Raw genomic sequence first — 57,075 nt, 5'->3', positions numbered from 1 at the left:
GCGACTCGGTGCCCCGGCCGGTCAGCCGGCGGACCAGCTCGTCCCAGCTCGGCGGAGCCAGGAAGACCAGCTGCGCCTCGGGCATCGACTCGCGCACCTGGCGGGCGCCCTGGAGATCGATCTCCAGCAGCACCGGCTCGCCACGCTCCAACTTCTCCAGCACGGCCGCGCGCGGGGTCCCGTAACGGTTCCCGGCGAACTCGGCCCACTCCAGCAACTCGCCGTTGGCGACCAGCTTGTCGAACTCGTCGTTGTCGACGAAGTGGTACTGGACCCCGTTCTTCTCGCCGGGCCTCGGGTGGCGGGTCGTCGCCGACACCGAGAGCCAGACCTCGGGGTACATCTTCCTCATATGAGCGACGACCGTGCTCTTGCCGACCCCCGAGGGGCCGGAGAGCACGGTCAGCCGCGGACGCTCACTCATGCACCGATTATCCCGGATCGCGGGGGATCCTGGGACCACGGGGGCACGGTCAGGCGGCGCCACCGCCGAACTCCCGCTCCAGGGAAGCGATCTGGTTCGTACCGAGGCCGCGGACGCGGCGGCTCTCACTGATGCCGAGGCGCTCCATGATCTGCTTGGCACGGACCTTGCCGACGCCCGGAAGGGACTCCAGCAGGGCCGAGACCTTCATCTTGCCGATGACGTCGTTGTCGGCCTTGCCGGCCTTGATGACCTCGTGCAGGGAGGCGCCGGAGTGCTTGAGCCGGTTCTTGACCTCGGCGCGCTCCCGGCGAGCCTCGGCGGCCTTGGCGAGCGCGGCGGTGCGCTGTTCAGGGGTAAGGGGCGGAAGGGCCACGCCGTTCACCTCAGGGTGTGGATGGATGGATTGAGCTAGGACTGGTTCGGTACCGAGGACACCGTCCGCAAGGGGAACCACAAGGCCCTGACCTGCGGGAGCCACGGAAATCGCGGCTCGCCGATGACCTATCGCCGGACACTACCCGGATTGCGGCGCCACGTCAGGAAAAGAACACGAAAAGTCCTGGTCAGCCAAGGCCGACCAGGACTTTCCAGGGCAAAATGACCGCGATTGCGAGGCTTTGGCGGTGCCGATGTGACGGCGCTCACGTCGACTCCGCGGCCACCGCGCGGTCCTGCGGACACTCCGCAGGGTCACCACGCGGCTACCTGAACGACGGGTTCCGCTACTTGACGGCCGACTTGACGGCCGACTTGGCGACCGAGTTGGCGGCCGAGTTGGCGGCCGACCCGACCGCCTACGCGGCGGCCCACTCGGCGCCCTACCTGACGGCGTCCGCGAACTCCCCGACGAAGCGCTCCGCCGCCTCCCGCAGCGCCGGCACCGAGGGCCCGTGCTTGAGCACGTCCCGGCTGACGCTCGGCACCACGTTGATCACCGAACCGCCGAACACCCGCGGCAGGTCCGCCATGGTCGCGCCCTGGGCGCCGATCCCGGGCGCCAGCAGCGGGCCGTTGATGGCCAGTTCCACGCCCGCGTCGGCCAGCGTCGCGCCGACCACCGCACCGAAGGAGCCGAGCGGCGCGGCGCCCTCGTTCTCGGCTGCCAGCTGGCGCAGCACCGAGGCCGCGACCGGCTCGCCGTCCGCGCCCACCGCGCGCTGGACCTCGGCGCCCTCCGGGTTGGAGGTGAGCGCCAGCGCGAACACGCCGCAGCCCTGCTCCCGGGCCAGGTCCAGGGCCGGGCGCAGCGAGCCGAAGCCCAGGTACGGGCTGACCGTCACCGCGTCCGAGAACAGCGGGCTGGCCGGCGACAGGAAGGCCTCGGCGTACGCGGCCATGGTGGAGCCGATGTCGCCGCGCTTGGCGTCCATCAGGACCAGCGCGCCGGCCGCCCTGGCCTCCTCGACGGTCTTCTCCAGCACCGCGACGCCCTTGCTGCCGAAGCGCTCGAAGAAGGCGGCCTGCGGCTTGAGCACGGCCACCCGGTCCGCCAGCGCCTCGACCACGGTGCGGCTGAAGGTCTCCAGCCCGGCGAGGTCGTCGCCGAGCCCCCACGCGGCGAGCAGGGAGGCGTGCGGGTCGATGCCGACGCAGAGCTGGCCGCGGGTGTCGAGGGCCTGGCGCAGCCGGGCGCCGAACGGGGCGAGGGTCATGTCGTCCTTTCCAGAACCGATGGGGGTGTTCACGCGCCGCGGACGGCGCTGCCGACGGCCTCGGCCAGGTTGCGGAAGCCGCCCGCGCGGACCTTGGCGGACAGGCCCTTGTGGATCTTCCGGCACCAGAACGGGCCCTCGTAGATGAAGGCGCTGTAGCCCTGGACCAGGTCGGCGCCGTGGACGATCCGCTGCCAGGCGTCCTCGGCGGTCTCGATGCCGCCGACCGAGACCAGGGTCAGCCGGCCCCCGGTGCGGGCGCGCAGCCGCTGGAGCACCTCCAGGGCACGGGCCTTGAGCGGGGCGCCGGACAGGCCGCCCATGCCGATCTCCTCGACCCGCCGGGCGTCGGTGCGCAGGCCCTCGCGGCCGATCGTGGTGTTGGTGGCGATGATGCCGTCCAGGCCCAGCTCCAGGGCGAGGTCGGCGACCGCGTCGACGTCCTCGTCGGCCAGGTCGGGGGCGATCTTGACCAGCAGCGGCACGTGGTGCGGGGTGGTGCGGTCGGCGGCCTCGCGGACGGCGGCGAGCAGCGGCCGCAGGTGGTCCACGGCCTGGAGGTTGCGCAGCCCGGGGGTGTTCGGCGAGCTGACGTTGACCACCAGGTAGTCGGCGTACTTGGCGAGCCGCTCGGTGGACTTCACGTAGTCGGCGACGGCGTCGGCCTCCTCGACCACCTTGGTCTTGCCGATGTTGACGCCGATCACCGGGGTGGAGCTGGTGTGCGGGCGGGCGGCCAGCCGGGCGGCGACCCGGGCCGAGCCCTGGTTGTTGAAGCCCATCCGGTTGATCAGCGCGCGGTCCTCGACCAGGCGGAACAGCCGGGGCGCCGGGTTGCCGGGCTGGGGCTCGCCGGTGATGGTGCCGATCTCGACGTAGTCGAAGCCGAGCATCGACAGGCCGTCGATGCCGACGCCGTTCTTGTCGAAGCCGGCCGCCAGGCCGAACGGGCCGGGCAGGTCCAGGCCGAGGGCGCGGGTGCGCAGGGCGCGGTCCCGCGGGGCGAGCACCAGCCGCACCAGGGTGCGCAGACCGGGCACCGAGGAGGCCAGGCGGATCCAGAAGAAGGCCAGGTGGTGGGCCTTCTCGGGGTCCATCTTCTTGAAGACCAGATCGAACAGAAGCTTGTACAAGGGTGGTTCAACTCCCGGACCAGAAGCCGTACTCGGGCATGGAAGTGGGGGGCACCCAAAGGCTCCGGTGCCCCCCACTGCGGTGGTGCTACTTGCGGCCGGCGTTGATCAGCTCGGCGTGCTCCTGGAGCGACATCACCCCGACCTCGTCGCGCAGCAGCCGGTCGATGCCCTGGACGGCCGCGCCCATCGCCTGGACGGTGGTCAGGCAGGGCACCGCACGGGCCACGGCCGCGGTGCGGATCTCGTAGCCGTCGAGGCGCCCGCCGGTGCCGTACGGCGTGTTGATGATGAGGTCGACCTCACCGGCGTGGATCAGCTGGACGATGGTCCGCTCGCCGTTCGGGCCCTCGCCCTCGCTGTGCTTGCGCACCACGGTGGCGGGGATGCCGCCGCGCTGGAGCACCTCGGCGGTGCCGGCGGTGGCGAGCAGCTCGAAGCCGAGGCCGACCAGCGCGCGGGCCGGGAAGACCAGGTTGCGCTTGTCCCGGTTGGCGACGGAGACGAAGACCTTGCCCTTGGTCGGCAGCGCGCCGTAGGCGCCGGTCTGCGACTTGGCGTAGGCCGTGCCGAAGACCTTGTCGATGCCCATGACCTCACCGGTCGAGCGCATCTCCGGGCCGAGCACGGTGTCCACGCCGCGGCCGTGGACGTCGCGGAAGCGGCTCCACGGCATCACGGCCTCCTTGACCGCGATCGGCGCGTCGGCGGGCAGGGTGCCGCCGTCGCCCTCGGCCGGGAGCAGGCCCTCGGCGCGCAGCTCGGCGATGGTGGCGCCGAGCGAGATTCGGGCGGCGGCCTTGGCCAGCGGTACGGCGGTCGCCTTGGAGGTGAACGGGACGGTCCGGGAGGCGCGCGGGTTGGCCTCCAGGACGTAGAGGATGTCCCCGGCCATGGCGAACTGGATGTTGATCAGGCCGCGGACGCCGACACCGCGGGCGATGGCCTCGGTGGAGGTGCGCAGGCGCTTGATGTCGAAGCCGCCGAGGGTGATCGGGGGCAGCGCGCAGGCGGAGTCGCCGGAGTGGATGCCGGCCTCCTCGATGTGCTCCATGACGCCGCCGAGGTAGAGCTCGGTGCCGTCGTAGAGCGCGTCGACGTCGATCTCCACCGCGTCGTCCAGGAAGCGGTCGATGAGCACCGGGTGCTCGGAGATCAGACCGGCGTGCCGCTCCAGGTACGAGGCCAGCGAGGCCTCGTCGTAGACGATCTCCATGCCGCGGCCGCCGAGCACGTAGGACGGGCGGGCGAGCACGGGGTAGCCGATCTCGTCGGCGATCGCCTTGGCCTCCTGGAAGGAGAAGGCGGTGCCGTGCTTGGGGGCCGGCAGGCCGGCGTCGCTCAGGACGCGGCCGAAGGCGCCGCGCTCCTCGGCGAGGTCGATCGCCTCGGGCTGGGTGCCGACGATCGGCACGCCGTTGTCCTTGAGCGCCTGGGCCAGGCCCAGCGGGGTCTGGCCGCCGAGCTGGACGATCACACCGGCGAGCGGGCCGGCCTGCTGCTCGGCGTGGACGATCTCCAGCACGTCCTCCAGGGTGAGCGGCTCGAAGTAGAGCCGGTCGGAGGTGTCGTAGTCGGTGGAGACGGTCTCCGGGTTGCAGTTCACCATGACGGTCTCGTACCCGGCGTCGGCGAGCGCGAAGGAGGCGTGCACGCAGGAGTAGTCGAACTCGATGCCCTGGCCGATGCGGTTCGGGCCGGAGCCCAGGATGATCACGGCGGGCTTGGTGCGCGGGGCGACCTCGTTCTCCTCGTCGTAGGACGAGTAGAAGTACGGGGTCCTGGCGGCGAACTCGGCGGCGCAGGTGTCGACGGTCTTGAACACCGGGCGGATGCCGAGGGCGTGGCGCACCTCGCGGACGACGTCCGGCTTCAGGCCGCGGATCTCGCCGATCTGCTGGTCGGAGAAGCCGTGCCGCTTGGCGTGGCGCAGCAGCTCGGGGGTGAGCTCGGCGGCCTCGGCCAGCTCGCCGGCGATCTCGTCGAGCAGGAAGAGCTGGTCGACGAACCACGGGTCGATCTTGGTGGCCTCGAACACCTCCTCCGGGGTGGCGCCGGCCCGGATGGCCTCCATGACGGTGTTGATCCGGCCGTCGGTCGGCACGACCGCCTTGGCCAGCAGCTCCGCCTTGTCGCCGAGGGGGCCGGTCCAGGAGAACTGGGAGCCCTTCTTCTCCAGCGAGCGCAGCGCCTTCTGGAGCGCCTCGGGGAAGTTGCGGCCGAGGGCCATGGCCTCGCCGACGGACTTCATGGTGGTGGTCAGCGTGGCGTCGGCGCTCGGGAACTTCTCGAACGCGAACCGCGGCACCTTGACGACGACGTAGTCGAGGCTCGGCTCGAAGGAGGCCGGGGTCTCCTCGGTGATGTCGTTCGGGATCTCGTCCAGGGTGTAGCCGACGGCCAGCTTGGCGGCGATCTTGGCGATCGGGAAGCCGGTGGCCTTGGAGGCGAGCGCCGAGGAGCGGGAGACGCGCGGGTTCATCTCGATGACGATGACCCGGCCGTCCTCGGGGTTGACCGCGAACTGGATGTTGCAGCCGCCGGTGTCGACGCCGACCTCGCGGATGACGGCGATGCCGATGTCGCGCAGGATCTGGTACTCGCGGTCGGTGAGCGTCATCGCCGGGGCGACGGTGATCGAGTCACCGGTGTGCACGCCCATCGGGTCGAAGTTCTCGATGGAGCAGACGACCACGACGTTGTCGTTCTTGTCGCGCATCAGCTCCAGCTCGTACTCCTTCCAGCCGAGGATGGACTCCTCCAGGAGCACCTCGGTGGTCGGCGAGAGGGTCAGGCCCTGGCCGGCGATGCGGCGCAGGTCCTCCTCGTTGTGGGCGAAGCCGGAGCCGGCGCCGCCCATGGTGAAGGAGGGCCGCACGACGACCGGGTAGCCGCCGAGCGTGTCGACGCCGGCCAGCACCTCGTCCATGGTGTGGCAGATGACCGAGCGGGCGGACTCGCCGTGGCCGATCTTGGCGTTGACGGCCTCGACGACGCCCTTGAAGAGGTCGCGGTCCTCGCCCTTGTTGATCGCCTCGACGTCGGCGCCGATCAGCTCGACGCCGTACTTCTCCAGCGTGCCGGCGCCGTGCAGCGAGATCGCGGTGTTGAGCGCGGTCTGGCCGCCCAGGGTCGGCAGCAGCGCGTCGGGGCGCTCCTTGGCAATGATCTTCTCGACGAACTCCGGGGTGATCGGCTCGACGTAGGTGGCGTCGGCGATCTCCGGGTCGGTCATGATCGTGGCCGGGTTGGAGTTGACCAGGATGACCCGCAGGCCCTCGGCCTTGAGGACCCGGCAGGCCTGCGTACCCGAGTAGTCGAACTCGGCGGCCTGGCCGATCACGATCGGGCCGGAGCCGATCACCAGGACGGACTTGATGTCGGTGCGCTTAGGCACGCTGGGCCTCCATGAGCTTCACGAAACGGTCGAAGAGGTAGGCCGCGTCGTGCGGGCCGGCAGCAGCTTCGGGGTGGTACTGCACGCTGAAGGCGGGGACGTCGAGCGCCTGGAGGCCCTCGACCACGTCGTCGTTGAGGCAGACGTGGGAGACCTCGACCCGCCCGTAGGGCGTGTCGCTCACCGTGTCCAGCGGGGCGTTCACGGCGAAGCCGTGGTTGTGGGCGGTCACCTCGACCTTGCCGGTGGTGCGGTCCTGCACCGGCTGGTTGATGCCGCGGTGGCCGTACTTGAGCTTGTAGGTGCCGAAGCCCAGGGCGCGGCCGAGGATCTGGTTGCCGAAGCAGATGCCGAAGAACGGCGTCCGGCGCTCCAGCACGCCCTGCGCGACGGCGACCTGGTGGTCGGCGGTGGCCGGGTCGCCCGGGCCGTTGGAGAAGAACACGCCGTCCGGCTGGACCGCGTAGAGGTCCTCCAGGGTGGAGTTGGCCGGCAGCACGTGCACCTCGATGCCGCGCTCGGCCATCCGGTGCGGGGTCATCCCCTTGATGCCGAGGTCCAGCGCGGCGACGGTGAAGCGCTTCTCGCCGATCGCGGGGACGACGTACGCCTCGGTGGTGGCCACCTCGGCGCACAGGTCGGCGCCCTTCATCTCGGGCGACTCCTGCACCCGGGTGAGCAGGGCGGCCGGGTCGGCCAGCGCCTCGCCGGAGAAGATGCCGCAGCGCATCGCGCCGCGCTCGCGCAGGTGGCGGGTCAGCGCGCGGGTGTCGATGCCGCTGATGCCGACGACGCCCTGGGCGACCAGTTCCTCGTCGAGCGAGCGGCGGGAGCGCCAGTTGGAGGCGACCCGGGCGGGGTCGCGCACGACGTAACCGGCGACCCAGATCTGCTTGGACTCGTCGTCCTCGTCGTTCCAGCCGGTGTTGCCGATCTGCGGGGCGGTCATCACGACCACCTGGCGGTGGTACGACGGGTCGGTGAGGGTCTCCTGGTAACCGGACATGCCGGTGTTGAAGACCGCCTCGCCGAAGGTCTCGCCGATGGCGCCGTAGGCCTGGCCGCGGAAGGTCCGGCCGTCCTCCAGGACGAGCACGGCAGGCACTCGTTCCCGCCGTTGGCGCTGCGTGGTGGGGGCAGGTGCGGTCATTGCGCGGCCTCTTCCGTCTTCGTCTTCGTACGTGTTGCGAGCTGAGCGATCGCCTCGACCCAGGCGGCGTGCTCATCGGGGTGGTCGGCCCGGAAGCCGGAGTCCAGCTCAATGGTGCCCATGGGGGTCCCCCCGGCCGAAGGCTGGGGGAGCGCCCAGGTGACGACGAGCAGCCCGGAGGGGACGACCTTGCCGGCGATGCCGGAGTCCGTGCGGGCACCGGTCAGGTGCTCGGCCGGGATCCAGAAGTCGACGTCACCGGGGCGCTGCACCAGCAGGCCGTCCTCGCCGAGGGTGAGGTCGGCGCGGCTGCGGGTGCCCAGGCCGTGGGCGACGACCCGGTCGAGCCAGTTCCCGGCGGTGGTCGTGCCGTGGTACCGGCCGCTGGTCTCCAGGATGGTGCGCCCGGCGCGGGCCGGCACGGCCGGCAGCGGAGGCATGCCGGACTGCAGGGTGCGCCGCCAGTTCCAGCCCTGGCGCATCAGCCAGTAGACGAGGCCGATCACGATCAGCAGCCCGACGGACCAGCCGATGTAGCCGGGCCAGTCGGTGACCTTCGCCTGCTCCTGGGCGAGCGCGGCGTGGTCCATCACCGGGTGCCGTCCTGCTCGGCGAGCTCCCCGGCCAGCACCGTGGCGCGGCCCCGCAGGAAGGTGGCGTGCACCCGTCCGGGCAGGTCAAGGCCCTTGTAGGGGGTGTTGCGGCTACGGGTGGCGAAGCTGTCCGGGTTCACGGCTCCACGGTACGCGGGATCGAACAGGACCAGGTTGGCAGGCTCACCCACCGAGACCGGCCGGCCCTGGCCGGTGAGACGGCCGATCCGGGCCGGGCGGTGCGACATCCGGTCCGCGACGCCCTCCCAGTTCAGCAGGCCGGTGTCGACCATGGTCTGCTGCACGACCGACAGCGCGGTCTCCAGGCCGACCATGCCCATCGCGGCCACGGCCCACTCGCAGTCCTTGTCCTCGTCCGGGTGCGGCGCGTGGTCGGTGGCGACGGCGTCGATGGTGCCGTCGGCCAGCGCCGCGCGCAGCGCCCGGACGTCCTCGGCGGTGCGCAGCGGCGGGTTCACCTTGTACACCGGGTCGTAGGTGCGGACCAGCTCGTCGGTGAGCAGCAGGTGGTGCGGGGTCACCTCGGCGGTGACGTCCCAGCCCTTGGACTTGGCCCAGCGGACGATCTCGACCGAGCCGGCCGTGGAGAGGTGGCAGACGTGCAGCCGGGAGCCGACGTGTGCGGCGAGCAGCACGTCGCGGGCGATGATCGACTCCTCGGCGACGGCCGGCCAGCCGCCGAGCCCGAGCTCGCCGGAGACCTGGCCCTCGTTCATCTGGGCGCCCTCGGTGAGCCGGGGCTCCTGGGCGTGCTGGGCGACGACGCCGTCGAAGGCCTTGACGTACTCCAGGGCGCGGCGCATCAGCACCGCGTCGTCCACGCACTTGCCGTCGTCGGAGAAGACCCGGACGTTGGCGGCGGACTCGTGCATCGCGCCGAGCTCGGCGAGCTTCTTGCCCTCCAGGCCGACGGTGACGGCGCCGACCGGCTGGACGTCGCAGTAGCCGGCCTCCTGGCCGAGCCGCCAGACCTGCTCGACCACGCCGGCGCTGTCGGCCACCGGGGTGGTGTTGGCCATCGCGTGGACGGCGGTGAAGCCGCCCATCGCGGCGGCCTGGGTGCCGGTGAGCACGGTCTCGGCGTCCTCGCGGCCGGGCTCGCGCAGGTGGGTGTGCAGGTCGACCAGGCCGGGCAGGGCGATCAGGCCGGTGGCGTCGATCTCGATGTCGGCCTCGACCGTCAGGCCGGTGCCGATCGCCTTGATCACGCCGTCGGCGAGGTGGAGGTCCTGCGGGTCGCCGCCCAGGATCTTGGCGTTGCGGATCAGGTAGCTCGTCACTGGGAGGTCTCCACGGAGTCGGTGCGGGAGGAGTCGGTGGGGGTGGGGGTGTCGGCGAAGACGGCGCCGCCGAGGAGCAGGTAGAGGACGGCCATCCGGACGGAGACGCCGTTGGCGACCTGCTCGATGGCGGTGCAGCGCGGCGAGTCGGCGACCTCGGCGGTGATCTCCATGCCGCGGACCATCGGGCCGGGGTGCATCACGATCGCCCGGTCCGGCAGCTGGGCCATCCGGCGGCCGTTCATGCCGTAGCGGCGGCTGTACTCGCGCTCGGTCGGGAAGAACGCGGCGTTCATCCGCTCGCGCTGCACCCGCAGCATCATCAGCGCGTCCGTCTTGGGCAGCACGGCGTCCAGGTCGTAGCTGATCTCGCAGGGCCAGTTCTCGACCCCGATCGGCAGCAGCGTCGGCGGGGCGACGAAGGTGACCTGCGCGCCCAGCGTGTTCAGCAGGTGGACGTTGGAGCGGGCGACCCGGCTGTGCAGGACGTCGCCGACGATGGTCACCCGGCGCCCCGCGAGGTCGTTTCCGCTGCCGGGGTTGAGGTGGCGGCGCATGGTGAAGGCGTCGAGCAGCGCCTGGGTGGGGTGCTCGTGGGTGCCGTCACCGGCGTTGATCACGCTGCCGTGCAGCCAGTCGGACTGGGCCAGGCGGGCCGGCGCGCCGGAGGCGTGGTGGCGGATGACCACCGCGTCGGCGCCCATCGCCTGGAGGGTCAGCGCGGTGTCCTTGAGGCTCTCGCCCTTGGAGACCGAGGAGCCCTTGGCGGAGAAGTTGATGACGTCGGCCGACAGGCGCTTCTCTGCGACCTCGAAGGAGGTCTTCGTCCGGGTGGAGTCCTCGAAGAAGAGGTTGACGACGGTGCGGCCACGCAGCGTGGGCAGCTTCTTGACGGCCCGGCCGGAGAGCTGGGCCAGCTCCTCGGCGGTGTCCAGGATCAGCAGCGCGTCGTCGCGGCTGAGATCGGCGGCGGAGACGAGGTGGCGCTTCACGCGGGTCACTCCGGGAGGTGCGGTTCGGAAGGCTGGGAGGCCAGGGCCTGCGAGGAGCGGACGGCGAAGTCGCGGTCGCCGACCAGGACGGCGTCCACGCCGTCGCTGTCGGACAGGCGCACCTGCACGGCCTCGCGCAGCGAGGTGGGGAGGTTCTTGCCCACGTAGTCGGCGCGGATCGGCAGCTCGCGGTGGCCCCGGTCGACCAGGACGGCGAGCTGGACGGCGCGCGGGCGGCCGATGTCGTTCAGCGCGTCGAGCGCGGCGCGGATGGTGCGGCCGGAGAAGAGCACGTCGTCGACGAGGATGACGAGCTTGCCGTCGATGCCGCCGGGCGGGATCTCGGTGTGCTCCAGGGCGCGGGCGGGCTTCAGCCGCAGGTCGTCCCGGTACATGGTGATGTCCAGGGTGCCCAGCGGGATGTCGCGCCCGGTGATCTGGGCCAGCCGGCCGTGCAGGCGGCGGGCGAGGTGGACGCCCCTGGTGTGGATGCCGAGCAGCACGACGTCCTCCGCGCCCTTGGCGCGCTCGACGATCTCGTGCGCTATCCGGGTGACGACCCGGGCGATGTCCGCGCCGTCCAGCACCTGGTGCGGCGGCCGGGACGTCGGTTCATTGTGTGTGGTCATGCCGAAGCGGACCTCCTTCCCCGCCTCACGGGACGGGTCTTAAAGGATGTCTGGGATGGCCCCCGCCGGCCGGGCGTGGGCTTCGGGTCATCCTACCAGCGCGCCGGATCGCAAACAGAAGTCCATCATTCCGCTTCCCGGGGTTAACACTCCGGACGCGCCGACGATGCGGGCCATTCGCACGACTGCCCCATTCGGCTTGACGCATCTACCTTACTCTACGTAACCTCACAGTGAGTTACGAGACGGACGTCGGACCCACCGGTAACGACGTCGGCAATCACCCGTGACCCACCACTGAACGCGAAGCAATCTCGTCCGGGGAGATCAATGTCCAGCGACTACGCGAAGCAACTCGGAGGCAAGCTCCGAGCGATCCGCACCCAGCAGGGGCTCTCCCTGCACGGTGTCGAGGAGAAGTCCCAGGGGCGATGGAAGGCAGTCGTCGTCGGCTCGTACGAGCGTGGTGACCGTGCGGTCACCGTGCAGCGACTGGCCGAGCTGGCGGAGTTCTACGGCGTCCCGGTGCAGGAGCTGCTGCCCGGCGGCACCCCCGGCGGCGCGGCCGAGCCGCCGCCGCGCCTGGTCCTGGACCTGGAGAGACTGACCCAGGTCCCCTCCGAGAAGGCCGGTCCGCTGCAGCGCTACGCGGCGACCATCCAGAGCCAGCGCGGCGACTACAACGGCAAGGTGCTGTCGATCCGCCAGGACGACCTGCGCACCCTGGCCGTCATCTACGACCAGTCCCCGTCGATCCTCACCGAGCAGCTGATCTCCTGGGGCGTGCTGAACCCCGACGCGCGCCGTGCGGTGCGCGAGGAGGACGCGAGCTGAGGCTCACCGCACCGGCTCCCGCCAGCGGATCCAGGGACAACCCAGCACTCGCTTCCGTAGTGCTGGCAAGCAGAAACGTCACGGCGCGGCTCCCCGGTTCGGGGGCCGCGCCGCGGTGTGGTCACACCGCGGCGGCGCGGCGCGGGCGTCAGCAGACCGTGCCCAGGCTGTAACCGGGCTGCGCGGCCACGCCGTCCAGCCGGACCGGCCGGTCGGCCGGCGCCCACTCCTGGCCGCCGCTCGACCAGGCCCAGGAGGCCGGCAGGTACTCCCCGCAGGTGGCCGCCGAGCCCTGTGAGCCGTGCAGCACCGCGACGCCCGGCAGCTCCAGGGCCAGCCCGGCGCAGAGCACCGCGCAGACCAGCTCCAGGTCCTCGTCGTTGATCCGGACCACGCCGTCCTCCCACTGGAGCACCCGCGCCGCGGCGGTCAGCGTCCCGCCGGGCGCGTCCACCCGCAGGCGCAGCTCGTACACGCCGGCGCCCGCGCCGACCAGCATCCGCCGGAACACCTCGCCCCCGCGCTGGTAGGCGGCGCGCACCCAGGCGGCGTGCTCCTCGTCGGGCGCGCCCGCGCCCCCGTACAGGCCCCCGTCGAGCAGCAGGTCGGCGTGGCAGAGCGTCAGCCCGTTCTCCCGGGCCCGCACCAGGCGCGGCACGAAGTCCCCGGCCAGCTCCTCGCCCTGGTAGGACAGCAGCTGGGTCTGCAGGGCCGGGTTGACCAGGTAGCGGTCACGGGCGGCGGGCTCGGCCGGGTCCAGCCCGTGCAGCACGCAGAACTCCTCGAAGTCCTGCGGGTGGAACATCCGGGCCCGGACGGTGTCGAACCGCTCCAGCGCCTCGGCCAGCAGGTCGGCGGTGTCGGCCAGGTAGCGCTCGTGGTCGGGGGCGTCCGAGATCCCCCAGGCGCGGGCCCGGGCGAAGTCCGCGGCGTTGGTGAGCACCCCGATGACGAACGCCTGCTCGGCTCCCTCGGCCGGCCGCGGCCGGTGCGGAGCCCGCACCACGGGCCGCGAGCCGCCGGAGGTGCAGTCGGAGTTACGGCGGGCGCGCCCCTTTTGGCTCATCGATGGCTCCTGGCTTCGGCGGTCGGGTGAAGTTGACGGTCGGCGACGAGCTCGCCGCTGACCGTCTTCCTCCCCATCCGCGCGCGCCGCACACGTACGGCGTGTCACAGGAATGTAACCACCGGTAATACGGACCCCTCCGGGGCCTCGGGTCAGGCCGGCCGGGGTGCCCGGGCCAGCTGGCGGGACTGGGCGACCAGCCGGCCGGACTCGTCCCAGACCTCCGCGTCCTCCTCGAAGTAGCCGCCGGCCAGGTTGCGGGTCGCGTGGGTGACCCGAAGCCAGCCGGGCACGGGCTTGGCGCGCAGGTGGACGGTCAGCTCGATGGTGGGGGCCCAGCCCGGCATGCCGAGGTCGAAGGTGACCGGCGGCAGCGCGTCGGCGACCAGCAGGAGCAGCAGCGGGTCGGGCTCGCGCCCGTCGGCGAGCCGGAACCAGCCCTGGATCCGCCCGTTGCCGGAGGGCTGCCCGAGCGCCCAGCCGACGGTGGCCGGGTCCAGCCGCAGGTCGAACCGCTCCAGCAGGGCGGCCTGGGCGATCAGCTCCTTGGGCGCGTGTTCGAGGCCGATGCACTGGTCCGGCGGCGGCAGCTGCGGCGGCTGCGCGCTGGTGCGCACCTCGCCGTCGGCGGCGGCGAGGTCGCCGTGGCTGGCCACCACGCGCAGCCGCTCGACGCCGTCCTGGCTGAGCGAGGCGGTGCCGGTGGACAGGCCGCGGCCGGTGCGCAGCACCTCGGTGCGGACGGTGGCCGGGCCGGGGGTGGAGGCGGACAGGTAGTAACCGCTGATCGACACCGGGTCCGGATGCGCCTCGTGCTCCAGCGACAGCGCGTGTCCGGCCACGGCGAGCAGCAGTCCGCCGTTCACCCCACCGCCGATCTGCCAGCCGGCGCCGAGCTCGGCGTCGTAGCGGCCGGCCTCCTCGGGGTGCCTGGTCAGGGCGATGCCCTGGTCGAACTCGCTGCGGGTCGCCGTGGTCATGTGGCGGGACCTGCCCTTCACGCGTGGTTCCGGACGTCAAGTTACTGACAAGTAGGTCCACAGCCTACGCCGACCGGGTGAAACGCGGAACGGCCGCCGGACACCTGTTCGGGTCCGGCGGCCGTTCACGGGACGCCTGTTACCGGCGGATGCCCGGCTTCAGCTCCAGGAAGCGGGCGAGCATGCCGTTGACGAAGGCCGGGGAGTCGTCCGTGGAGAACTCCTTGGCGATCTCGACGGACTCGTCCAGGACGACCGCGTCCGGGACGCCGTCCTCCCAGATCAGCTCGTACGCACCGAGCCGCAGGACGTTGCGGTCCACGATCGGCATCCGGTCGAGGGTCCAGCCCACGGCGTACTGCTCGATCAGGTCGTCGATACGGCGGGCGTGCTGGACGTACCCCTCGATGAGCTCCATGGTGTACTCACCCACCTGCGGGGTGCCCTCGTCGGGCCTGGGCTCGCGGGCGCGGGCCACCCAGTCGGCGAGGACCTGCTGCGGGTCGACCCCGCGGTGGTCGGCCTCGAAGAGGATCTGGAAGGCCCTGGTGCGGGCCTTGCTGCGTGCGGCCGACACGGACTTACTTCACCCGGCCGAGGTAGCTGCCGTCGCGGGTGTCGACCTTGATCTTCTCGCCGGTGGTGACGAAGAGCGGCACCTGGATCTGGGCACCGGTCTCCAGGGTGGCCGGCTTGGTGCCACCGGTGGAGCGGTCGCCCTGGACGCCCGGCTCGGTCTCGGCGATGGTCAGCTCGACGGCGGCCGGGAGCTCGATGTACAGGACCGAGCCCTCGTTCTGCGCGACGAGGGCCTCGAAGCCCTCCAGCAGGTACTTGGCGGCGTCGCCGACGACCGACGGCTCGATGGTCAGCTGGTCGTAGGTGTCCATGTCCATGAACACGAAGTTCTCGCCGTCCTTGTACGAGAACTGCATGCCGCGCTTGTCGACGTTGGCGGTCTCGACCTTGGTGCCCGCGTTGAAGGTCTTGTCGACGACCTTGCCCGTCAGGACCTCCTTGAGCTTGGTACGCACGAAGGCCGGGCCCTTGCCGGGCTTGACGTGCTGGAACTCGACGACGGACCAGAGCTTGCCGCCCTCCAGCTTGAGGACCATGCCGTTCTTGAGATCGTTCGTGGAAGCCACGGGCGCACTTACTCCTGGATATAGCTGTCAAGGAACCAAGGGGTGCGTCCTGCCGCCCACGGCCCGGGGGCCGCGGTCACAGGGCGAGGAGCTCCTTGGTGGTGATGGTGAGCAGCTCGGGCCCGCCCTCTTCGAGGGGGCGCACGACGAGCGTGTCCTCGATCCGGACCCCGCCCTTGCCCGGGAGGTGGACCCCTGGGCCGACGGTGACCGGTACGCGGCTGTCCAGTTTACCCATGTCCGCCGGACCGAGTCGCGGGGCCTCCCGGATCTCCAGCCCGATGCCGTGGCCCACCGGGTGCGGGGAGGCCTCGGTGTGGCCGGCCGCCTCCAGGACCTGCCGGGCCGCCCGGTCGGGTACGCACTGCTCCACCCCTGGTCCGAGCGCCTCCCGCCCGGCCCGCTGGGCCCGGAAGACCAGCCGGTGCAGCTCCACCTGCCAGGGCGCGGGAGCGGCGCCGATCACGAAGGTACGGGCGGTGGAGACGCCGTAGCCGCGGTACTGGGCGCCCATCACCACGGTCAGGAAGTCGCCCTCCTCCACCCGGCGGTCGGTCGGCTGGTGGGCGGCCTGGCCGGAGTGGCTGCCGGTGCCGACCGAGACCGGGAAGGCCGCCCGGTCGGCGCCGTGGTCGATCATCCGGCGCTCCAGCTCCATCGCCAGGTGCCGCTCGGTGCGGCCGACCAGGATCGACTCCAGCAGCTCGCCGAGCGCCTGGTCGGCGATCTCGGCGGCGATCCGCAGGTCGGCGATCTCGTGCTCGTCCTTGACCACCCGCAGCCGCTCCACGGTCTGGCCGAGGTCCACCAGCCGTGCCCCCTCGGTCAGGCCGCCGACCGCCCGGTGCCGGCTGACGGTCAGGTCGTGCTCCTCCACCGCCAGACCCGCCACCCCCGAGCGCATGGCGACCGACGCGGCGGCCAGCGCGGTGTCCGACCCGGCCGCCACCGGCAGCCGGGTGACGTCCGGGGCGATCAGGTGCTCGCCGGTGTCGTCCGGCGGCAGGTCGTCCGGCAGTGCGAGCAGGGCCCGCTCTCTGGTCAGCAGCAGACTCGCCCCGCAGGGCGCGCAGCCCGTCAGGTACCGCACGTTCGCCGCACGGGTGATCAGCGCCGCGTCGGCCCCGGCCGCACTGCAGTGCTCCCTCACCCGCTCCCGCCGCCCCGCGTACGCATCCGCCATGCGTCGAGCCTACGAACCCCCGGCCCGAACCGCCCGCCGAGCGCCCCCGACAGAACCCCCGGTGCCCCTTGCGCGCCCCCGCGCGACCGCGCCGCGCTCCCCGCTCCCCCACCCGCCGCGTCCTTCGGCGGCGACCCGGCGTCCGGGAATGGGCAGGGTGCGGCCCACGTTCCCATCCACTGGAAACGACTTCCATTTCGGCGCCCGGTCCCGGTCCGACACCCGGGGCCGGACCCCTCAGGCCCCAGGAGGACCCGATGGCCCGCAGCGAACTGCGCCCGGTGATCAAGCTCCGCTCCACCGCCGGCACCGGCTTCACGTACGTGACCCGCAAGAACCGCCGCAACGACCCGGACCGGATGGTCCTGCGCAAGTACGACCCGGCCGCCGGCCGGCACGTCGACTTCCGCGAGGAGCGCTGACCCCGCACACGCCGAACGGCGCCTCCCCGGGTTCGGGGTGGCGCCGTTCCACGTACTCGGAGGCCGGCGGCCGCCCGGTCACGGACTGTCGGGCGTCCAGCGCTTCTCGACCCGGGCGAGCTTCCAGTACCCGATCGCGATCGCCCAGACGACCACGAACAGCCCGGCGATGGCGTAGCCGACGTTGTCCAGTGAGATGTCCGCGATGAACCCGGTGACCGGGTCGGTCAGGTCGAGCTTCTCGTGCAGCACCCCGACCAGCTCGATGGTGCCGATGATGAAGGCCACCGCGATCGACAGACCGGTGATGGTCAGGTTGTAGTACACCTTCCGCACCGGGTTGGCGAAGGCCCACTGGTACGCGAAGTTCATGAACGTCCCGTCCAGGGTGTCGAACAGGCTCATCCCGGCCGCGAACAGCAGCGGCAGGCAGACGATCGCGTACCACGGCAGCCCGGAGGCCGCACCCGAGCCGGCCATCACCATCAGGGTGACCTCGGTCGCGGTGTCGAAGCCCAGGCCCAGCACCATGCCCACCGGGAACATCTGCCCCGGCCGGGTGATCGAACGGGTCGCCCGGTTCAGCACCCGGGCCATGAAGCCGCGCGAGTCGAGGTGCGCCTCCAGCTCCTTCTCGTCGAACTGCCCGGCCCGCATCGAGCGGAACACCTTGAGGATGCCGAGCAGCGCCGCCAGGTTGAGCGCGCCGATCAGGTAGAGGAAGGCGCCGGAGGCCGTCGTGCCGACCATGCCCAGCCACTTGTGGGTGGCCGACTCGTCGTCCATCAGCGTGTTCGCCAGCTGCGCGCCGCCCGCCACCAGGGCGGCCATCAGCACCACCATCGAGGAGTGCCCGAGGGCGAACCAGAAGCCCACCGAGACCGGCCGCTTGCCGTCCGCCATCAGCTTGCGGGTGGTGTTGTCGATCACCGCGATGTGGTCGGCGTCGAAGGCGTGCCGCATGCCGAGGGTGTACGCGGTGATACCCAGGCCCACCCCGAAGACCTGGGTGCCGACCGTGTACCGCTCGGGTGCGACCAGGAAGATCAGCGTGCCGAAGGCCACCACGTGCATGGCCACGATCACCGCCATCAGCGCGGCCGTACGGACGGTGTCCTCGCGCCGCCATCTGAAGGTGGGCAGCGCGGCGGGGCCGGGTTCGGTCCCGGCGGAAACGGTTTCGGGCAGGGTCATGCGGATCACGCTCCAGCACCTCGTGGAAAACCTCGTGAGATGCCGTGGCCGGTCTCCTGGCTGACGGGAACACCCGCACCCGCCTTCCCAGGCGCACGAGGCGCCCAGTGGCTTCATGGGTGCGGACGACGCTCCTCCGTGGACGGAGGAGCGGCCCGATCACAGTGGCGAGGGCCGCTCCGGGCTGGGACCCCTGAGGGTCCGTCACCGGTCTTCCCGAGCACCACGGCGGGGAACACCGTAGGGCCCCGCCCCGACCCGTGCAAGGCTGCGCACCTGCGCAGGTGTCCAGGATCACAGGCCCCCGCCTGCGAGAATGTCCGCATGCATCTCGTACCGGAGGACCGCGCGGGCCACCGCACCATCGACGGACACCGGGTCTGCGAGGCCATCGCCGCGATCGGCGAGCCCGCGCACGTCCGGTCCTGGGCCGAGCGGTTCTCCCTGCTCGCGGACCCCGGCCGGCTCGCCCTGCTGCTCGCCCTCCACCGGGCCGGCCCGCTCGCCGTCAGCGATCTCGCGGTCGCCACCGGCATGCGTGACCCGGCCGTCTCCCAGGCCCTGCGGCTGCTCCGCACGGCCGGCGTGGTCACCGGCGACCGGGACGGACGAGTGGTGCGCTACCGGCTCGTGGACGAGGCCATGCGCCCCCTGCTCAACGAGTGCGCCGCCGCCGAGCACCACGAGCCCAGCGCGGCCGCGGGCTGACCCGCCCTCGGAACCGCGCCGCGGCCCGACCGGATGAGTACGATCATGGTGTGCCGTCCCACCCCCACGCCTGGCCCGCCGACCGCTGGAACACCCGACCGGTCAGGGCCCGCGTGCTGGCGGTCGCCCGCACCCTCACCTCGGCCACCCGGGTCCTGGACGTCCTCACCCTGCTGAGCCCGGACGGCATCGAGCGCTACTTCACCGTCAACCCCGGCTCCGCCTTCGCCGACCGCGCCCTGGACGAGTACCTGCACGGCCTGTCCGGCTTCACCGTGCTGGACTGGGAGGACGCCGTCCGCCGCCGCTTCGACCTCGCCGTCGCGTGCGCCGTCCACTCCTCCATGCACCGCCTGGACGCCCGCCTCGTCGTCCTCCCGCACGGCGCCGGCTACAACCGCCTGGTCACCGAGTCCACCGGCGACACGGTCAGCGCCGCCGGCCTGTCCCGCAACGAACTCACCCACCACGGACGGGTGTTCGTCGACGTCCTGGGCCTCTCCCACCCCGAGCAGCTGGACCGGCTGCGGGACTCCTGCCCCGAGGCGCTGGACGTCGCCCAGGTCGTCGGCGACCCGTGCTTCGACCGGATGCTCGGCAGCCGGCGCTCCCGCGACGGCTACCGCGCCGCGCTCGGCGCCGTCGGCGGCCGACGGCTCGTCGTCGTCAGCTCCACCTGGAGCGAGCACTCGTTATTCGGCCGCCACCCCGACCTGCCCCAGCGGCTGGTCCGCCGACTGCCCGCCGACGAGTACACGGTGGCCGTCGTCCTGCACCCCAACGTGTGGAGCCGGCACGACCCCGAGGCGCTGCTCGCCGCCGCCTGCCGGATGGGCCTGCGCCTGATCCCGCCCCACCAGGGCTGGCAGGCCGCGCTCGTCGCCGCCGACTGCGTGATCGGCGACCACGGCTCGGTCACCGTCTACGGCGCCGCCCTGGACCACCGCACCCTGCTCGTCGCCACCGGCGCCGCCGAACTCGACCCGCGCTCCCCCAGCTACGCCTTCGGCCAGGCCGCGCCCGTCCTCGACCCCGACGGGGACCTCACCGCCCAGCTCGAACTGGCCCTGGCCCGGGACCCGGCCGACCTGAGCGACATCACCGACCGGTCGCTCGCCCACCGCGGCGAGTCCGCCCGCCTGCTGCGCCCGCTGCTCTACTCCTTCCTGAAGGAGCTGGACGAACCCCGGGACGAACCGGCCCTGCCGCCCTACCCCAAGCCCGTCCCGCACCCCGCCACCACCGAGGGGCCCACCGCGTACGACGTCGAGGGCCGGAGCGAGGGCACCGACGTCAGCCTCCGGCGCTACCCCTTCGATCCGGACGACCACACCCCGCGCGGCTTCCACGCCCTCACCGACGACCACCCCGGCGACGCCCTGCGCTACACCGCCGAGGTCCTCGCCCGCACCGAGGTGCACGCCGAACTCCCCGCCGCCCGCTGGCTCGCCGACACCGCCGCCGAACTCCCCGGCCTCGCCGTCGCGGTGGCCGCCCTCGGCCCGGCCCGCCACCTGCTCCGGCTGCGCACCGGCCTGCTGCTGGAGGCCCGCGCCGAACCGGACTGGAACCGCCCCGACCCGGCGATCGACCCGCTGCTGCTCGGCTCCGCCGTGGCCTGCTGGCTCGCCGAGGGCGGCGCCCCGGCCGCCCTCCCCGACCACGGGCTCACCGTCCGCACCGGCGAGCAGCACACCCGGGTGTCGTTCCGTACCGGTCCCTGAGGCGCGTCTAGCCCTGCAGCTCCCGCAGCCGCGCACGGCTGCGCTCGGCCAGTTCCTCGTCGCCCTGCTCCTCGGCGAGGGAGGCGAGCAGGGTGTGGGCCTGCGCCTCCTTCGCGTACTGGCTCCGGTGCCTGGCCCGCCGGGCGCAGTCCTGGGCCTGGGCGAGGGCGAGGTCCAGCTGCCCCAGCGCCCGGTGGGCCCGGGCCCGGACCAGCGGCAGCTTCATCAACATGTCGACGTCCTGCGTCCGCTCGGCCTGATCAGTGGCCCCGGCCAGCACGGTCAGCGCCTCCTCCGCGCGCCCGTCCGCGATCAGCGCCTGCGCCAGGTTGTAGCTCTGGACGATCTCGCCGTGCTCGTCGCCCCGGTTCTCCGCGAGGGCCAGGGTGAACCGCTCCACCGCGTCGCCGGGACGGCCGTCGGCCAGGCAGAGCAAACCGTCCGTCTCGTAGAGCACCCCCAGCACCTGCCGGTCGGCCACCAGCGGCACCTGCTCCGTGGCGAGCGCCAACTGCTCGGCGGCGAGCCGGAATTCCTTCCGCTCGTGGTGGGCCCGGGCCAGCTGGTTGCGCATCCGGACCACGGCGGCGGGCTGGTTGTCCCACTGCGCCGACTCGATGCCGATCCGGTGGGTGGCGATCCAGTCCTGGTAGAGCTTGCGGTCGTGGTACAGCAACCAGAGCGACTCGCAGAGCCGCCACACCTCGCCGTGCCACCCCTGCTCGGCCGCCGACTCCACCACCGCGCGGAAGTTGGCGCGCTCGGCGTACAGCCACTCCAACGCGGCGGTGTCGGAGGGGAAGCGGGGCAGCTCGTCACCGCTCGGGTCCTGGAGGCGGAGCCGTTTCGCGGCCATCGCACGGTCGGCGACCGATGCCCGGCCCCGGTAGTACGCCACGACAGCGGCGAGGAAGACCCCGCGGTCGGGCAGCTCCTGGGTCCGGCCGTAGGCGTGCAGCCGCACCACGTCGTGGGCCCGGTAGCGGTTCTCACCCTCGTCGTCGTCCACCACCTCGTCCAGCAGGTGGACGTCACGCAGTTCCGCGATCGCCCGCTCGGCCCGCTCGACGCCGACCGCGCGCGCCAGTTCGGCGGACACGAAGGGGCCGGGGTGTACGCCGATCAGGTGATAGAGCGCCCGGCCCCGCGCCGAAAGCCGCTCGTAGACCAGGTCGTAGGTCGCGCCGAGATCGCTCCCCTCGTCCTCCAGCATCGCCAGCCCGCCTTCCCGGTCCTGCAGTTCGGCCACCACCCGGCCGACCGGCAGGCTGTCCCGGTCCAGCAGTTGGCTCCCGACCGCGTTCAGCGCGAGCGGCAGCCCGCCGCACAGCTCGACCAGCTCCGCCAGTTCCCCGTCGGTGCCCCGCCCGGAGCCCACCCAGCCTCGCACCAGTTCGGCGCCCGCCGTCGCGCTCAGCGGCCCGAGCCGGCGCACCTCGGCACCGTCCGTCCGCAGCGCGGGCAACCGCCGCCGGCTCGCGACCACCACCAGTCCACTGGACGGGAGCAGCGCGCGGACCTCCGCGGCGTGCTCGACGTTGTCCAGGAAGAACAGGCACCGGCGCTCGGCGGTGGCGGTGCGGAACGCCGTGAACCGCTCGGCCTCCACGACCGGGGGCTCGGCACCGAGGGCGCGCAGGAAGCCGGCCAGCAACTCGGGCAGGTCCACCCCGCCATGGTGCCGGTAGGCCTTCAGGTCGGCGTAGAGGTCCCCGCCCGGGAAGTGCTCCCGGTGGTCCCTGGCAAACTTGGCGATCAGCTCGGTCTTGCCGACCCCGCCGAGGCCGGTGAACACCACGACCCCGAGCCCGTCCTCCTCGACCCGGCCCAAAGCCCGGGTCAGCGCGGCGAGTTCCGGCTCCCGGTTGACGAAGGGACCGCGCGGCGGGCGGATCTGACGTGGCCTCGGCAGCGGCTCCCGATCGTGGAAGTGCACCGATCCGATGGTCTCGGCCTGCACCACGTGGCCGCCCACCGTGGCATCCGACACGGTGTTGGACACCTCGCGCCGCTCCATCCGCCTGCTCCCTCCGACCGGCCGGGCCCCAGCCTACGGGCTGGGCACCCGACCGGAGGGAGCTTCAGGTCACCGGGGGGTGATCTCGCCCATCTCCGCCCAGCCGTCCATGCCGGGGATCTCGGTCGAGACGATCCGCGGCTTGGCGGCCACCGCGTACGACAGCTCCTCCATGGCCTTGGTGAAGTGCGCCGACTCCACGTGTGCCTTGCCCGCGTCGCCGTCGCGGAACGCCTCGACCAGGACGAACTCGTTGGGGTCGTCGACGCTGCGGGACCACTCGAAGAAGAGGTTGCCGGGCTCCTGGCGGGTGGCCTGGGTGAACTCGTCGACCAGGCTCAGCCAGTCGTCGGCGCGCTCCGGGCGGACCGGGAACTTGACCGTAATGAAGATCATGGAGCTTCCTTTCGTTCCACGTTCACACGTGGCCGTACGGACAGGGGCACGCGGCTCGGCGCGCGCGACACCCATCGTCGCAGGTCAGCGGGGCCGCCTACGACACGGGGCGGCACGCTTCACGAGGCAGCACGCGTCCCGGTGCGGCACGCGTCCCGGTGCGGCACGCGTCCCGGTGCGGCACGCGTCCCGGTGCGGCACGCGTCCCGGCCGGTTCCGCTCACGCCGCCTGGCAGGTCGGGCACCAGAACAGGTTGCGGGCGGCGTGCTCCTCCGTCCGCACGTCGGTGCCGCAGACCAGGCAGGGCATGGCGGCCCGCCGGTAGACGTACACCTCGCCACCGTGGTCGTCCACCCGGGGCGCGCGGCCCATCGCCTCGGGGGTGTGCTCGGGACGGACGGTGTCGATCCGCCCGGCGGTGGCGCCCTCCCGCATCAGGGCGACCAGGTCGGCCCAGACCGCGTCCCACTCCCGGCGGGTGAGCTCGCGCCCGGCCCGGTGCGGGGCGATGCCGTGACGGAACAGCACCTCGGCCCGGTAGACGTTGCCCACTCCGGCCAGCACCTTCTGGTCCATCAGCAGCGCGGCGACGGTCGTGCGGCTGCCCGATATCCGGCGCCAGGCGGCCTCCGGGTCGGCGTCGGCGCGCAGCGGGTCGGGGCCCAGCCGGGCGGCGACGGCGGCCTTCTGCTCCTCGGTGACGAGCGCGCAGGTGTTGGGACCGCGCAGGTCGGCGTAGCCGTCCTCGTTCTCCAGCCGCAGCCGGACCAGCCCGACGGGCTCGGGCGCCGGGCCGGCGCCGAAGGTGAAGCCGCCGTAGAGGCCGAGGTGGACGTGCACCCAGGCGCCCTCCTCGAAGCCGAGGAAGAGGTGCTTGCCGGTGGCCTCCGTCGCGGTGAGCAGCTGCCCGTCGATCACCTTGGCCTCGTCGGCGAACCGGCCCTGAGGGCTGGAGACCCGCACCGAGCGGCCGCCGAAGGCCTTCCGGTTCTCGGTGGCCAGGCGGTGGATGATGTGGCCTTCGGGCACGGGCGTCAGCTCCTCCGGGTGCTGCGACTGGACCCGTCCATCATCGCAGCCGGCTCCGACAGGCCCCGCCGCGCCGCAGGTCAGCGGACCGGGATGCCCATCAGCCGGGCCAGGATGACGCGGTCCAGCTCGGCGGCCGTCCCGGCGACGTCCAGGTAGGAGTTGTCGATGATCGGCAGCCCGGAGTTGTACCAGCCGGCCATCCGCCCGTGGATGCGGGCCACCTCCTCGTCCCCGAGCCGGCGGTTGCCGCTGCGCCGGGCGTTGCGGTGCAGCACCGAGTCCAGGCTGGGCAGCAGCACGACCGGGATCATGCCGGGGCCGATGTGCCGCTTCCAGCCGCCGAGGCCGATCGCCGGGCGGTCCGGGAAGACGGCGTCGTCGATGATGCAGGAGATGCCGTTGGCCAGGTAGTTGCGGCAGGCGAAGCCGCAGGTGCGGCGGGCCAGCCGGTACTGCGCCTCGGAGGCGTTGTTCCAGCCGGACTGCGGGTTGGCGAAGCCGGACTGCACCCACTCGCGGACGTCGTCCAGGCTGATGTGCGCGGTCGGTCCCGGCCGCCGCTCGGCCCAGTGGCGGGCGACGGTGGTCTTGCCGGCTCCGGCCGGTCCGATCAGCAGGACGGCGATCGGACCGGTGGGCGCGTGCTGCTGCGGCGGGTGGGCGGGCAGTTGGACGGGTGCGCCGGACGGCAGCACGAAGTGCCCGGTGCCGCCGGCGGGCACCGGCGCGGTCGGCGCCGGTGCGGCCACGGGGGCCGGAGCCGGGTGGGCGGCGGGCCCGGGAGCGGCGGGGGCCGTGGGCGCCGGGTGGACCGGCGGCGCGGACGGCGGGGAGAGCGGCGCCCCCGACGACGTCCCCCGTGCACCGCCCCCCGGCGGCACCGGCGGAGCGACGGGACGCGGCGGGACCTGCCCGCCTCCGGTGTACTGCGTCACGGCACCTCCCCACACCTCTCAGCGTGGACACTACACGGCGGCCCGGCGGCGGGCACAGTCCGCCGCCGGGCCACCGCCCTTGCCCTCAGCGGGTGGTGAGCCGTTCGGCCAGTGCGCGCAGCGCGAGCTCGTACGAGCCGAGGCCGAATCCGGCGATGGTGCCGGAGGCCACCGCGGCGATCACCGAGGTGTGCCGGAAGGTCTCCCGGGCGTACGGGTTGGAGATGTGCACCTCGATCAGCGGCGCGGTGCGCTGGGCCGCGGCGTCCCGCATCGCGTACGAGTAGTGGGTGAACGCGCCGGGGTTGATCACCACCGGCACCTGCCCGTCGGCGGCCTCGTGCAGCCACTGCACCATCTGCTGCTCGGAGTTGGTCTCGTGGACCTCGACCTCGAAGCCGAACTCCTTGCCCAGCTCGGTGCAGCGCTCGACCAGGCCGGCGTACGAGGTGGCGCCGTAGACGTCCGGCTCGCGGCTGCCCAGCCGGCCCAGGTTGGGGCCGTTGAGGACCATCACCCTGGTCACGCCGAGACCTCCGCGTACGCGGCGACCAGCAGCGACGGGTCGGGGCCCTCCAGCACGGAGGTCTTGCCCAGGCCGTCCAGCACGATGAAGCGGATCAGGTCGCCGCGCGACTTCTTGTCGATCTTCATCGCGTCCAGCAGCTTCGGCCAGGCGTCCGCCCGGTAGCTCAGCGGCAGGCCGACCGAGGCCAGCACGGTGCGGTGCCGGTCCGCCGTCTCGTCGTCCAACCGCCCGGCCAGACGGCCGAGTTCGGCGGCGAAGACCATGCCGATGGAGATCGCCGCGCCGTGCCGCCACTTGTAGCGCTCGTTGCGCTCGATGGCGTGACCCAGGGTGTGGCCGTAGTTGAGGATCTCCCGGCGCCCGGACTCCTTGAGGTCCCCGGAGACCACGTCGGCCTTGACCTGGACGGCCCGGCGGATCAGCTCGACGGTGTGCGGCCCGGCCGGCGTCTTCGCGCCCTCCGGGTCGGCCTCGATCAGGTCGAGGATCACCGGGTCGGCGATGAAGCCGCACTTGATGACCTCGGCCAGGCCGGAGACGTAGTCGTGCCGGGGCACGGTCTCCAGCGTGGCGAGGTCGGCCAGCACGCCCACCGGCGGGTGGAACGCGCCGACCATGTTCTTGCCCTCGGCGATGTTGATGCCGGTCTTGCCGCCGACCGCCGCGTCGACCATGCCGAGCAGTGTGGTGGGCATCGAGATCCAGCGCACCCCGCGCAGCCAGGTCGCCGCGACGAACCCGGCCAGGTCGGTGGTCGCGCCACCGCCCAGTCCGACGATCACATCGCTGCGGGTGAACCCGGTCTGCCCCAGCACCGACCAGCAGTACGCGGCGACCTCGGCGCTCTTCGCCTCCTCGGCGTTCGGCACCTGCAGCACGATGGCCTCGTAGCCCTCGCCGGCCAGGTCGTCACGGATCGCGTCCGCCGTGGCGGCCAGCGCCTCCGGGTGGATCACCGCCACCCGCTTCGCCCGGGTACCGACCAGCGGCGCCAGCTCACCCAGCAGCTGGTGCCCGATCAGCACCTCGTACGCGTCATGGCCGGCGCCGGCGCCGACGTTGATCCTGACGGTCGTGTCACTCATGGGGGGTCTTCAGCTCCAGTGCTTCCAGTACGGCGTCCGCGACCTGCTCCGGGCTGCGCCCGGCGGTGTCGACGACGGCGGTGGCCACCTCCAGATAGAGGGGGCGGCGGGCCTCCATCAGCTCGCGCCAGCGGGCCCGCGGGTTGACGGCCAGCAGCGGGCGCGGGGCGTCCAGGCCGACCCGCTTGACCGCGTCGGCGAGCGGGACCTCCAGGAAGGCCACCGGCAGCCCGTGCAGCAGCACGCGGGTGGCCTCGGCCATCACCGCGCCGCCGCCCAGCGCCAGCACCCCGTCGTGTCCCTCGGCGGCCGCGCGCACGGCCTGCGCCTCCAGCGCGCGGAAGTGCGGCTCGCCCTCGTCGACGAAGATCTCCGGGATCGGCTTGCCGGCCGTCGCCTCGATGTCGGCGTCGGTGTCCCGGAAGCCCACGCCCAGGCGCTCGGCCAGCACCCGCCCGACAGTGGACTTGCCGCTGCCGGGCGGGCCGACCAGCACCACCAGGGGTGTGGTCATCGGACGATCAGGTGGTCGAGGTAGCCCTGCACGTTGCGGCGGGTCTCGGAGACGTTGTCGCCGCCGAACTTCTCGCCGACCGCGTCCGCCAGCACCAGCGCGACCATCGCCTCGGCGACGATGCCCGCGGCCGGCACCGCGCAGACGTCCGAGCGCTGGTGGTGCGCCTTGGCCGGCTCGCCGGTGCGCACGTCCAGGGTCTGCAGCGCCCGCGGCACGGTCGCGATCGGCTTCATCGCGGCGCGCACCCGCAGCACCTCGCCGGTGCTCAGGCCGCCCTCGGTGCCGCCGGAGCGGCCGGAGGTGCGCTTGACGCCCTCGGCGGTCGGGACGATCTCGTCGTGCGCCTGGGAGCCCGGAACCCGGGCCAGCTCGAAGCCGTCGCCGACCTCGACGCCCTTGATCGCCTGGATGCCCATCAGCGCGGCGGCCAGCCGCGCGTCCAGCCGGCGGTCCCAGTGCACGTGCGAGCCGAGGCCCACCGGCACGCCGTACGCCAGCACCTCGACCACGCCGCCCAGGGTGTCGCCGTCCTTGTGGGCCTGGTCGATCTCCGCGACCATCGCCTTCGAGGCGTCCTCGTCCAGGCAGCGCACCGGGTCGGCGTCCAGCCGGGCCTCGTCCGAGGGCAGCGGCACCACGCCGGCCGGCGCCTTGGCGGCGGCCAGCTCGACCACGTGGCTGACGATCTCGATCCCGGCCACCTCGCGCAGGTAGGCGCGGGCGACGGCGCCCAGCGCGACCCGGGCGGCCGTCTCACGGGCGCTGGCGCGCTCCAGGATCGGCCGGGCCTCGTCGATCGAGTACTTCTGCATGCCGGCCAGGTCGGCGTGGCCGGGCCGGGGGCGGGTGAGCGCCTCGTTGCGGGCCAGGCCCGCCAGCACCTCGGGGTCGACCGGGTCGGCCGACATGACCTGCTCCCACTTCGGCCACTCGGTGTTGCCGACCATGATCGCGACCGGGCTGCCCATGGTCAGACCGTGCCGGACGCCGCCGAGGAAGGTCACCTCGTCCTGCTCGAACTTCATCCGCGCCCCGCGGCCGTAACCGAGCCGGCGGCGCGCCAGCGCGTCGGCCACCACGTCGGTGGTGACCGGTACACCGGCGGGCAGGCCTTCCAGCGTCGCGACGAGTGCGGGGCCGTGCGACTCCCCCGCCGTCAGCCAGCGCAACGTACCCAACGGAGCTCCTTCATCAGCGGACCGGACCTCGGCACCGCCGGGGCCCGCCCCGGGCGTGCCTTGTCCCTGAATCCTTTCATGCCCCAGCAGCACCCGGCGGCACAGTCCGCGTGACGGACAGCAACCGGCCACCATCCGGCCGGAACGCCCTCCCGGAACCCGCCGACGGTCCGGGCGATCCGCGGGGCCGGCCCCCGGGCTCAGTGACCGGCGAGCGCCTTCTCCCCCGCCGCGCGCATCGCCGCCAGCGGCCCGGGCGTCCGCCCGGTGAAGGCCTCGCTCTGCAGCACGGCCTGGTGCACCAGCAGGTCCAGCCCGCCCAGGACGGTCGCCCCGCGCGCGGCGCAGGCCGCCGCCAGGGCCGTCGGCCACGGGTGGTACAGCACGTCGAAGAGTGCGCCCGGCTCGGCGGGCAGCGCCCCGGCGAACGCGTCGGTCGCGCCGACCGGCGTGGTGGAGACGGTGAGCGGCCGGGCCAGCGCCTCGGCGCCGCGCTCCCAGTCGGCGGTGCGGACGGCCACGCCGAGCCGCTCGCCCAGTACGGCCATCTCCCGGGCCCGCTCGGCGCCGCGCACGTAGACCGTCACCTCGCCCGTGCAGATCTGGGCGAGCGCGGCCAGCGCCGAGGAGGCGGTGGCCCCGGCACCAAGGACGGCCGCCTCCGGCACCTCGGTGATCCCGCGCTCGCGCAGCGCGTTGACCAGCCCGGGAACGTCGGTGTTGTCCCCGGTGCGCCGGCCGTCGGCGGTGAACACCACGGTGTTCACCGCGTCCACCGAGCGGGCCGTCGCGCTGACCTCGTCGAGCAGCGGGATGATCGCCCGCTTCAGCGGCATGGTCAGCGACAGCCCGGCCCACTCGGCCTCGTCCAGCGCCGCGACGAACCCGGGCAGCCCGGCCTCGTCGACCTCGAAGCGGTCGTAGCGCCAGCCGTCCAGCCCGAGCGCCGCGAAGGCCGCCCGGTGCAGGTCCGGCGAGAGCGAGTGGGCGATCGGCGAGCCGAGTACGGCCGCCCGGTGCTTGCTGGTCAACGCTGCCTCTCCGCGAACTGTCGTACGGCCGTGGCTACTTCTTGGTGGTGCAGTGGCCGCGCGCCTCGTCGAAGCTCTGCCCGGCCGCCTGGCAGTACTCCTTGACGTTGGCGTAGTGCTCCTTGCTCGTCTCGGCGAACCGGGTCTCGGTCGGGGACATCGCGATGAAGTACAGCCACTTCCCGTCCGCCGGGTGCAGCACCGCGCTGAGCGCTTCGTCGCCGGGGTTGGAGATCGGCCCGGGCGGCAGGCCCGGGTTGATGTAGGTGTTGTACTTGTTGGACGCGTCGTCCATGTCCTTCTTGTCGAGGTCCTTGCGGTTCAACGAGTACTGGAGCGTGGTGTCCATGCCGAGCCGGTGGTTGATCTCGCCGCCGGCGGCCAGCCGGTTCTGGATGGTCTTGGCCATCTTGGCGAAGTCCCCCGGGTTGTTGCCCTCGCGCTGGAGGATGCTCGCCTCGATGAGCACCTCGTAGCCGGTCTTCAGGCCCACCGAGGCGGCCTGGGCGTCCAGGCCCGCGTACTTCTCGGTGGCGTTCTTCACCATCTGCTTGAGCAGGTCCTCGGGCTTCATGCCCTCGGAGACGTTGTAGCGGGTCGGCCAGAGGAAGCCCTCGATGTTGCCGTTCGCGTACGGCGGCAGGCCGAGGTCGTTGACCTGGGCCTTGGCGACGCCCGCCGTGGTGCCCGGCTGCAGCTTCAGCTTGGTGTCGATGAGGGTGTAGATCTCGGTGGAGTTCTTGCCCTCGGGGACGACGATCGCTGCGCCGCCCGCCTGGGCGAGCAGCTCCTTGAGCGCGGAGGCGGCCGGCATCTCCTTCTTCAGCTGGTAGTAGCCGTACTGGACGGTGTTGCACTTGGGCTCGGCCTTGCACGCCTCGCTGTACGCGTCGACGCTCTTGACCACGCCGGCGTTCTTCAGCACCAGGCCGATCTGCCCGGCGACCGCGCCCTTCTTGACCTCGATCTGGACGGAGCCGGTGCCCTCCCCGGTGAAGTCCGGCGCCGGGCCGAAGTGGTTCTGGTAGAAGCCGTAGCCCCACCAGCCGGCCCCGCCCATGGCGCCGAGCAGCACCAGGGCGACCAGCAGGCAGGCGCCGCCGTTGCGGCGGCCCGACTTCTTGCCCTTCTCCTTGCGCTTCTTCTGGGCCTCGCGGGAGTCGTCCTGCTCCCCGAGGAAGCCGGCCTCCGCGGCCTCGGCGTGCTCGTCGAGGTAGCCGGCGTCCTCGTGGCGGCCGTCCTCGTGGCCGTCCCACTCGTCCGTGCCGCCCTCGTGCGCGGCGCCGACCGGATCGGCGCCGGCCTCCAGCGCGGCGGCCTCGGCCTCCCAGTCGATCCCGTCCGGGCCGGGGCCGGAGGCCGGCGCGGGCTCCGGGGCCGGCTGCTGCCGGGCCCGACGGCGCGGCGCCTGCGGCTGCTGGGACGGCTGCTGCTGCGGGACCTGTTGCTGGGGCGCCGGCTCCTGCTGGACCTGCTGCTGGGGCGCCTGCTGACCGCCGGGGAAGCCCTGCTGCGGGTAGCCCTGCTGCGGCATCTGCTGCTGGGGCTGGGGGGCCTGCTGCTGCGGGTAACCCTGCTGCTGCGGCTGCGCGTACCCCTGCTGGGGGTAGCCCTGCTGCGGCATCTGCTGCGGATAGCCCTGCTGCGGCATCTGCTGCTGCGACATCTGCTGCTGCGGCATCTGCTGCTGGTAGCCCTGCTGCGCCATCATCTGCTGCTGCATCTGCGGCGTCATCTGCTGCTGCGCGTACCCCTGCTGCACGTCCCCGTACGGCTGCTGGACCGGCTGGCCCTGCTGCGGGTACTGCTGCTGCCACTGGCCGTCCTGCTGGCCGGGGACCGGCTGTCGGCCGTCGTACCCGGGATCACCGGGGTGCCACGGCTCGCCCTGGGGGTTGTAGCCCCCACCCAGATCGGTCATCGATCCCCTTAACCGACGGTGACGACCGGAGGATCGAACCGGCCGTCCGGGACGACGCCGTCCCGGCTGAATCTCGAACCGGCGTGCTAGCGCAGCGCCTGGAGGGAGACGTTACCGTACCGCAGCCTTACCCCCGGCCGGGCGCCCGCGCCGTCGGTGGACGATCTCACCGACGGCGCACAACTCCGTTACGGCGTCCCCCCACCGGCGCCGGAGGGCGCCCCGGCCCCGCCCGCGGCCCCCGGCCCTGAGGCCGCCGGGGAGTCCGGGCCGGCGGCCGCGCCCGAGGCCGGGGCGCTCGACTTGGCCGTCGCCCGGTTGGCGTTGAACTCCGCCACGTTGCGTTGCTGCACGTCGAAGCTGTCGGTGAAGCGGGTGTCCCCCGGCTTCACGGTGACGAAGTACAGCCAGTCCCCCGGCGTCGGGTCCAGCGCCGCCATGATCGCCTGCCGTCCGGGGTTGGAGATCGGGCTCGGCGGCAGCCCGGGGTGCAGGTAGGTGTTGTACGGGGAGTCCAGCCTGGTGTCGGTCACCGAGGTGTTCAGGGTCGAACGGCCGAGCGCGTAGTTGATGGTGGAGTCCAGCTGCAGGGGCATAGCCCTGGCCAGCCGGTTGTAGATCACCCGGGCCACCTTGCCCATGTCCTCGGTGTTGTCGGCCTCACCCTGGACCATGCTGGCCACGGTGACCAGCCCGTACACGCTCTGCCCCAGGTTCTGGGCGACCACGGTGGCGTCGTCCCGGCTGAACTCCTTGCCGGCCCGGTCCACCATCTGCTTCAGCAGGTCGATGGCGCTGGTGCCCTCGGTGACGCTGTACGTCGCCGGGAACAGGTAGCCCTCCGGGCTGCCGTTGGTGAAGTCCGGCAGGCCGAGTTCGGCGCCCTGCTCCTGGGCGGTCCGCTGGGCGGTGCCCGGGGGCAGGTTCAGCTTCTTGTCGATGGCCGCGTAGATCTGGTAGCCGCGCCAACCCTCGGGAATGGTCAGGCCGTTGGCGTTGGCCGGGTCGATCAGGACCGCCAGCGCCGCCGCGGCCGACATCTTCAGCTTCAGCGTGTACGTCCCCGGCTGGATCCGCCCGGCCGCGGCCGCGCTGCCCTTCGCGGCCCGGGTGAAGGCGAGCGAGCTGGCCACCACCCCGTTGCGGACCAGCGCGGACGCGATCTGGGACAGGCCCGCACCCTCCGGCACCGAGACCTGCACGCTGCCGGTGCCCTGCCCGGCGAAGTCGGCGGCGGCCGGGGGCCTGCGCTGCGCCTGGACCCAGGTGTACCCGGTCAGCCCGATCCCGCCGAACACCGCGATCAGCGCGAACGCGGTGAGCCCGCAGGCCAGTCCGTTGCGCCGTCGGTGCGGATCCGGCGCATCGAAGCGCGGACGGGGCGCACCCGGCGGGCGGCCCTCCGGCTCCAGCACGGGCGCACCCAGGTGCCCGGGGGTGAGCCCTGGGTGGAAGTCCTGGTCGGTCATGACTCTCGCCCCTTCGGCGGTCCCGAACCGGTCCGGATCGATACGGACCGATCCGGACCGGACAGGGAGACGAACGAGAAGGGGCCCGTGCGGACGCGTCCGCACGGGCCCCTCGACGGGACGTTAGACCAGGCCGGTCAGCCGACCGCCTCGACGCTCTCACCCGGCGGGCGTCCGCTCACCCGTTCGGACTCAAGGGCGGTCTGGAGGATCACCACCGCGGCGGCCTGGTCGACCACCGAGCGGCCCTTCTTCGCCTTGACCCCGGACGCGCGCAGCCCGTGGGTCGCGGTGACGGTCGACATCCGCTCGTCCACCAGCCGCACCGGCACCGGGTAGACCCGGTTCGCCAGCCGGGCCGCGTACGCCCGGACCTTCTCCGCCGCCGGGCCCTCCTTGCCGCTGAGCGAGCGCGGCAGCCCGACGATCACCTCCATCGCGCCGTACTCGTCGACGATGGCGGCGATCCTGGCCTGCGACTTCACCCCGGCCGGGACGGTCTCCACGGGCGTGGCGAGCACCCCGTCGGGGTCGCAGGACGCGACCCCGATCCGGGCGTCCCCGACGTCGACGGCGATCCGCCGCCCACGCCGGAAGGGCCTCTCCTCCTGCTCCATCAGCTGGCGCGCTCCGCGACCAGACCGCGCACCGCGGCGATGGCCTCGCCGACCGCGGCCGGGTTGGAGCCGCCGCCCTGGGCGACGTCGTCCTTGCCGCCACCGCCGCCGCCGAGGGTCTTGGCGGCGGTGCGGACCAGCTCGCCGGCCTTGATGCCGCGGCCGCGGGCGTCCTCGTTGGTGGCGATCACGGTCAGCGGGCGGTCGTTCGCCACGGTGAAGGCGGCGACCACGGCCGGGCGCGAACCCAGGCGGCCGCGCACGTCCAGGACCAGCTTGCGCAGCTCGTCCGCGCCCACGCCGTCGGCGACCTGAGCGGCGACCACGGCGATGCCGTGCACGTCCTCGGCCGAGTCGGCCAGGCCCGCCGCGGCGGCCAGCACCTTCTCGGCGCGGAAGCGCTCGATCTCCTTCTCGGCGTCCTTGAGCTTGGCGAGCATGCCCGAAATCTTCTCCGGCAGCTCCTCCGGGCGGCCCTTGACCAGCTCGGTGAGCTGGGAGACCACGGTGTGCTCACGGGCCAGGAAGCGGTACGCGTCGGAGCCGACCAGCGCCTCGACGCGGCGCACGCCGGAGCCGATCGAGGACTCGCCGAGCAGCTTCACCAGGCCCAGCTGGGCGGTGTTGCCGACGTGGGTGCCACCGCACAGCTCCTTGGAGAAGTCGCCGATGGTGACGACCCGGACCTCGTCGCCGTACTTCTCGCCGAACATCGCGATGGCGCCGGCCTTGCGGGCCTGGTCCATCGTCATGACCTCGGCGGTGACCTCCAGCTCGCGGGTCAGCACGTCGTTGATCTTCTGCTCGACGTCGACCAGCACGCTGCCGGGGACGGCGGCGGGCGAGCCGAAGTCGAAGCGGAAGCGGCCGGGGGCGTTCTCGGAGCCGGCCTGGGCGGCCGTCGGGCCGAGCGCGTCACGCAGCGCCTGGTGGGTCAGGTGGGTGGCCGAGTGGGCGCGGGCGATCGCCCGGCGGCGCTCGGTGTCGATCGTGGCGTACGCCGAGGCGCCCAGCACGACCTCGCCGAACAGCACCCCGCCGGAGTGCACGATGACGCCCGGGACGGGCTGCTGCACGTCGCGGATCTCCACCACCGCGCCGGACTCCAGCCGGATCCGGCCCTGGTCGGCGAGCTGGCCGCCGCCCTCGGCGTAGAACGGGGTGCGGTCGAGGATGATCTCGACCTCGTCGCCCTCGGAGGCGGCCGGCGAGGGAACGCCGTCCACCAGCAGGCCGACCACGGTGGCCTCGCCCTCGGTGAGGGCGTAGCCGGTGAAGACGCTGGCACCGGACTTGTCGGCGACCTCGCGGTACGCGGCGACGTCGGCGTGGCCCATCTTCTTGGCCTTGGCGTCCGCCTTGGCGCGGTCCCGCTGCTCCTGCATCAGGCGGCGGAAGCCGGCCTCGTCCACCTGGAGGCCCTGCTCCTCGGCCATCTCCAGGGTGAGGTCGATCGGGAAGCCGTAGGTGTCGTGCAGCTTGAACGCCTGCTCGCCGGAGAGCACCGCGCCGCCGGACTGCTTGGTCTCGGTGACCGCGACGTCCAGCAGGTTGGTGCCGGCCTTCAGGGTCTGGAGGAAGGCCGCCTCCTCGCCGACGACGACCGTCTCGATGCGCTTGCGGTCGGCCTCCAGCTCGGGGTACTGCGGGGCCATCGCCTTGATCGCGACGTCGATGAGCTCCTTGGACACCGGCTCGGTGGCGCCCAGCAGGCGCATGTTGCGGATGGCGCGGCGCAGGATGCGGCGCAGCACGTAGCCGCGGCCCTCGTTGCCCGGGGTGACGCCGTCGCCGACCAGCATCAGCGCGGTGCGGATGTGGTCGGTGACCACGCGCAGCGAGACGTCCGACTTGTGGTCGGCGCCGTAGCTGTGGCCGGTGAGCTCGGCGGCGCGGTCGAGGATCATCCGGCTGGTGTCGATCTCGAAGAGGTTGTCGACGCCCTGCAGGACGGCGGCGAGGCGCTCCAGGCCGAGGCCGGTGTCGATGTTCCTGCTCGGCAGGTCGCCGAGGATCTCGAAGCCGTCCTTCCCGTCGCCGTGGCCGCGCTCGTACTGCATGAAGACCAGGTTCCAGATCTCCAGGTAGCGCTCGCCGTTGACGGCCGGGCCGCCCTCCTCGCCGTACGCGGGGCCGCGGTCGTAGTTGATCTCCGAGCACGGGCCGCACGGGCCGGGGACGCCCATCGACCAGAAGTTGTCCTTCATGCCCAGGCGCTGGATGCGCTCGGAGGGCACGCCGATGACGTCACGCCAGATCTGCTCGGCCTCGTCGTCGTCCTTGTAGACGGTGATCCAGAGCTTCTCCTTCTCCAGGCCGTAGCCACCGTCCGCGACGGGGCTGGTGAGCAGCTCCCACGCGAACTTGATGGCTCCTTCCTTGAAGTAGTCGCCGAAGGAGAAGTTGCCGCACATCTGGAAGAAGGAGCCGTGCCGGGTGGTCTTCCCGACCTCCTCGATGTCCAGGGTGCGCACGCACTTCTGGACGCTGGTGGCGCGCGAGAACTGCGGCTTGACCTCGCCCAGGAAGTAGGGCTTGAACGGCACCATGCCGGCGTTGACGAGCAGCAGGGTGGGGTCGTCGGCGACCAGGGACGCCGACGGAACGACGGTGTGGCCGCGCTCCTCGAAGAAGCGCAGCCAGCGGCGGCGGATCTCAGCCGACTCCATTATTGGTCCTTCCGGTTCGGGGTGCCGCCCCGCGGCGGCAGGGCACGGCGGGGCGTTTCTTCAGTGGTCTGGGGGGTGGTACGGGCGCCGTCGGGTACGGAACGGGCGCGGGACGGAGGCAGGGCGGCGGCCGGGCTACCGGGCGCCGCCGAGATAGCTCGGTACTGCGGCTCCCGCGAGGGGGGCAGCGCGGAGCGCTTCCCAAGAAGGGTGGTGGTGGGCGACGGGTGGGCACCGCGGGCCCCGCGGGGCTCCGCCACGGCGGTGCCGTGCAGCCCGAGGTCGTCCTTCAGCTGCTCCTCGCGCTCGGCCATTCCGGCCCTCACGTCCTGGGCGAACTGCTTGGCCAGGTCCCCCAGGTGCAGCGCACCGCGCGCGGCGGTGCCGGAGAGACTGTCCGGGGTGAGCCGCTGCGCGGCCTCGTTGGCCTTCTTCATGGCCCAGACGGTGGCGCCGGCGCCGACCGCCATCCAGAAGACGCGTCCCATGCCGTCAGCCCCTCACCGCACGCCGGACCCGGGAGAGCAGGCCGGTCCTGGGCGCGGTCGCGGCGCGCACCTCGGCCCGGACCAGCCGGGCCAGCTCCTCGCGCTCGCCGGCCTGCGACGGCACCGGCGGCAGACCGCCCTGCTGCCGCGCGACGGCCTTGCGCACGCCGTAGCTGAACGCCGCGACCTTGACCAGCGGTCCGCCCAGGGTGGCGGCCACGGTGGAGGAGAGCGCGTTGGCGTTGGCGGCGGCGTCCTGCACGTTGGCGGTGATCTCGTCCACCCGCTCCAGCTGCTGGTTGGCGCTGCGCACGGCGGCGCCCGCGTCGGTCAGCAGCGGGACGGCCTGCTCGGTCACCGCGGAGACCAGGACGGCGGCCTCCTTGAGCACCCGGGAGAGGCGGACCAGCACGACGGCGAGCAGGGTGACCAGGACCGCCCAGAACACGGCGACGAGCAATCCGGCCAGCTCTCCCACGGACACCTTGCGCGCTCCCTCGCCTTGCAGTTCTTCAGACGGAACCCTATCGCGCCCACGCCTGATTCCCGGACCGGGTTCTTTCCCCGGCGATCCGGTCGGATGTGCGATCCGCGCGCGTAACCTACCGGCCGGTCACCTCGTTCTGCCTGGCAGGCCGTCGCCCGTACGGCCCGACGCACGTCCGGACCGCGGCGGTCCGGCCTGGAGCACGGGGAGCAGCCTTTGGCCGGGGACCGGAGAGCACAGCCCTGGGAGCCCGGGGCGGGACCGGACGGTCCCGAGCCCGGCCGGCTGCCGGCCGAGGTGACGGCCTTCGTCGGGCGGCAGGACGAACTGGCCGAGCTGACCGGCCTGCTGGCCTCGGCCCGGCTGGTGACCGTCACCGGTCCCGGCGGCGTGGGCAAGAGCCGGCTGGCGCTGCGCGCGGCGGCCCGGGCGGCCGGCGCGTTCCCGGACGGCACCTGGCTGGTGGACGTGGCCCCGGTGCAGGACGGGCTGCTGCTCGGCGACGCCGTCCTGGAGGCGCTGCGGTTCGCCGACGGCACCGCCCGTCCGCCGCTGGACGTCCTGGCCGAGCGGCTGGCCGGCCGGCGCCTGCTGCTGGTGCTGGACGGCTGCGAGCACCTGGTGGAGGCCTGCGCGGACCTGGCCGACGCGCTGCTGCGGGCGCTGCCCGGCCTGCGGCTGCTGACCACCAGCCGCACCGCCCTGCGGGCCTCGGGCGAGCACCTGCTCGCCCTCGCGCCGCTGCCGGTCGACCTCGCGCCGCCCGGCCCGGTGCGGCCGGGCGCGCTGCCGGACGCGGTCCGGCTGTTCGCCGACCGGGCCCGGGCGGTGCTGCCGTCCTTCGAGGTGACGGAGGCCAACGCGGAGGCGGTCGCGCTGCTCTGCCGCCGGCTGGACGGCCTGCCGCTGGCCGTGGAGCTGGCCGCCGGGCGGCTGCGCGCGCTGTCCGTGGAGCAGGTCACCGCCCGGCTGGACGACCGTTTCCGGCTGCTCACCGGCGGCTCCCGGACGGCCCTGCCCCGGCACCGGACGCTGCGCACGACGATCGGCTGGAGCCATGAGCTGTGCACCGTGCAGGAACGTTTACTCTGGGCCCGCCTGTCGGTCTTCGCCGGCGGCTTCGACCTGGAGGCCGCCGAGTACGTCTGCGCCGGCGAGGGCATCGAGGCCGAGGAGGTGCTCGACCTCCTCGACGAGCTGGTGGCGAAGTCCGTCGTCCTGAGCGAGGACAGCGCCTTCGGCGTGCGCTTCCGGCTGCTGGACTCCCTGCGCGAGTACGGCGGCCAGTGGCTGCGCGCCGCCGGCGAGGAGCAGCGGCTGCTGCGCCGCCACCGCGACTGGTACCTGGGCGTCGCCACCTGGGGCGAGGTCGAGTGGTTCGGCCCCCGGCAGGCGGAGACCGCCGAGCGCACCGGGCTCGCCCACGGCAACCTCCGCGCGGCGCTGGAGTACTGCCTCGGCGAGCCCGGCGAGGAGCAGATCGCCCTGCTGCTGGCCGCCACGCTCTGGTTCTACTGGGTCGGCTGCGGCCACCTCGGCGAGGGCCGGCACTGGCTGGACCGCGCGCTCGCCCTGGACCGCGAGCCCACCGAGGCCCGGGCGAAGGCGCTCTGGGTCACCGGTCACCTGGCCGTCCTCCAGGGCGACCTCGGCTTCGCCCGCCCGGCACTGGAGGACTGCCGCCGCCAGGCGCTGAACACCGGCGACGACCGGGCCCTGGCCTACGCCGTCCACCGCCAGGGCTGTGTCGCGCTGGTCGGCGACGACCCCGACCGGGCCGCCGAGCTGTTCGAGGAGGCGCTCTGGCACTACCGGACCATCGGCGAGCTCAACAGCAACGTGGTGATGGCCATGCTGGAACTGGGCCTGGCCTACCTGTTCCAGGGCGACCTGGACAGCGGCGAGCTCTGGTTCCGCCAGGCCCGCGAGCTGTGCGAGGAGCACGGCGAGCAGTGGGCCTACGGGTACGTGCACTACGCGATGGCGTACTCGCACTGGCTGGACGGCGCCGTCCAGCCCGCCCGGACGCTGGCCCGGGAGTGCGTACGGCTGCACCACCTCTTCCACGACCTGCTCGGCCTCGCGCTTGGCGTCGACCTGCTGGCGCTGCTGGAGACGGAGCCGGGCAGACCGGGCGAGCCGGGTGACCTGCGCGAGGCCCGGGTGCTGCAGGGGGCCGCGCACCGGCTCTGGCGCACGGTCGGCAACCCGTTCCTGGGCTCGCGGAACTTCTTCGGCCCGCACCAGGAGTGCGCGGAGCGGGCCCTGGCCGGGCTGACCGCCCAGGAGTACGAGGACTGCTACGAGGCCGGCACCCTGCTGGACCTGGACGCGGCGGTCGTCCGGGCGCTCGGCGGCGGGGGCTCGGCGGCGGCCCCCGGGCCGGCCCCGGGCCCCCGCTCGGCGCCCCCCGCGTCGGCGCCCTCACCGGCGCGGAATAGTTGAAACTTGCCGATTGCTTGAGGAGGCAAGTAACCGCCCGGAAGGAACACCATGGCCGTCAACAACGCCGCCGACGAGTACCGCATGGCGAAGTTCTACTTCGACTCCAAGGCGTACACCGACGCGGCCCGCACGCTCGAAGGCGTACTGGCCGAGGAGCCGACCAACCTCTCCGTCCGGCTGCTGCTGGCCCGCAGCTACTTCCACTCGGCCCAGCTGCGCCGCGCCGAGGCCGAGCTGCTGCGGATCCTGGAGGCCGACCCGGCCGAGGACTACGCCCGGCTGATGCTCGGCCGCACCCTGGAGCGCCAGGGCCGCGCCGAGGAGGCCCGCCCGCACCTGCGGCTGGCCGCCGCGATGACCGGCGAGAGCATCTGACACCGGTGGGAAAAGGGACGAGCCCCCGTCGCCTCGGAAGGCGACGGGGGCTCGCTGGTGTTCGCGAAGAGCGAAGCCGGGTCAGCGCGAGTAGTACTCGACGACCAGCTGCTCGTCACAGATCACCGGGACCTCCTTGCGCTGCGGCGCACGGTCCAGGCGGAAGGCCAGGGCCTTCAGGTTGACCTCGAGGTACTTCGGGGTCTGGCCCTCACCCGCGTAGCCACCCTCACGGGCGACCTGGAAGGGGACCTTCTCCTTGCTGCGCTCGCGGACGGTCACCACGAAGCCGGGCTTCATCTGGAACGACGGCTTGTTGACCTTGCCGCCGTTGACCTCGATGTGGCCGTGGACGACCATCTGGCGGGCCTGGTAGATGGTGCGGGCGATGCCCGAACGCAGGACCAGGGAGTCCAGACGGGTCTCCAGGTCGGCGACGAGCGCCTCACCGGTCTTGCCCTCGGCCTTCTTCGCGCGGTCGAACGCGCGCGCCATCTGCTTCTCGCTCAGGTCGTACTGAGCGCGCAGACGCTGCTTCTCGAGCAGACGGACCTTGTAGTCCGAGTTCTGCTTGCGGCCACGGCCGTGCTGGCCGGGCGGGTACGGGCGGGCCTCGAAGTACTTGACGGACTTCGGGGTCAGCGGCACACCGAGCGCGCGCGCGATCTTGACCTTGGGACGCTTCTGGTTCGCCATGAACCAAACCTTCCTTGCTTACGAATACGGCTTCACCAGGTGTTGACGGAGGTCGCATGTCGCGACCCGGAGAAAACCCCGCCGCCTGCGCGATGGGATCAGCCGCTCTCCGGAGCCGGGCACGGAAGTGCTGGTCACACGGACCGACCCGGGAACCCGGGCCGCCCGCGACACCGGTGACGGTGCGCGACGCTCCTGGTGCGGGCCTCCCGGAGGAGGCCTACCGCCGATGCCCCGCTGGTGCGGCCGGTCGGTGGGGTCTCCCCCGCCGCCGTCCCGGGACATGGCACTCCGACGAAGTATACCGGTGGATCACTCGCCCTTTTCCCCGGGCTGCTCCTCGGGCTTCTTCCCGTCCTTCTTCTCCACCCTGCGCTCCCCCCGCAGCCGCCCGCGCGTCCACTCCACCACGTCCGCGTACCGGGCCTCGCCGCCGCGCCTGGTCGGCTGGTAGTACTCCTTGCCGTGCACCGCGTCCGGCGCGTACTGCTGGGCGGCGATGCCCTCCGGCAGGTCGTGCGGGTACCGGTAGCCCTTGCCGTGGCCGAGCTTGCCCGCGCCGCCGTAGTGGGCGTCCCGCAGGTGGGACGGGACGGCGCCGGCCAGGCCCTGCCGGACGTCCGCCAGCGCCGCGTCGATCGCCAGGTAGGCGGCGTTGGACTTGGGCGCGAGGGCCAGCGCGATGGCCGCCTGGGAGAGGATGATCCGGGCCTCCGGGAAGCCGATCAGGGCCACCGCCTGGGCCGCCGCCACCGCCGTCTGCAGGGCCGTCGGGTCCGCCAGGCCGACGTCCTCGCTGGCCGAGATCATCAGCCGGCGGGCGATGAACCGCGGGTCCTCCCCCGCCTCGATCATCCGGGCCAGGTAGTGCAGGGTGGCGTCCACGTCGCTGCCGCGGATCGACTTGATCAGCGCGCTGGCCACGTCGTAGTGCTGGTCGCCGTCCTTGTCGTAGCGCACCGCCGCGTGGTTGACCGCCGTCTCGGTGAGGGCCAGCGTGATGCTCGGCTCACCCTCCTCCAGCGCCGCCCCGGCCGCCGCCTCCAGGGTGGTGAGCGCCTTGCGGGCGTCCCCGCCGGCCAGGCGCACCAGGTGGTCCTCGGCCTCCGCGGACAGTTCCAGCGCGCCCTCCAGGCCGCGCTCGTCGGCCACCGCGCGGCGCAGCAGCGCCCGGATGTCCTCGTCGGTCAGCGACTCCAGGGTGAGCAGCAGCGAGCGGGACAGCAGCGGGGAGATCACCGAGAAGTACGGGTTCTCCGTCGTCGCCGCGATCAGGGTGACCCACCGGTTCTCCACGGCCGGCAGCAGAGAGTCCTGCTGGGCCTTGGAGAAGCGGTGGATCTCGTCCAGGAAGAGCACGGTCTCCCGGCCGGACATCCCGACCGCCCGCCGGGCGCCGTCGATCACCGCCCGGACCTCCTTGACCCCGGCGGTGATCGCGGACAGTTCCACGAAGCGGCCCTCGACCGCCTGGCTGATCACGTGCGCCAGGGTGGTCTTGCCGGTGCCGGGCGGCCCCCAGAGGATCACCGAGCTGGTCGCCGCCGGGCCGCGCGAGCCCGCGACCAGCCGGCGCAGCGGCGAGCCGGGCTTCAGCAGCTGCCGCTGCCCGGCCACCTCGTCCAGGGTGCGCGGACGCATCCGTACGGCCAGGGGCGCCCGGCCGGGCTCCCTGCTCTGGCGTTCCTCGGCTGCGGCGGTGAAGAGGTCCGGTTCGTCCACACCGGAAGCCTATGCGAGGCCCCGGACAGCCCGGGCCGCTACTCCAGCGCGGCGGCGTGGTCCGGGACGTACTTCTGCAGGTCACGCGGGGGGCGCTGGTAGCCGCGCGACGCGGGGCGGGGCGGCAGCTTGATCTGCGGGACCTTCGTCTCCTGGTACGGCACGGTGGACAGCAGGTGGGCGATCATGTTGATCCTGGCCCGGCGCTTGTCGTCGCTCTCCACCACGTGCCAGGGCGAGTCCGGGATGTCGGTGTGGAGGAACATCTCGTCCTTGGCCCGCGAGTAGTCCTCCCAGCGGGTGATCGACTCGACGTCCATCGGGGAGAGCTTCCAGCGCTTCATCGGGTCCTCCAGCCGGTCCCGGAACCGCCGCTCCTGCTCGGTGTCGCTCACCGAGAACCAGTACTTGCGCAGCAGGATGCCCGACTCGATCAGCATCCGTTCGAAGGTCGGGCACTGGTGCAGGAACTGCCAGTACTCGTCGTCGTCGCAGAAGCCCATCACGCGCTCGACACCCGCGCGGTTGTACCAGCTGCGGTCGAACAGCACGATCTCCCCGGCGGCCGGCAGGTGCTCGACGTAGCGCTGGAAGTACCACTGGGTCTTCTGCCGCTCGGTCGGCGTGGGCAGCGCCGCGACCCGGGCGATGCGCGGATTCAGGTACTCCGTCACCCGCTGGATCGCTCCGCCCTTGCCCGCCGCGTCACGCCCCTCGAAGACCACCACCAGCCGGGCGCCCTCGACCCGCACCCACTCCTGGAGCTTCACCAGCTCCTGCTGGAGCCGCAGCAGTTCCCTCTCGTACGGCCTCTTGGCCAGCTTCTCCGGCTTGCCGCCGCGCTGCTGCTCGCCCACCCTCGGGTCCTCCGTTCGGTCGAATGCTGATGAGCACTCACCGTAGGCGCCGCTGGCCGGATCCGCAGGTCGGCGGGGCGTGGCGACCGGGGCGGTCTCGTGGACCGGCCCTGGGAGAGGCACCCGAGGGAGACGGGCCCTAGAGGGCGAGGAAGGGCTCGGGGTAGCTGCAGAGACCGCGCGGGCCGCCGTCGTACCCCGTCAGCGGCAGCGCCTGGAAGTACGTCTCCGGAACCTCGAACGGGCCGGTGACCTCGTGCCGCCCGGCCGGCGCGAAGCCGAACCGCTTGTAGTACTCCGGATCGCCGAGGACGACCACGAGCTTCTCGCCCGCGTCCTCGGCCGCCGCCAGCGCGGCCCGGACGACCAGCTCGCCGACCCCCCGGCGCTGCCACTCGGGCGCCACCGCGACCGGCGCGAGCGCCAGCCCCGTGCCGTCGCCGACCCGCAGCCGGCTCAGCAGCGCGTGCCCGATCACCAGCCCGGTCCGGTCGACCGCCACCACGGACAGGCCGGGCAGCCAGGCGGGATCGCGGCGCAGCGCGTCCACCAGGTCCGCCTCGTCCGGGCCGGGGAACGCGGCCATGTGGACGCGCCTGGTCGCCGGGGCATCGTCCGGACATTCGACTCTCGTTGTGACCTGCATTGAGTCAACCCTCCCTGTGTCACACACCGTTGTGGACCGGCCCCGGACGGTGGGTGGACCGTCCGGGGCCGTTGCAGGTTAGCGGATGACGCGGTGTCAGGACTTGGGCTGAGCCTCGCCCTTGGCGTCCTCGCGGACCTTCGGCTGGGCGTCCACACCGGCCTCGCGACGCTGCGCCGGGGTGATCGGGGTCGGGGCGCCGGTCAGCGGGTCGCCGCCGGTGGACGTCTTCGGGAAGGCGATGACGTCCCGGATGGTGTCGTACCCGCCCAGCAGCGTGACGATGCGGTCCAGGCCGAAGGCGACACCACCGTGCGGCGGCGGGCCGTAGTTGAAGGCGTCCAGCAGGAAGCCGAACTGCGAGGCCGCCTCCTCCTCGGAGAGGCCGATCGCGTCGAACGCCCGCTTCTGCACGTCGCGCTGGTGGATACGGATCGAACCGCCGCCCAGCTCCGAGCCGTTGAGGACCAGGTCGTAGGCGTTGGACAGCGCCGAGCCCGGGTCGGTGTCGAAGGTGGCCAGCGACTCCGCGGTCGGGGCGGTGAACGGGTGGTGCACCGCGTGCCAGCCCTGGAACTGACCCTTGTCGTCCTCGATCGGCTCGAACATCGGGAAGTCGACGACCCAGAGGAAGGCCCACTTGGACTCGTCGATCAGCTCGCAGCGGCGGCCGATCTCCAGACGGGCGGCGCCGAGCAGCTCCTGCGAGGCGCGCTCCTTGCCGGCCGCGAAGAAGACCGCGTCGCCGTTCTTGGCGCCCGCGGCGGCGGCGAGGCCGGCCAGGTGCTCCTCGGAGAGGTTCTTGGCGACCGGGCCGCGCAGCTCGCCGGTCTCGGCGTCGATGAGGACGTACGCCAGGCCCTTGGCGCCGCGCGCCTTGGCCCAGTCCTGCCAGGCGTCCAGCTGCTTGCGCGGCTGCGAGGCACCGCCGGGCATGACCACGGCGCCGACGTACGGGGCCTGGAAGACGCGGAAGTCGGTGCCCTTGAAGTACTCGGTCAGGTCGGTGAGTTCCTGGCCGAAGCGGACGTCCGGCTTGTCCGAGCCGTAGCGGCCCATGGCGTCCGCGTAGGTCATCCGCGGCAGCGGGTTCGGGACCTCGTAGCCGTGCACCTCGCGCCAGATGGCGCCGATGATCTTCTCGCCGAGGGCCAGGATGTCCTCCTGGTCGACGAAGGAGGCCTCGATGTCCAGCTGGGTGAACTCCGGCTGCCGGTCGGCGCGGAAGTCCTCGTCGCGGAAGCAGCGGGCGATCTGGTAGTAGCGCTCCATGCCGGCCACCATCAGCAGCTGCTTGAACAGCTGGGGCGACTGCGGCAGGGCGTACCAGTGGCCGGGCTGGAGGCGGACCGGGACGAGGAAGTCGCGGGCGCCCTCGGGGGTGGAGCGGGTGAGGTACGGCGTCTCGATGTCGAGGTAGTCGTTCTCCTCCATCACCCGGCGGATGATGTTGTTGACCTTGGAGCGCAGGCGCAGGCCCTTGGCCGGGCCCTCACGGCGCAGGTCCAGGTAGCGGTAGCGCAGCCGGACCTCCTCGTTGACCGTGCCGGGCTCGTACTCGGCGACCGGGAAGGGCAGCGGGGCGGCCTCGGAGAGCACCTCGATCTCGCTGACGACGACCTCGACGGCGCCGGTCGGGATGTCGGGGTTCTCGTTGCCCTCGGGGCGGACCCGGACGTCGCCGACGACCTTGACGCAGTACTCGGCGCGCAGGCCGTGCACCGAGTCGAGGTCGCGGACCACGATCTGCACGGTGCCGGAGGCGTCGCGCAGATCGATGAAGGCGACGCCGCCGTGGTCGCGGCGGCGGGCGACCCAGCCGGCCAGGGTGACGGTGGTGCCTGCGTGCTCCGGGCGGAGCGTGCCCGCGTCGTGCGTGCGGATCACAGCTGCTTCTCCTTCAGGGTGGTGACGAGTGCGTCGAGGGCGACGGGGGTCTGCTCGCCGGTGCTCAGGTCCTTGAGCTGGACGACGCCCTCGGCGAGGTCCCGGTCCCCGGCGATCAGGGCGAAGCGGGCGCCGGACCGGTCGGCGGACTTCATGGCGTTCTTGATGCTCTTGACGCCGAAGGCGAGGTCGGTGGCCACGCCGGCCCGGCGCAGCTCGGTCACCTTGGCGAACAGGACGTCCTTGGCCTCCTCGCCGAGCGCGACGGCGTACACGGCGGTGGCGGACGGCAGGTCGAGGGTGATGCCCTCGGCCTCCATCGCGAGGAAGGTACGGTCCACACCGAGCGCCCAGCCGACGGACGGCAGCGCCGGGCCGCCGATCATCTCGGACAGGCCGTCGTAGCGGCCGCCGCCGCCGATCGCGGACTGGGCGCCGAGGCCGTTGTGCACGAACTCGAAGGTGGTGCGGGTGTAGTAGTCCAGGCCGCGCACCAGCTTGGGGTCGTCCACGTAGGCCACGCCCGCCGCGGTGAGCAGCTCGCGCACCTTCTCGTGGTACGCCTTGCACTCCTCGCACAGGTAGTCGCGCAGCATCGGCGCGTCGACCAGCTGGGCCTGCACGGACTCGCGCTTGTCGTCGAGGACGCGCAGCGGGTTGATCTCGGCGCGGCGACGGGTCTCCTCGTCCAGGTCCAGGCCGGAGAGGAACTCGATCAGCGCGGCGCGGTAGACCGGGCGGCACTGCTTGTCGCCGAGGCTGTTGAGCAGCAGCGAGTAGTTCCGCACGCCGAGCGAGCTGAAGGCGTCGTCGGCCAGGATGACCAGCTCGGCGTCGAGCGCCGGGTCCTCCGCGCCGATCGCCTCGGCGCCGACCTGGGAGAACTGGCGGTAGCGGCCCTTCTGGGCGCGCTCGTAGCGGTAGTACGAGGCGGAGTACCAGAGCTTGACCGGCAGGTTGCCCTGCTTGTGCAGGTTGGCCTGGAGGGCGGCGCGCAGCACCGGGGCGGTGCCCTCGGGGCGCAGCGCGAGCTCGTCGCCGCCCTTGGTGGTGAGGGTGTACATCTCCTTGGAGACGATGTCGGTGGACTCGCCGACACCGCGGGAGAACAGCTTCACGTCCTCGAAGACCGGGGTCTCGACGTAGCCGTAACCGGCCCGGCGGGAGGGCCCGGAGAGCCGGTCGCGGATCGCCAGGAAGGTCGCGGAGCTGGGGGGCAGCAGGTCGTAGGTGCCCTTGGGGGCGGTGAAGGTGCTCAACTTCTCTTCCGTCACATTCCTCGTCGCGGGAAAGCCGGGGCGCCCGCCGCCCCTGCTGCCTGTCGGAGGTAGGGGTTGGTGGCGCGCTCGCGGCCGATGGTGGTCTGACCGCCGTGGCCGGAGAGGACCACGGTGGAATCGTCGAGGGGCAGGCACACCCGGGCCAGCGAGTTCATGATCGCCTCGCTGTCCCCGCCCGGGAGGTCGGTACGCCCTATGGAGCCGGCGAACAGCAGGTCGCCCGAGAACAGCACCGGGGGGAGGTCCTCGGCACCGGGCGTCCGGAAGGTCACCGACCCCCCGGTATGGCCCGGGGCGTGGTCCACCGTGAGCTTCAGGCCGGCCAGCTCCAGCACGCTGCCGTCGGTGAGCTCGCGCACGTCGTCGGGCTCGCCGACGGTGAGCTCGCCCATCAGCTGGGTACCCAGGGAACGGCCGAGCGCCTTCTCCGGGTCGGACATCATGTAGCGGTCCTCGGGGTGGATCCAGGCCGGGACGCCGCGGGCGCCGCAGACCGGGACCACCGAGGCCACGTGGTCGATGTGGCCGTGGGTAAGCAGCACGGCGACAGGCTTCAGCCGGTGCTCGCGGACCATCTCCTCGACGCCCCGGGCCGCCTGGTGGCCGGGATCGACGATGACGCACTCCTCGCCCGCCGCCGGAGCGACCAGGTAGCAGTTGGTGCCCCAGGCTCCAGCGGGGAATCCGGCGATGAACACGCTCGTCCTTCGTGATGTGGTCGGCGACGGCTACGGGATACAAGTCAAGTGGTGTAAGCGCAGCCTACCGGCGGTCCGGGTCCGGTTGCGAACCAGATGGCGGTCGCGGGGCACGCGGCCTGACAGGTTCACCGCGTTCTTACGGGCCGGGTCCCTACACTTGGCCGCCGAGGGATGCGATGATCCGCTCCGGAATCCATCCACTTTTCCCGCACATCCGTAGGAGACACGGCCGGTGGTCAGCAGCGAACAGCGGCGGCGGCAGCTCGCCCGAGAGAAGTACGAGCGCCAGTTGGAGCGCCGCGTCGCGGCCGAGTCCGCGCGCAAGCGGCGCAACACGATCCTGGGCGCCTCGCTCGCGGTCGTGGTGCTGGCCGGCGGTGGCACCCTGATCGCCACCGGCGCGTTCAGTTCGGACGACAAGGGCGACAAGAAGGCCTCGGCCGCGAACAGCGCCCAGGCGGCGCCGACCGCCGAGCCGACCACCCCGACCCGCAAGCCGGTCGAGGGCTGCGCCGCCCCGGCGCCGGGCGCGCCCAGCGGCAAGCAGTGGCAGGCCGAGCCGCCGATGACGATCGACCCGAGCGGCTCGTACGCCATGACGCTGGACAGCAACTGCGGCAAGGTGACGATCGCGCTGGACGCGGCCAAGGCCCCGCACACCGTGAACTCCTTCGCCTTCCTGGCCGGCGAGAAGTTCTTCGACCACACCAAGTGCCACCGCCTCACCACCGACGGCATCTTCGTGCTCCAGTGCGGCGACCCGACCGCCAGCGCGACCGTCCCGGGCGGCACCGGCGGTCCCGGCTACAAGTTCGCGGACGAGAACCTGGCCGGCGCGACGTACCCGGCCGGCACCGTGGCGATGGCCAACTCGGGCCCGGGCACCAACGGCAGCCAGTTCTTCCTGGTCTACAAGGACACCAAGCTGCCGCCGAACTACACCCCCTTCGGCAAGATCACCGGCGGTCTGGACGCGGTGCAGAAGATCGCCGCCGCGGGCACCCTGGAGGGCTCGCCGGACGGCCACCCGATGGCCGACGTCACCTTCAACTCCGTTACGGTGGCGAAGGGTTGACCGACTCCGGGGCCGGGGGGGGGGGGGGGGGGGGGGGGGGGGGGGGGGGGGGGGGGCGGGGGCGGGCGGGGGGGGGGGGCGGGGGGGGGGGCGCGGGGCGGGGGGGGGGCGGGCGGGGGGGGGGGCGCGGCGCCCCCACCCCACAACCGCGCGTGGGGGGGGGGGGGGGGGGCGCCGGGGGGGGGGGGGGGGGGGGGCCGCCCCCCCCCCCCCCCCCCCACGGCCCCGGACCGAAATCGCCCGGCCCGGATGCGGACAGCACCGGTCCTGGTCGCCTATGTTGGCGTTGTATAGGGTGCCCGGACCCGCCTAGCCGTCACCCTCGGCAGCAAGGCACGGCGGACGGGGACGGCGGACTCTTTCGGTCCGTCGCACATCAACTGTGGACGACGGACGCGCGCCGCCCCGGCGCGGGCGCGACGTCATGTGGAGGACGCGCTATGAGCAGCGACCCGTGGGGCCGTGTGGACGAGCAGGGCACGGTCTACGTCAGGACGGCCGACGGTGAACGCGTCGTCGGTTCCTGGCAGGCCGGCTCGCCCGAGGAGGCCCTCGCCTACTTCGAGCGCAAGTACCAGGGCATCGAGGTGGAGATCGGCCTGCTGGAGAAGCGGGTGCGCACCACCGACCTGGCCGCGAAGGACGCCCAGACCGCGCTGGAGCACCTGCGTGCCCAGGTGGTCGAGGGGCACGCGGTCGGCGACCTGGAGGGCCTGGCCAAGCGGCTGGACACGCTCGCCGGTGAGATCGAGAGCCGGCGCGAGGAGCGCAAGGCCGCTCGCGCCAAGGCCCAGGACGAGGCCCGTTCGGCCAAGGAGGCCCTGGTCTCCGAGGCCGAGCAGCTCGCCGAGTCCACCCAGTGGCGGGAGGCCGGGGACCGGCTGCGCGCCCTGGTGGACACCTGGAAGGGCCTGCCGCGGCTGGACCGCAAGAGCGACGACGAGCTGTGGCACCGCTTCTCGCACGCCCGCTCGGTCTTCTCCAAGCACCGCAAGGCGCACTTCGCCACCCTGGACGCCGAGCGCGAGAAGGCCCGGCAGACCAAGGAGTCGCTGGTCGCCGAGGCCGAGGCACTCTCCTCGTCCACGGAGTGGGGCAGCACCGCCGCCTCCTACCGCGACCTGATGGCGCGCTGGAAGGCCGCCGGCCGGGCCCAGCGGGACATCGAGGACGAGCTGTGGGCGCGGTTCCGCGGCGCCCAGGACGTCTTCTTCCAGGCCCGCTCCTCGGTGTTCAGCGAGCGGGACGCCGAGCAGGTGGAGAACCAGAAGCTCAAGGAGACGCTGGCCACCGAGGCCGAGGCGATCCTGCCGATCACCGACCTCAAGGCCGCCAAGGCCGCGCTGCGCGAGGTCAACGAGCGCTGGGAGGCCATCGGCCACGTGCCGCGCGAGGTCCGTCCGAAGCTGGACGGCCGGCTGAACACGGTCGAGCGGGCCATCCGCGAGGCCGAGGAGGCCGAGTGGAAGCGCTCCAACCCGGAGGCCAAGGCCCGCGCGGCCGGCATGGTGGGCCTGTTCCAGGCGAAGGCCGACAAGATCCAGACCGACCTGGACAAGGCCCGCGCGGCCGGCAACTCCTCCAAGGTCGCCAAGCTGGAGTCCGAGCTGGCCGGCGTGCGGACCCTGCTGGACCAGGCGCACAAGAGCCAGGAGGAGTTCAGCGGCTGACCGCCCTGACCCGCCGAACGGCGAAGGCCCCCCGGGAGCACTCCCGGGGGGCCTTCCGCGCTCTTGCCGCCCCAGGACGGGGCGGCACCGCTACTTGCGGGCGGAGGTGACGCGGTAGACGTCGTACACGCCCTCGACGCCGCGCACCGCCTTGAGCACGTGGCCCAGGTGCTTCGGGTCGCCCATCTCGAAGGTGAAGCGGCTCATCGCCACCCGGTCCCGGGAGGTCTGCACCGCCGCCGACAGGATGTTGACGTGCTGGTCGGACAGCACCCGGGTGACGTCCGAGAGCAGCCGGGAGCGGTCCAGCGCCTCGACCTGGATGGCCACCAGGAAGACCGAGGACTGGGTGGCCGCCCACTCGACGTCGATCATGCGCTCCGGCTGCTGGCTCAGCGCGTCCACGTTGACGCAGTCGGCGCGGTGCACCGAGACGCCGTTGCCGCGGGTCACGAAGCCGACGATCGGGTCACCCGGCACCGGGGTGCAGCAGCGGGAGAGCTTGACCCAGACGTCCTCGACGCCCTTGACGATCACACCCGGGTCGCCCTTGGCCCGGCGGCGCACCGCGCGGCGGTTGTCGTGGGTCGGGGTGGCGGTCTCCGCCAGGTCCTCGGTCGCGCCCTCCTCGCCGCCGAGCGCCTGCACCAGCTTCTGCACGATGTTCGGCGCGGCGACGTGGCCCTCGCCGATCGCGGCGTAGAGCGAGGAGATGTCGGGGTAGCGCATCTCGTGGGCCAGGGTGACCAGCGAGTCGCCGGTCAGGATCCGCTGGATCGGCAGGCCCTGCTTGCGCATCGCCCGGACGATCGCCTCCTTGCCGTGCTCGATCGCCTCCTCGCGACGCTCCTTGGAGAACCAGGCGCGGATCTTGTTGCGGGCACGCGGCGACTTGACGAAGCCCAGCCAGTCCCGGGACGGGCCGGCGTTCTCCGCCTTGGAGGTGAACACCTCGACGGTGTCGCCGTTCTCCAGGGTCGACTCCAGCGGCACCAGCCGCCCGTTGACCCGGGCGCCTATCGTCCGGTAGCCGACCTCGGTGTGCACGGCGAAGGCGAAGTCGACCGGGGTGGCCCCGGCCGGCAGGGCTATCACGTCGCCCTTGGGGGTGAAGACGAAGACCTCGTTGCTGGCGAGGTCGAAGCGCAGCGACTCCAGGAACTCGCCCGGGTCGGCGGTCTCCTTCTGCCAGTCCAGCAGCTGCCGCAGCCAGGCCATCTCGTTGACGGCGCCGGCCTTGTCGTCCTTGCGGACCTGGGTCGGGGTGTCGGTACGCACCTTGGACGCCCCGGCCACCGCGCGCTGCTTGTACTTCCAGTGCGCGGCGATGCCGTACTCGGCCCGCCGGTGCATGTCGAAGGTGCGGATCTGCAGCTCGACCGGCTTGCCCCCGGGACCGATCACCGTGGTGTGCAGCGACTGGTACATGTTGAACTTGGGCATCGCGATGTAGTCCTTGAACCGCCCCGGCACCGGGTTCCACCGCGCGTGGATGGTGCCCAGCGCCGCGTAGCAGTCGCGGACGGTGTCGACCAGGACCCGGATGCCCACCAGGTCGTAGATCTCGGCGAAGTCCCGGCCCCGGACGATCATCTTCTGGTAGACCGAGTAGTAGTGCTTCGGCCGGCCGGTGACGGAGGCGGTGATCCGGGCGCCACGCAGGTCCGCCTGGACCTGGTCGATGACGGTCGCCAGGTACTCGTCCCGCTTGGGGGCGCGCTCGGCGACCAGCCGGACGATCTCGTCGTACATCTTGGGGTAGAGGATCGCGAAGGCGAGGTCCTCCAGCTCCCACTTGATGGTGTTCATGCCCAGCCGGTGCGCCAGCGGGGCGTAGATCTCCAGCGTCTCGCGGGCCTTCTTCTCCTGCTTCTCCCGCTTGAGGTAGCGCATCGTGCGCATGTTGTGCAGGCGGTCGGCCAGCTTGATCACCAGGACCCGCGGGTCCTTGGCCATCGCCACGACCATCTTGCGGACGGTCTCGGCCTGCGCGGCCTCGCCGAACTTGACCCGGTCCAGCTTGGTGACGCCGTCCACCAGCAGGGCCACCGAGTCGCCGAAGTCCTTGCGCAGGGTCTCCAGGCCGTAGTCGGTGTCCTCGACGGTGTCGTGCAGCAGCCCGGCCATCAGGGTCGGGGCGTCCATGCCGAGCTCGGCCAGGATCGTCGCCACGGCCAGCGGGTGGGTGATGTACGGGTCGCCGCTCTTGCGCTTCTGCCCGCGGTGCCACTTCTCGGCGACCGCGTACGCCTTCTCGATGTCGCGCAGCAGCGCCGGGTCGGCCTTGGGGTCGTTGGCCCGGATCGAGCGGAACAGCGGCTCCAGGACGGGGTTGAGCACGCTGGAGCGCTGGCCGCCCAGGCGGGCCAGCCGGGCTCGCATGCCGCCGGTGGAGCCGCGGCCGGAGGGGCCGAGCGAACGCGACGAGGTCGGCGCCGGGCGTGCCGGGGTGGCCCCCGAGGGCGTGGGACGGTTTTCGGGGGTGGCCGCTGCGGCCGTGGGCACAACCTCGTCGGGCAAGGACAACTCCTCGGGGCACCGGGGCCGACCCCTGCCGGGACCCGAACGGTCGGGCAGAACCGGGAGGGGATGAATCTTCATGGTACCGAGCCGGGCGCCGGGGTGTTCATCCGGCCGTGCCAGGAAACGGGAGGACGGCGGTCGGATGTTCCGACCGCCGTCCTCCCGAGGTGTCCGTCAGACCGTGACCAGCGTCTCCAGCGGAGCGCCGTCCAGGTGCCCGGCCAGCCGCTCGCGGCCGTCCAGGAAGCCCAGCTCCATCAGCACCACGACGCCCGCCAGCTCGGCCCCGGCCTCCTTCACCAGGTCCAGCGAGGCGCCGATGGTGCCGCCGGTGGCCAGCACGTCGTCCACCACCAGCACCCGCTCACCGGGAGCGAAGGCGTCGCACTGCACCTCCAGCGTCGCCGAGCCGTACTCCAGCTCGTACGAGCGCCGGAACACCTCGCCGGGCAGCTTGCCCTGCTTGCGGATCGGCACGAAGCCGAGGCCGGCCGCGAAGGCCGCCGGAGCCGCCAGCACGAAGCCGCGCGCCTCCAGGCCCACCACCTTGGTCGCACCGAGCTGCTTGGCCCGGTCCGCCAGCGCGCCGGTCAGGGCGCCGAAGGCCTCGGCATCGGCGAGCAGCGGCGCGATGTCCTTGAACAGCACACCCGGCTTCGGGTAGTCCGGGACGTCCCGGATCCGGCTGTTCAGCAGCTCGGCCAGTGCGGTGTCGACGGTGGTCACGGTTCTGTCCTTAACGGTCCGGTGGGGCCCCTGGGTCGTGCCCGGGGTCAGCGCTTGGTGGACGGACGGCCCTTGGCACGGGCGGTGCCGGCCGACCGGCCACGCTGTCCGACCATACCCGCAGGCTGCTCCTCGTCCGTCGGCTCCCCGTCCGCCTCGGCACCGTCCGCGGCCTCGGCCTTGGCGGCCGCGGCGGCCCGGTGCTGCAGGACCCGCTTGCGCAGGGCCTTCATCTCCGGCTGCTCCTCCTTGAGCTGCGCCAGCAGCGGGGTGGCGACGCAGATCGAGGAGTAGGCACCGGCCGCGAGGCCGATGAACAGCGCGAGCGAGATGTCGTTCAGGGTGCCGGCGCCCAGCAGGCCGCCACCGATGAACAGCAGCGCGGCGACCGGCAGCAGCGCCACCACGGTGGTGTTGAGCGAGCGCACCAGGGTCTGGTTGAGGCCGGCGTTGGCGGCCTCGCTGTAGGTGAGCTTGTTCTGCTTGGTGATCCCCTTGGTGTTCTCCTTCACGGTGTCGAAGACGACGACCGTGTCGTAGAGCGAGTAACCGAGGATGGTCAGGAAGCCGATCACCGTACCCGGGGTGACCTCGAAGCCCACCAGGGCGTACACGCCGATGGTGATCAGGAGGTCGTGGATGAGGGCGACCAGGGCGGAGACCGCCATCCGCCACTCGAAGGCGATCGCCAGGTAGACCGTCACCAGGACCATGAAGACGATCAGACCGGTGAGCGCCTTCTGGGAGATCTGCTTGCCCCAGCTGGGGCCGATCACCTGGGCCTCGACGGTGTCCAGCGGCACGCCGAGCTTCTGCGAGAGCTCGGAGCGGATCTCGTCCGAGCTCTTCGACTCCTCGGTGCTGACCTGGATGCGGATCTTGCCGCTGTCGGTCGACTGGACCAGCGGGTGCGTGGAGACGACCCCGTTGGCGGTGTCCTGCGCCTGGGAGACCGTCAGGCCGGGCTTGGACACGGTGTAGACCGAGCCGCCCTTGAACTCGATGCCCAGGTGCAGGCCCATGGCCAGGCCGATCGCCGCGACCAGCACGATCACGCCGGAGATGGAGTACCAGAGCTTACGGCGTCCGACGAAGTCGAAGCTGACTTCGCCCTGGTAGAGCCGGTGGCCCAGGTTGGAGAAGCGTGACACGGTGTCAGGCCTCCTTCACGGCGGCAGAGGAGGGGCTACGGCGACGGCTGCTGCGCAGCGGCGGGCGGGCGCCCAGCCGCTTCGGGTCCAGGCCGGACCACGGGTGGCCGTTCAGGAAGAACTTCCGGCGGGCCAACAGCGTGATCATCGGCTTGGTGAAGAGGAAGATCACCACCACGTCGAGCAGGGTGGTCAGACCCAGGGTGAACGCGAAGCCCTGGACCTTGCCGACCGAGACCACGTAGAGCACGGCGGCACAGAGGAAGGACACGAAGTCCGAGACCAGGATGGTGCGCCGGGCGCGCGGCCAGGCCCGCTGGACCGCCGGGCGCAGCGGGGCGCCCTCGCGGACCTCGTCGCGGATGCGCTCGAAGTACACGATGAAGGAGTCGGCGGTGATGCCGATCGCGACGATCGCACCGCAGACCGCCGGCAGGTTCAGCGCGAAGCCGATCGCGTTGCCGAGCAGGCTCATGATCGAGTAGGTCAGGGCCGCCGAGACGAGCAGACCGGCGATCGAGACCAGGCCGAGGCCGCGGTAGTAGATCAGCGAGTAGGCGACCACCAGGACCATGCCGATCAGGCCGGCGACCAGACCGGCCTTGAGCTGGTCGCTGCCGAGCGCCGGGGAGACGGTGGTGATGTCGCTCTTGGCGAACTCCAGCGGCAGGGCTCCGTAGCTCAGCACGTTGGAGAGGTCCTGTGCCTCGGCCTGGCTGAAGCGGCCGGTGATGACCGCGCTGCCACCCGGGATCGGCCCGTTGACCTGCGGGTGGGAGACCACCTGGTTGTCCAGCACGATGGCGAACTGGTTGGTCGGCGGGGCCTGGGCGGCCAGCTGGCCGGTGACCTTGGCGAAGGCGTCGGTGCCGGTGCCGTTGAACTGCAGCTGGACCTGCCAGCCGGCACCCGTCTGGGTGTCGATGCTGGCCTGGGCCTTGGAGACGTCCGCGCCCTTCACGGCCGCGGGGCCGAGGGCCAGCTTCTCGTAGTAGCCGTTCTCGGCCTTCTGGGAGCAGGCGACGACGGCCTTGTCCTCGGCGCCGGTCTGGGCGGCGCGGACGTCGGGCTTGGAGCAGTCCAGGGCGGCGAAGGCTGCGGCCAGCTCGGGCGGCACGGTGCCCTGGGTCATCGCGTTGCTGATGTCGGCCGGGGTCTGCGGGACGGCCGGGGTGCTCGGGGCGCCGGTGGCGGCCGGGGCCGCGCTGCCGGTGGCGGCGGGGGCTGCACCGGTGGCGGCGGCGGTCGGGCTGGCGCCCTCGGCGGCCAGCGCCTCGCTCGCGGGGCGGCCCTGCTTGGTGGCGCTCGGGGCCGCGGACGGGGCACCGGCGGCGGGGGTGGCGGCCGGCGTGGCGCCCGGGGTGCCGGTGGCGGCCGCGGACGGGGTGCCGGTCGGCTCCGGTGCGGAGATGCCGCTGGGGGCAACGGCCAGGACCGGGCGGAAGAACAGCTTCGCGGTGGTACCCACCTGGTCCGCCGCGTTCTGCCGGTCGCCGCCCTTGGGGATGTTCACGATGATCGTGTCCGAGCCCTGGGTCTGGACCTCCGCCTCGGAGACACCCATGCCGTTGACGCGGCGCTCGATGATCCCGACGGCGATGTCCATGTTGGACTTGGTGAGAGCCTTGGGATCGGACGACTTCGCGGTCAGCGTGATGCTGGTGCCACCGGCGAGATCGATCCCGAGCCGGGGCTTGGTGGTGCCCGTCCCGAACATGAGGGCGACCAGTCCGACGGTGACGACCAGGATGAGGGCCAGCGCCCGCCCTGGGTAGCCGTCGCGCGGGCGCGACTTGGGTGTTGCCACCTTGCTCGTTTCTCCCTGTCCATGCCACTTTCCCGGCCGTACCCCCGGCCGGCGATAGTCGGGACGGGGGTACGGCGGTTCTGCGGCCCTGAGGTCCTGTGGGCTCGCGGCGGATGCCGCGCGGCCGAGCGGGTTGCCCGGCCGTACTACTTGCTCTCGGGAGCCCCGCCCTCGGCATCGCCCTTCGCGGCGCTGTCCTTGGTGAGCGTCAGCGGCTTGTCCTCGACCGGCGCGGCGTCGGCGTCCTCGGCCTCCGGCTCGGGCAGCTCGTCATCGGCGGGGCGGCCGTTGATGATCGCGTCGTACTCCTGGGGGTCCAGGACGGCCGCGACGGCGCTCTTGGTGAAGTGGGTGACCACGCCGGGCGCGATCTCCAGCTCGACGGTCTCCTCGTTGACCGCCTTCACCTGGGCGTACAGGCCACCGATGGTGCGCACCCCCGCCCCGGGCTCCAGCGCCGTCTGCATCTGCTGCTGCTGCTGCTGGCGCTTCTTCTGCGACCGGAACATGAGCACGATCGCGATGATCGGGAGGAGAAGGATGATGAGGTTCACTGCAGCCAGGGTCCTTTACGGGCCGCCGACCGGCGGCCTGTGTGGTATTGGTCGGCCC

Annotated in this window: 51 protein-coding genes and 1 riboswitch (1 of these 52 running past the window's edge); of the genes, 8 read left to right on the top strand and 43 right to left on the bottom strand. The window is 72.4% G+C overall.

Going from position 1 to position 57,075, the window contains the following annotated elements; all coding sequences use genetic code 11:
- From gmk to pyrR, 10 genes are all read right to left on the bottom strand, one after another.
- Positions 1-424: the 5' portion of a guanylate kinase gene (gene gmk, locus ACGF0D_RS06690; RefSeq protein ID WP_392874805.1), read on the bottom strand. It extends 134 nt beyond the left edge of the window; 424 of the gene's 558 nt are visible here — the first part of the coding sequence; the start codon lies at positions 422-424; its stop codon lies beyond the left edge, outside the window.
- 49 nt (positions 425-473) lie between these two features.
- Entirely contained in the window at positions 474-800 is a 327-nt protein-coding gene (gene mihF / locus ACGF0D_RS06685) for an integration host factor, actinobacterial type (RefSeq protein ID WP_030056187.1), read from the bottom strand.
- A gap of 445 nt (positions 801-1,245) precedes the next feature.
- Positions 1,246-2,079 (bottom strand): orotidine-5'-phosphate decarboxylase, encoded by an 834-nt coding sequence (pyrF, locus tag ACGF0D_RS06680; protein ID WP_392874803.1) that lies wholly within the window; start codon positions 2,077-2,079, stop codon positions 1,246-1,248.
- Between the two features lie 29 nt (positions 2,080-2,108).
- Positions 2,109-3,212 carry a quinone-dependent dihydroorotate dehydrogenase gene (locus ACGF0D_RS06675; RefSeq protein WP_392874801.1) on the bottom strand — a complete coding sequence of 368 codons (1,104 nt, stop codon included), beginning with the start codon at positions 3,210-3,212 and terminating at the stop codon, positions 2,109-2,111.
- A gap of 88 nt (positions 3,213-3,300) precedes the next feature.
- Positions 3,301-6,609, bottom strand: a complete 3,309-nt coding sequence (carB, locus tag ACGF0D_RS06670; RefSeq protein WP_392874798.1) for a carbamoyl-phosphate synthase large subunit — start codon at positions 6,607-6,609, stop codon at positions 3,301-3,303.
- The gene (gene carA, locus ACGF0D_RS06665; RefSeq protein WP_392874794.1) at positions 6,602-7,759 is read right to left on the bottom strand and encodes a glutamine-hydrolyzing carbamoyl-phosphate synthase small subunit; all 1,158 of its coding nucleotides are present in this window, start codon (positions 7,757-7,759) and stop codon (positions 6,602-6,604) included. Before carA ends, carB begins: the two co-directional genes overlap by 8 nt.
- Complete coding sequence (locus ACGF0D_RS06660; protein WP_392914208.1) at positions 7,756-8,349, bottom strand: hypothetical protein; 594 nt, start codon at positions 8,347-8,349, stop codon at positions 7,756-7,758. Before ACGF0D_RS06660 ends, carA begins: the two co-directional genes overlap by 4 nt.
- Positions 8,349-9,653: a dihydroorotase gene (locus tag ACGF0D_RS06655; protein WP_392914174.1), complete on the bottom strand. Its 1,305-nt coding sequence runs from the start codon at positions 9,651-9,653 to the stop codon at positions 8,349-8,351. Before ACGF0D_RS06655 ends, ACGF0D_RS06660 begins: the two co-directional genes overlap by 1 nt.
- Complete coding sequence (locus ACGF0D_RS06650; protein ID WP_392874788.1) at positions 9,650-10,645, bottom strand: aspartate carbamoyltransferase catalytic subunit; 996 nt, start codon at positions 10,643-10,645, stop codon at positions 9,650-9,652. Before ACGF0D_RS06650 ends, ACGF0D_RS06655 begins: the two co-directional genes overlap by 4 nt.
- 5 nt (positions 10,646-10,650) lie before the next feature.
- A complete protein-coding gene (gene pyrR / locus ACGF0D_RS06645) occupies positions 10,651-11,274 on the bottom strand; it encodes a bifunctional pyr operon transcriptional regulator/uracil phosphoribosyltransferase PyrR (RefSeq protein ID WP_392874786.1) in 624 nt (207 codons plus the stop codon).
- A gap of 330 nt (positions 11,275-11,604) precedes the next feature.
- Between pyrR and ACGF0D_RS06640 the strand changes: the two genes are divergently transcribed.
- The gene (locus tag ACGF0D_RS06640; RefSeq protein WP_030056198.1) at positions 11,605-12,108 is read left to right on the top strand and encodes a transcriptional regulator; all 504 of its coding nucleotides are present in this window, start codon (positions 11,605-11,607) and stop codon (positions 12,106-12,108) included.
- Positions 12,109-12,256: 148 nt separating this feature from the next.
- Here the strand turns inward: ACGF0D_RS06640 and ACGF0D_RS06635 are convergent, their stop codons facing one another.
- The 5 genes from ACGF0D_RS06635 to ACGF0D_RS06615 all read right to left on the bottom strand — a co-directional run bounded on the left by ACGF0D_RS06635 (position 12,257) and on the right by ACGF0D_RS06615 (position 16,482).
- Positions 12,257-13,174 carry a hypothetical protein gene (locus ACGF0D_RS06635; protein ID WP_392914173.1) on the bottom strand — a complete coding sequence of 306 codons (918 nt, stop codon included), beginning with the start codon at positions 13,172-13,174 and terminating at the stop codon, positions 12,257-12,259.
- A gap of 152 nt (positions 13,175-13,326) precedes the next feature.
- Positions 13,327-14,154, bottom strand: a complete 828-nt coding sequence (locus tag ACGF0D_RS06630; RefSeq protein ID WP_392874781.1) for a thioesterase family protein — start codon at positions 14,152-14,154, stop codon at positions 13,327-13,329.
- Positions 14,155-14,293: 139 nt separating this feature from the next.
- Entirely contained in the window at positions 14,294-14,731 is a 438-nt protein-coding gene (gene nusB / locus ACGF0D_RS06625; RefSeq protein ID WP_392874779.1) for a transcription antitermination factor NusB, read from the bottom strand.
- Positions 14,732-14,735: 4 nt separating this feature from the next.
- Positions 14,736-15,299, bottom strand: a complete 564-nt coding sequence (gene efp / locus ACGF0D_RS06620) for an elongation factor P (RefSeq protein WP_392874776.1) — start codon at positions 15,297-15,299, stop codon at positions 14,736-14,738.
- 76 nt (positions 15,300-15,375) lie between these two features.
- Positions 15,376-16,482, bottom strand: a complete 1,107-nt coding sequence (locus tag ACGF0D_RS06615) for a M24 family metallopeptidase (protein ID WP_392874773.1) — start codon at positions 16,480-16,482, stop codon at positions 15,376-15,378.
- A 257-nt stretch (positions 16,483-16,739) separates the two neighbouring features.
- Here ACGF0D_RS06615 and rpmG point away from each other — a divergent pair, with 257 nt between their 5' ends.
- Positions 16,740-16,904 carry a 50S ribosomal protein L33 gene (gene rpmG / locus ACGF0D_RS06610; RefSeq protein WP_030056206.1) on the top strand — a complete coding sequence of 55 codons (165 nt, stop codon included), beginning with the start codon at positions 16,740-16,742 and terminating at the stop codon, positions 16,902-16,904.
- Between the two features lie 78 nt (positions 16,905-16,982).
- Here rpmG and ACGF0D_RS06605 read toward each other — a convergent pair whose 3' ends face one another.
- Positions 16,983-18,098 (bottom strand): HoxN/HupN/NixA family nickel/cobalt transporter, encoded by a 1,116-nt coding sequence (locus ACGF0D_RS06605; protein ID WP_392874769.1) that lies wholly within the window; start codon positions 18,096-18,098, stop codon positions 16,983-16,985.
- A gap of 28 nt (positions 18,099-18,126) precedes the next feature.
- Positions 18,127-18,341, bottom strand: a riboswitch (cobalamin riboswitch).
- Between the two features lie 81 nt (positions 18,342-18,422).
- On the opposite strand from ACGF0D_RS06605, the gene ACGF0D_RS06600 reads away from it, so the two are divergent.
- Positions 18,423-18,806 carry an ArsR/SmtB family transcription factor gene (locus tag ACGF0D_RS06600; RefSeq protein WP_392874766.1) on the top strand — a complete coding sequence of 128 codons (384 nt, stop codon included), beginning with the start codon at positions 18,423-18,425 and terminating at the stop codon, positions 18,804-18,806.
- A gap of 50 nt (positions 18,807-18,856) precedes the next feature.
- On the top strand, positions 18,857-20,530 hold the full coding sequence (locus tag ACGF0D_RS06595) for a hypothetical protein (protein WP_392914172.1): 1,674 nt from the start codon (positions 18,857-18,859) through the stop codon (positions 20,528-20,530).
- A 7-nt stretch (positions 20,531-20,537) separates the two neighbouring features.
- On the opposite strand, the gene ACGF0D_RS06590 is transcribed toward ACGF0D_RS06595, so the two are convergent.
- From ACGF0D_RS06590 to ACGF0D_RS06520, 15 genes are all read right to left on the bottom strand, one after another.
- Positions 20,538-22,547 (bottom strand): AAA family ATPase, encoded by a 2,010-nt coding sequence (locus tag ACGF0D_RS06590; protein ID WP_392914171.1) that lies wholly within the window; start codon positions 22,545-22,547, stop codon positions 20,538-20,540.
- Between the two features lie 69 nt (positions 22,548-22,616).
- Positions 22,617-22,943 (bottom strand): putative quinol monooxygenase, encoded by a 327-nt coding sequence (locus tag ACGF0D_RS06585; protein ID WP_392874757.1) that lies wholly within the window; start codon positions 22,941-22,943, stop codon positions 22,617-22,619.
- Between the two features lie 220 nt (positions 22,944-23,163).
- Positions 23,164-23,973, bottom strand: coding sequence for an Fpg/Nei family DNA glycosylase (locus ACGF0D_RS06580; protein WP_392874754.1), 810 nt, complete (start codon positions 23,971-23,973; stop codon positions 23,164-23,166).
- An 80-nt stretch (positions 23,974-24,053) separates the two neighbouring features.
- Positions 24,054-24,926, bottom strand: a complete 873-nt coding sequence (locus tag ACGF0D_RS06575) for an AAA family ATPase (protein ID WP_392874751.1) — start codon at positions 24,924-24,926, stop codon at positions 24,054-24,056.
- Positions 24,927-24,996: 70 nt separating this feature from the next.
- Positions 24,997-25,425 carry a type II 3-dehydroquinate dehydratase gene (aroQ, locus tag ACGF0D_RS06570; RefSeq protein ID WP_392875774.1) on the bottom strand — a complete coding sequence of 143 codons (429 nt, stop codon included), beginning with the start codon at positions 25,423-25,425 and terminating at the stop codon, positions 24,997-24,999.
- Between the two features lie 8 nt (positions 25,426-25,433).
- Positions 25,434-26,525 carry a 3-dehydroquinate synthase gene (gene aroB, locus ACGF0D_RS06565; protein ID WP_392874748.1) on the bottom strand — a complete coding sequence of 364 codons (1,092 nt, stop codon included), beginning with the start codon at positions 26,523-26,525 and terminating at the stop codon, positions 25,434-25,436.
- Positions 26,518-27,039, bottom strand: coding sequence for a shikimate kinase (locus ACGF0D_RS06560; RefSeq protein ID WP_392874745.1), 522 nt, complete (start codon positions 27,037-27,039; stop codon positions 26,518-26,520). Before ACGF0D_RS06560 ends, aroB begins: the two co-directional genes overlap by 8 nt.
- Positions 27,036-28,220, bottom strand: a complete 1,185-nt coding sequence (aroC, locus tag ACGF0D_RS06555; RefSeq protein ID WP_392914170.1) for a chorismate synthase — start codon at positions 28,218-28,220, stop codon at positions 27,036-27,038. Before aroC ends, ACGF0D_RS06560 begins: the two co-directional genes overlap by 4 nt.
- Positions 28,221-28,420: 200 nt before the next feature.
- The gene (locus ACGF0D_RS06550; protein ID WP_392914169.1) at positions 28,421-29,251 is read right to left on the bottom strand and encodes a shikimate dehydrogenase; all 831 of its coding nucleotides are present in this window, start codon (positions 29,249-29,251) and stop codon (positions 28,421-28,423) included.
- 34 nt (positions 29,252-29,285) lie between these two features.
- A complete protein-coding gene (mltG, locus tag ACGF0D_RS06545) occupies positions 29,286-31,172 on the bottom strand; it encodes an endolytic transglycosylase MltG (RefSeq protein WP_392914168.1) in 1,887 nt (628 codons plus the stop codon).
- A gap of 188 nt (positions 31,173-31,360) precedes the next feature.
- Positions 31,361-32,641: an endolytic transglycosylase MltG gene (mltG, locus tag ACGF0D_RS06540; protein WP_392914167.1), complete on the bottom strand. Its 1,281-nt coding sequence runs from the start codon at positions 32,639-32,641 to the stop codon at positions 31,361-31,363.
- Between the two features lie 137 nt (positions 32,642-32,778).
- Complete coding sequence (gene ruvX / locus ACGF0D_RS06535) at positions 32,779-33,258, bottom strand: Holliday junction resolvase RuvX (RefSeq protein ID WP_392874730.1); 480 nt, start codon at positions 33,256-33,258, stop codon at positions 32,779-32,781.
- The gene (alaS, locus tag ACGF0D_RS06530) at positions 33,258-35,927 is read right to left on the bottom strand and encodes an alanine--tRNA ligase (protein WP_392914166.1); all 2,670 of its coding nucleotides are present in this window, start codon (positions 35,925-35,927) and stop codon (positions 33,258-33,260) included. Before alaS ends, ruvX begins: the two co-directional genes overlap by 1 nt.
- Positions 35,927-36,415: a DUF6167 family protein gene (locus tag ACGF0D_RS06525; protein ID WP_392874724.1), complete on the bottom strand. Its 489-nt coding sequence runs from the start codon at positions 36,413-36,415 to the stop codon at positions 35,927-35,929. Before ACGF0D_RS06525 ends, alaS begins: the two co-directional genes overlap by 1 nt.
- 4 nt (positions 36,416-36,419) lie before the next feature.
- A complete protein-coding gene (locus tag ACGF0D_RS06520; protein WP_392874721.1) occupies positions 36,420-36,899 on the bottom strand; it encodes a DUF948 domain-containing protein in 480 nt (159 codons plus the stop codon).
- Positions 36,900-37,118: 219 nt separating this feature from the next.
- Here ACGF0D_RS06520 and ACGF0D_RS06515 point away from each other — a divergent pair, with 219 nt between their 5' ends.
- A complete protein-coding gene (locus ACGF0D_RS06515; protein ID WP_392914165.1) occupies positions 37,119-39,347 on the top strand; it encodes an ATP-binding protein in 2,229 nt (742 codons plus the stop codon).
- Positions 39,348-39,395: 48 nt separating this feature from the next.
- Positions 39,396-39,722, top strand: coding sequence for a tetratricopeptide repeat protein (locus ACGF0D_RS06510; protein WP_392874716.1), 327 nt, complete (start codon positions 39,396-39,398; stop codon positions 39,720-39,722).
- A gap of 81 nt (positions 39,723-39,803) precedes the next feature.
- Here the strand turns inward: ACGF0D_RS06510 and rpsD are convergent, their stop codons facing one another.
- The 7 genes from rpsD to ACGF0D_RS06475 all read right to left on the bottom strand — a co-directional run bounded on the left by rpsD (position 39,804) and on the right by ACGF0D_RS06475 (position 47,508).
- Positions 39,804-40,418 carry a 30S ribosomal protein S4 gene (gene rpsD / locus ACGF0D_RS06505; protein WP_030240707.1) on the bottom strand — a complete coding sequence of 205 codons (615 nt, stop codon included), beginning with the start codon at positions 40,416-40,418 and terminating at the stop codon, positions 39,804-39,806.
- A gap of 312 nt (positions 40,419-40,730) precedes the next feature.
- On the bottom strand, positions 40,731-42,140 hold the full coding sequence (locus ACGF0D_RS06500; protein WP_392914164.1) for a replication-associated recombination protein A: 1,410 nt from the start codon (positions 42,138-42,140) through the stop codon (positions 40,731-40,733).
- Positions 42,141-42,178: 38 nt separating this feature from the next.
- A complete protein-coding gene (gene ppk2, locus ACGF0D_RS06495) occupies positions 42,179-42,997 on the bottom strand; it encodes a polyphosphate kinase 2 (RefSeq protein ID WP_392874710.1) in 819 nt (272 codons plus the stop codon).
- A gap of 139 nt (positions 42,998-43,136) precedes the next feature.
- A complete protein-coding gene (locus tag ACGF0D_RS06490; RefSeq protein WP_392874707.1) occupies positions 43,137-43,583 on the bottom strand; it encodes a GNAT family N-acetyltransferase in 447 nt (148 codons plus the stop codon).
- A gap of 156 nt (positions 43,584-43,739) precedes the next feature.
- Positions 43,740-45,530: an aspartate--tRNA ligase gene (aspS, locus tag ACGF0D_RS06485; RefSeq protein ID WP_392874704.1), complete on the bottom strand. Its 1,791-nt coding sequence runs from the start codon at positions 45,528-45,530 to the stop codon at positions 43,740-43,742.
- Positions 45,527-46,789 carry a histidine--tRNA ligase gene (gene hisS, locus ACGF0D_RS06480; RefSeq protein WP_392914163.1) on the bottom strand — a complete coding sequence of 421 codons (1,263 nt, stop codon included), beginning with the start codon at positions 46,787-46,789 and terminating at the stop codon, positions 45,527-45,529. The genes aspS and hisS overlap by 4 nt, the downstream gene beginning before the upstream one ends.
- A gap of 11 nt (positions 46,790-46,800) precedes the next feature.
- On the bottom strand, positions 46,801-47,508 hold the full coding sequence (locus ACGF0D_RS06475; protein ID WP_074002379.1) for an MBL fold metallo-hydrolase: 708 nt from the start codon (positions 47,506-47,508) through the stop codon (positions 46,801-46,803).
- Between the two features lie 235 nt (positions 47,509-47,743).
- On the opposite strand from ACGF0D_RS06475, the gene ACGF0D_RS06470 reads away from it, so the two are divergent.
- Together ACGF0D_RS06470 and ACGF0D_RS06465 are read left to right on the top strand one after the other, a co-directional pair.
- Positions 47,744-48,586, top strand: coding sequence for a peptidylprolyl isomerase (locus ACGF0D_RS06470; protein WP_392874698.1), 843 nt, complete (start codon positions 47,744-47,746; stop codon positions 48,584-48,586).
- Positions 48,587-49,026: 440 nt separating this feature from the next.
- Positions 49,027-50,256, top strand: a complete 1,230-nt coding sequence (locus tag ACGF0D_RS06465) for a DUF349 domain-containing protein (RefSeq protein WP_392874695.1) — start codon at positions 49,027-49,029, stop codon at positions 50,254-50,256.
- A gap of 90 nt (positions 50,257-50,346) precedes the next feature.
- Here the strand turns inward: ACGF0D_RS06465 and ACGF0D_RS06460 are convergent, their stop codons facing one another.
- From ACGF0D_RS06460 to yajC, 5 genes are all read right to left on the bottom strand, one after another.
- The gene (locus ACGF0D_RS06460; protein WP_392875771.1) at positions 50,347-52,833 is read right to left on the bottom strand and encodes a RelA/SpoT family protein; all 2,487 of its coding nucleotides are present in this window, start codon (positions 52,831-52,833) and stop codon (positions 50,347-50,349) included.
- Positions 52,834-52,953: 120 nt separating this feature from the next.
- Entirely contained in the window at positions 52,954-53,505 is a 552-nt protein-coding gene (locus ACGF0D_RS06455) for an adenine phosphoribosyltransferase (protein ID WP_392874692.1), read from the bottom strand.
- 47 nt (positions 53,506-53,552) lie between these two features.
- Positions 53,553-54,656 (bottom strand): protein translocase subunit SecF, encoded by a 1,104-nt coding sequence (gene secF, locus ACGF0D_RS06450; protein WP_392874689.1) that lies wholly within the window; start codon positions 54,654-54,656, stop codon positions 53,553-53,555.
- Between the two features lie 4 nt (positions 54,657-54,660).
- Positions 54,661-56,463: a protein translocase subunit SecD gene (secD, locus tag ACGF0D_RS06445; RefSeq protein ID WP_392914162.1), complete on the bottom strand. Its 1,803-nt coding sequence runs from the start codon at positions 56,461-56,463 to the stop codon at positions 54,661-54,663.
- A 146-nt stretch (positions 56,464-56,609) separates the two neighbouring features.
- On the bottom strand, positions 56,610-57,017 hold the full coding sequence (yajC, locus tag ACGF0D_RS06440; protein WP_392874683.1) for a preprotein translocase subunit YajC: 408 nt from the start codon (positions 57,015-57,017) through the stop codon (positions 56,610-56,612).
- Positions 57,018-57,075: the final 58 nt, after the last annotated feature.

Origin of the sequence: Kitasatospora sp. NPDC048298 (assembly GCF_043201465.1) — a bacterium.
Lineage (GTDB): Bacteria > Actinomycetota > Actinomycetes > Streptomycetales > Streptomycetaceae > Kitasatospora.
Note: the sequence above shows the minus strand (reverse complement) of the source record. Positions and strands in the feature narration are given on the sequence as shown.

What these genes read in the sequence shown, in the direction of transcription:
- ACGF0D_RS06605 (WP_392874769.1), bottom strand. Translation starts at nt 18,098, where the DNA reads ATGACCCTGCCCGAAACCGTTTCCGCCGGGACCGAACCCGGCCCCGCC.
- rpsD (WP_030240707.1), bottom strand. Translation starts at nt 40,418, where the DNA reads ATGGCGAACCAGAAGCGTCCCAAGGTCAAGATCGCGCGCGCGCTCGGT.
- pyrR (WP_392874786.1), bottom strand. Translation starts at nt 11,274, where the DNA reads ATGACCACACACAATGAACCGACGTCCCGGCCGCCGCACCAGGTGCTG.
- aroQ (WP_392875774.1), bottom strand. Translation starts at nt 25,425, where the DNA reads ATGGTCCTCAACGGCCCCAACCTGGGCCGGCTGGGCAGCCGCGAGCCG.
- carA (WP_392874794.1), bottom strand. Translation starts at nt 7,759, where the DNA reads ATGACCGCACCTGCCCCCACCACGCAGCGCCAACGGCGGGAACGAGTG.
- ACGF0D_RS06560 (WP_392874745.1), bottom strand. Translation starts at nt 27,039, where the DNA reads ATGACCACACCCCTGGTGGTGCTGGTCGGCCCGCCCGGCAGCGGCAAG.
- ACGF0D_RS06630 (WP_392874781.1), bottom strand. Translation starts at nt 14,154, where the DNA reads ATGACCACGGCGACCCGCAGCGAGTTCGACCAGGGCATCGCCCTGACC.
- ACGF0D_RS06510 (WP_392874716.1), top strand. Translation starts at nt 39,396, where the DNA reads ATGGCCGTCAACAACGCCGCCGACGAGTACCGCATGGCGAAGTTCTAC.
- ACGF0D_RS06585 (WP_392874757.1), bottom strand. Translation starts at nt 22,943, where the DNA reads ATGATCTTCATTACGGTCAAGTTCCCGGTCCGCCCGGAGCGCGCCGAC.
- ACGF0D_RS06465 (WP_392874695.1), top strand. Translation starts at nt 49,027, where the DNA reads ATGAGCAGCGACCCGTGGGGCCGTGTGGACGAGCAGGGCACGGTCTAC.
- mltG (WP_392914168.1), bottom strand. Translation starts at nt 31,172, where the DNA reads ATGACCGATCTGGGTGGGGGCTACAACCCCCAGGGCGAGCCGTGGCAC.
- ruvX (WP_392874730.1), bottom strand. Translation starts at nt 33,258, where the DNA reads ATGGAGCAGGAGGAGAGGCCCTTCCGGCGTGGGCGGCGGATCGCCGTC.
- ACGF0D_RS06640 (WP_030056198.1), top strand. Translation starts at nt 11,605, where the DNA reads ATGTCCAGCGACTACGCGAAGCAACTCGGAGGCAAGCTCCGAGCGATC.
- alaS (WP_392914166.1), bottom strand. Translation starts at nt 35,927, where the DNA reads ATGGAGTCGGCTGAGATCCGCCGCCGCTGGCTGCGCTTCTTCGAGGAG.
- mltG (WP_392914167.1), bottom strand. Translation starts at nt 32,641, where the DNA reads ATGACCGACCAGGACTTCCACCCAGGGCTCACCCCCGGGCACCTGGGT.
- rpmG (WP_030056206.1), top strand. Translation starts at nt 16,740, where the DNA reads ATGGCCCGCAGCGAACTGCGCCCGGTGATCAAGCTCCGCTCCACCGCC.
- ACGF0D_RS06635 (WP_392914173.1), bottom strand. Translation starts at nt 13,174, where the DNA reads ATGAGCCAAAAGGGGCGCGCCCGCCGTAACTCCGACTGCACCTCCGGC.
- ACGF0D_RS06660 (WP_392914208.1), bottom strand. Translation starts at nt 8,349, where the DNA reads ATGGACCACGCCGCGCTCGCCCAGGAGCAGGCGAAGGTCACCGACTGG.
- ACGF0D_RS06590 (WP_392914171.1), bottom strand. Translation starts at nt 22,547, where the DNA reads ATGGAGCGGCGCGAGGTGTCCAACACCGTGTCGGATGCCACGGTGGGC.
- ACGF0D_RS06615 (WP_392874773.1), bottom strand. Translation starts at nt 16,482, where the DNA reads ATGGCGGATGCGTACGCGGGGCGGCGGGAGCGGGTGAGGGAGCACTGC.
- ACGF0D_RS06525 (WP_392874724.1), bottom strand. Translation starts at nt 36,415, where the DNA reads ATGGGACGCGTCTTCTGGATGGCGGTCGGCGCCGGCGCCACCGTCTGG.
- pyrF (WP_392874803.1), bottom strand. Translation starts at nt 2,079, where the DNA reads ATGACCCTCGCCCCGTTCGGCGCCCGGCTGCGCCAGGCCCTCGACACC.
- ACGF0D_RS06490 (WP_392874707.1), bottom strand. Translation starts at nt 43,583, where the DNA reads ATGGCCGCGTTCCCCGGCCCGGACGAGGCGGACCTGGTGGACGCGCTG.
- ACGF0D_RS06600 (WP_392874766.1), top strand. Translation starts at nt 18,423, where the DNA reads ATGCATCTCGTACCGGAGGACCGCGCGGGCCACCGCACCATCGACGGA.
- aroB (WP_392874748.1), bottom strand. Translation starts at nt 26,525, where the DNA reads ATGAGTGACACGACCGTCAGGATCAACGTCGGCGCCGGCGCCGGCCAT.